57 protein-coding genes (1 of these 57 cut by a window edge) are annotated in these 54861 nt (G+C 66.0%); 31 read left to right on the top strand and 26 right to left on the bottom strand.

Translation table 11 applies throughout. From position 1 onward, the window contains the following. The 4 genes in view from POM99_RS10525 to POM99_RS10510 are tightly spaced (each overlapping or abutting the next) and all read right to left on the bottom strand, a layout consistent with a single transcriptional unit that may run on beyond the window. Positions 1 to 78 carry the 5' portion of a glycerophosphodiester phosphodiesterase family protein gene (locus tag POM99_RS10525; protein ID WP_277277509.1) on the bottom strand. The gene continues 699 nt to the left of window position 1, outside the view, so the window shows 78 of its 777 coding nt (coding positions 1-78); it begins with the start codon at positions 76 to 78; its stop codon lies off the left edge, out of view. After that, positions 50 to 517: a RidA family protein gene (locus tag POM99_RS10520; protein WP_277277507.1), complete on the bottom strand. Its 468-nt coding sequence runs from the start codon at positions 515 to 517 to the stop codon at positions 50 to 52. The genes POM99_RS10525 and POM99_RS10520 overlap by 29 nt, the downstream gene beginning before the upstream one ends. Further along, positions 510 to 1142, bottom strand: coding sequence for an HAD family hydrolase (locus POM99_RS10515; RefSeq protein WP_277277505.1), 633 nt, complete (start codon positions 1140 to 1142; stop codon positions 510 to 512). The genes POM99_RS10520 and POM99_RS10515 overlap by 8 nt, the downstream gene beginning before the upstream one ends. After that, positions 1139 to 1369 (bottom strand): DUF3572 family protein, encoded by a 231-nt coding sequence (locus POM99_RS10510; RefSeq protein ID WP_313792129.1) that lies wholly within the window; start codon positions 1367 to 1369, stop codon positions 1139 to 1141. The genes POM99_RS10515 and POM99_RS10510 overlap by 4 nt, the downstream gene beginning before the upstream one ends. Before the next feature lie 142 nt (positions 1370 to 1511). On the opposite strand from POM99_RS10510, the gene POM99_RS10505 reads away from it, so the two are divergent. Then, the gene (locus tag POM99_RS10505; protein WP_277277503.1) at positions 1512 to 1874 is read left to right on the top strand and encodes a response regulator; all 363 of its coding nucleotides are present in this window, start codon (positions 1512 to 1514) and stop codon (positions 1872 to 1874) included. Here POM99_RS10505 and POM99_RS10500 read toward each other — a convergent pair. After that, a complete protein-coding gene (locus tag POM99_RS10500; protein ID WP_277277501.1) occupies positions 1871 to 2443 on the bottom strand; it encodes a Pycsar system effector family protein in 573 nt (190 codons plus the stop codon). The genes POM99_RS10505 and POM99_RS10500 overlap by 4 nt on opposite strands. Positions 2444 to 2579: 136 nt before the next feature. Between POM99_RS10500 and POM99_RS10495 the strand changes: the two genes are divergently transcribed. The 5 genes from POM99_RS10495 (at position 2580) to POM99_RS10475 (ending at position 7559) form a co-directional block, all read left to right on the top strand. Continuing rightward, complete coding sequence (locus POM99_RS10495) at positions 2580 to 2819, top strand: acyl carrier protein (protein ID WP_277277499.1); 240 nt, start codon at positions 2580 to 2582, stop codon at positions 2817 to 2819. A gap of 38 nt (positions 2820 to 2857) precedes the next feature. Next, entirely contained in the window at positions 2858 to 4057 is a 1200-nt protein-coding gene (gene spt, locus POM99_RS10490; protein ID WP_277277497.1) for a serine palmitoyltransferase, read from the top strand. Further along, positions 4057 to 4824: an SGNH/GDSL hydrolase family protein gene (locus POM99_RS10485; protein WP_277277495.1), complete on the top strand. Its 768-nt coding sequence runs from the start codon at positions 4057 to 4059 to the stop codon at positions 4822 to 4824. The genes spt and POM99_RS10485 overlap by 1 nt, the downstream gene beginning before the upstream one ends. A gap of 62 nt (positions 4825 to 4886) precedes the next feature. Beyond that, on the top strand, positions 4887 to 5867 hold the full coding sequence (locus POM99_RS10480; RefSeq protein ID WP_277277493.1) for a GSU2403 family nucleotidyltransferase fold protein: 981 nt from the start codon (positions 4887 to 4889) through the stop codon (positions 5865 to 5867). Between the two features lie 24 nt (positions 5868 to 5891). Next, positions 5892 to 7559, top strand: coding sequence for a hypothetical protein (locus POM99_RS10475; protein ID WP_277277491.1), 1668 nt, complete (start codon positions 5892 to 5894; stop codon positions 7557 to 7559). A gap of 205 nt (positions 7560 to 7764) precedes the next feature. Here the strand turns inward: POM99_RS10475 and POM99_RS10470 are convergent, their stop codons facing one another. After that, entirely contained in the window at positions 7765 to 8061 is a 297-nt protein-coding gene (locus POM99_RS10470; RefSeq protein ID WP_277277489.1) for an usg protein, read from the bottom strand. Between the two features lie 166 nt (positions 8062 to 8227). Next, a complete protein-coding gene (locus POM99_RS10465; RefSeq protein ID WP_277277487.1) occupies positions 8228 to 8875 on the bottom strand; it encodes a YqaA family protein in 648 nt (215 codons plus the stop codon). 197 nt (positions 8876 to 9072) lie between these two features. Here POM99_RS10465 and POM99_RS10460 point away from each other — a divergent pair, with 197 nt between their 5' ends. The 5 genes from POM99_RS10460 to POM99_RS10440 all read left to right on the top strand — a co-directional run bounded on the left by POM99_RS10460 (position 9073) and on the right by POM99_RS10440 (position 12346). Then, positions 9073 to 9585: a hypothetical protein gene (locus tag POM99_RS10460; RefSeq protein ID WP_277277484.1), complete on the top strand. Its 513-nt coding sequence runs from the start codon at positions 9073 to 9075 to the stop codon at positions 9583 to 9585. Next, the gene (locus POM99_RS10455; RefSeq protein ID WP_438823004.1) at positions 9578 to 10195 is read left to right on the top strand and encodes a terminase large subunit domain-containing protein; all 618 of its coding nucleotides are present in this window, start codon (positions 9578 to 9580) and stop codon (positions 10193 to 10195) included. Before POM99_RS10460 ends, POM99_RS10455 begins: the two co-directional genes overlap by 8 nt. Next, a complete protein-coding gene (locus POM99_RS10450) occupies positions 10098 to 10427 on the top strand; it encodes a DUF2793 domain-containing protein (RefSeq protein WP_438823003.1) in 330 nt (109 codons plus the stop codon). The genes POM99_RS10455 and POM99_RS10450 overlap by 98 nt, the downstream gene beginning before the upstream one ends. Positions 10428 to 10619: 192 nt before the next feature. Further along, the gene (locus tag POM99_RS10445; RefSeq protein ID WP_277277480.1) at positions 10620 to 11717 is read left to right on the top strand and encodes an OmpA family protein; all 1098 of its coding nucleotides are present in this window, start codon (positions 10620 to 10622) and stop codon (positions 11715 to 11717) included. 92 nt (positions 11718 to 11809) lie between these two features. Beyond that, entirely contained in the window at positions 11810 to 12346 is a 537-nt protein-coding gene (locus tag POM99_RS10440; protein ID WP_277277478.1) for a superoxide dismutase family protein, read from the top strand. Here POM99_RS10440 and POM99_RS10435 read toward each other — a convergent pair whose 3' ends face one another. The 7 genes from POM99_RS10435 to POM99_RS10405 form a co-directional block, all read right to left on the bottom strand. Beyond that, positions 12347 to 13900: an MFS transporter gene (locus tag POM99_RS10435; protein ID WP_277277476.1), complete on the bottom strand. Its 1554-nt coding sequence runs from the start codon at positions 13898 to 13900 to the stop codon at positions 12347 to 12349. After that, positions 13872 to 14573, bottom strand: coding sequence for a 7-cyano-7-deazaguanine synthase QueC (gene queC, locus POM99_RS10430; RefSeq protein ID WP_277277567.1), 702 nt, complete (start codon positions 14571 to 14573; stop codon positions 13872 to 13874). The genes POM99_RS10435 and queC overlap by 29 nt, the downstream gene beginning before the upstream one ends. Positions 14574 to 14625: 52 nt before the next feature. Next, entirely contained in the window at positions 14626 to 15036 is a 411-nt protein-coding gene (locus POM99_RS10425; protein ID WP_277277474.1) for a hypothetical protein, read from the bottom strand. 126 nt (positions 15037 to 15162) lie between these two features. Continuing rightward, the gene (gene hslO / locus POM99_RS10420) at positions 15163 to 16071 is read right to left on the bottom strand and encodes an Hsp33 family molecular chaperone HslO (RefSeq protein WP_277277472.1); all 909 of its coding nucleotides are present in this window, start codon (positions 16069 to 16071) and stop codon (positions 15163 to 15165) included. 11 nt (positions 16072 to 16082) lie between these two features. Then, complete coding sequence (argF, locus tag POM99_RS10415; RefSeq protein WP_277277471.1) at positions 16083 to 17027, bottom strand: ornithine carbamoyltransferase; 945 nt, start codon at positions 17025 to 17027, stop codon at positions 16083 to 16085. Beyond that, positions 17024 to 18217: an aspartate aminotransferase family protein gene (locus POM99_RS10410; RefSeq protein ID WP_277277469.1), complete on the bottom strand. Its 1194-nt coding sequence runs from the start codon at positions 18215 to 18217 to the stop codon at positions 17024 to 17026. Before POM99_RS10410 ends, argF begins: the two co-directional genes overlap by 4 nt. A gap of 193 nt (positions 18218 to 18410) precedes the next feature. Further along, entirely contained in the window at positions 18411 to 19226 is an 816-nt protein-coding gene (locus POM99_RS10405; protein ID WP_277277468.1) for a cold-shock protein, read from the bottom strand. 289 nt (positions 19227 to 19515) lie between these two features. Between POM99_RS10405 and POM99_RS10400 the strand changes: the two genes are divergently transcribed. The 4 genes from POM99_RS10400 to POM99_RS10385 are packed head-to-tail and all read left to right on the top strand — an operon-like array spanning position 19516 to position 22178. After that, positions 19516 to 20325, top strand: coding sequence for a TerC family protein (locus tag POM99_RS10400; protein WP_277277466.1), 810 nt, complete (start codon positions 19516 to 19518; stop codon positions 20323 to 20325). 3 nt (positions 20326 to 20328) lie between these two features. Next, complete coding sequence (locus POM99_RS10395) at positions 20329 to 20763, top strand: protein tyrosine phosphatase family protein (RefSeq protein WP_277277464.1); 435 nt, start codon at positions 20329 to 20331, stop codon at positions 20761 to 20763. Between the two features lie 18 nt (positions 20764 to 20781). Further along, positions 20782 to 21252, top strand: a complete 471-nt coding sequence (locus tag POM99_RS10390; protein ID WP_277277462.1) for a hypothetical protein — start codon at positions 20782 to 20784, stop codon at positions 21250 to 21252. Continuing rightward, the gene (locus tag POM99_RS10385; protein WP_277277460.1) at positions 21249 to 22178 is read left to right on the top strand and encodes a sterol desaturase family protein; all 930 of its coding nucleotides are present in this window, start codon (positions 21249 to 21251) and stop codon (positions 22176 to 22178) included. Before POM99_RS10390 ends, POM99_RS10385 begins: the two co-directional genes overlap by 4 nt. A gap of 142 nt (positions 22179 to 22320) precedes the next feature. Here the strand turns inward: POM99_RS10385 and wecC are convergent, their stop codons facing one another. Together wecC and wecB are read right to left on the bottom strand one after the other, a co-directional pair. After that, the gene (gene wecC, locus POM99_RS10380) at positions 22321 to 23637 is read right to left on the bottom strand and encodes a UDP-N-acetyl-D-mannosamine dehydrogenase (RefSeq protein WP_277277458.1); all 1317 of its coding nucleotides are present in this window, start codon (positions 23635 to 23637) and stop codon (positions 22321 to 22323) included. Further along, positions 23627 to 24748, bottom strand: coding sequence for a non-hydrolyzing UDP-N-acetylglucosamine 2-epimerase (wecB, locus tag POM99_RS10375; protein ID WP_277277456.1), 1122 nt, complete (start codon positions 24746 to 24748; stop codon positions 23627 to 23629). Before wecB ends, wecC begins: the two co-directional genes overlap by 11 nt. 374 nt (positions 24749 to 25122) lie before the next feature. Between wecB and POM99_RS10370 the strand changes: the two genes are divergently transcribed. Further along, entirely contained in the window at positions 25123 to 28215 is a 3093-nt protein-coding gene (locus tag POM99_RS10370) for a Calx-beta domain-containing protein (RefSeq protein ID WP_277277454.1), read from the top strand. 30 nt (positions 28216 to 28245) lie between these two features. Here POM99_RS10370 and POM99_RS10365 read toward each other — a convergent pair whose 3' ends face one another. Further along, positions 28246 to 29295: an agmatine deiminase family protein gene (locus POM99_RS10365; RefSeq protein ID WP_277277452.1), complete on the bottom strand. Its 1050-nt coding sequence runs from the start codon at positions 29293 to 29295 to the stop codon at positions 28246 to 28248. 18 nt (positions 29296 to 29313) lie between these two features. Beyond that, a complete protein-coding gene (locus POM99_RS10360) occupies positions 29314 to 30921 on the bottom strand; it encodes a M28 family peptidase (RefSeq protein ID WP_277277450.1) in 1608 nt (535 codons plus the stop codon). 191 nt (positions 30922 to 31112) lie between these two features. Here POM99_RS10360 and POM99_RS10355 point away from each other — a divergent pair, with 191 nt between their 5' ends. The 5 genes from POM99_RS10355 (at position 31113) to POM99_RS10335 (ending at position 37826) form a co-directional block, all read left to right on the top strand. Then, positions 31113 to 33809: a bifunctional [glutamine synthetase] adenylyltransferase/[glutamine synthetase]-adenylyl-L-tyrosine phosphorylase gene (locus tag POM99_RS10355; RefSeq protein WP_277277448.1), complete on the top strand. Its 2697-nt coding sequence runs from the start codon at positions 31113 to 31115 to the stop codon at positions 33807 to 33809. After that, entirely contained in the window at positions 33806 to 34273 is a 468-nt protein-coding gene (locus POM99_RS10350) for a peroxiredoxin (RefSeq protein ID WP_277277446.1), read from the top strand. Before POM99_RS10355 ends, POM99_RS10350 begins: the two co-directional genes overlap by 4 nt. 138 nt (positions 34274 to 34411) lie before the next feature. Further along, positions 34412 to 35200: a ferritin-like domain-containing protein gene (locus tag POM99_RS10345; RefSeq protein WP_277277444.1), complete on the top strand. Its 789-nt coding sequence runs from the start codon at positions 34412 to 34414 to the stop codon at positions 35198 to 35200. Between the two features lie 194 nt (positions 35201 to 35394). Then, a complete protein-coding gene (locus POM99_RS10340) occupies positions 35395 to 36075 on the top strand; it encodes a M23 family metallopeptidase (protein ID WP_277277442.1) in 681 nt (226 codons plus the stop codon). Positions 36076 to 36278: 203 nt separating this feature from the next. Then, positions 36279 to 37826 carry an acyl-CoA synthetase gene (locus tag POM99_RS10335; protein ID WP_277277441.1) on the top strand — a complete coding sequence of 516 codons (1548 nt, stop codon included), beginning with the start codon at positions 36279 to 36281 and terminating at the stop codon, positions 37824 to 37826. Between the two features lie 93 nt (positions 37827 to 37919). Here the strand turns inward: POM99_RS10335 and galU are convergent, their stop codons facing one another. Further along, positions 37920 to 38810, bottom strand: coding sequence for a UTP--glucose-1-phosphate uridylyltransferase GalU (gene galU, locus POM99_RS10330; RefSeq protein ID WP_277277440.1), 891 nt, complete (start codon positions 38808 to 38810; stop codon positions 37920 to 37922). Positions 38811 to 38927: 117 nt separating this feature from the next. Here galU and murA point away from each other — a divergent pair, with 117 nt between their 5' ends. Then, positions 38928 to 40211, top strand: coding sequence for a UDP-N-acetylglucosamine 1-carboxyvinyltransferase (gene murA, locus POM99_RS10325; protein WP_277277438.1), 1284 nt, complete (start codon positions 38928 to 38930; stop codon positions 40209 to 40211). A 9-nt stretch (positions 40212 to 40220) separates the two neighbouring features. Here murA and POM99_RS10320 read toward each other — a convergent pair whose 3' ends face one another. Continuing rightward, a complete protein-coding gene (locus tag POM99_RS10320) occupies positions 40221 to 40529 on the bottom strand; it encodes a DUF1905 domain-containing protein (RefSeq protein ID WP_277277436.1) in 309 nt (102 codons plus the stop codon). Between the two features lie 158 nt (positions 40530 to 40687). Here POM99_RS10320 and chrA point away from each other — a divergent pair, with 158 nt between their 5' ends. Next, positions 40688 to 41986 (top strand): chromate efflux transporter, encoded by a 1299-nt coding sequence (gene chrA, locus POM99_RS10315; RefSeq protein WP_277277565.1) that lies wholly within the window; start codon positions 40688 to 40690, stop codon positions 41984 to 41986. Here the strand turns inward: chrA and POM99_RS10310 are convergent. From POM99_RS10310 to POM99_RS10300, 3 genes are all read right to left on the bottom strand, one after another. Continuing rightward, positions 41975 to 42211 (bottom strand): ribbon-helix-helix domain-containing protein, encoded by a 237-nt coding sequence (locus POM99_RS10310; protein ID WP_277277434.1) that lies wholly within the window; start codon positions 42209 to 42211, stop codon positions 41975 to 41977. The genes chrA and POM99_RS10310 overlap by 12 nt on opposite strands. A 154-nt stretch (positions 42212 to 42365) precedes the next feature. Further along, a complete protein-coding gene (phbB, locus tag POM99_RS10305; protein ID WP_277277432.1) occupies positions 42366 to 43088 on the bottom strand; it encodes an acetoacetyl-CoA reductase in 723 nt (240 codons plus the stop codon). Positions 43089 to 43246: 158 nt separating this feature from the next. Further along, the gene (locus POM99_RS10300; protein WP_277277430.1) at positions 43247 to 44038 is read right to left on the bottom strand and encodes a hypothetical protein; all 792 of its coding nucleotides are present in this window, start codon (positions 44036 to 44038) and stop codon (positions 43247 to 43249) included. A gap of 440 nt (positions 44039 to 44478) precedes the next feature. On the opposite strand from POM99_RS10300, the gene POM99_RS10295 reads away from it, so the two are divergent. The 4 genes from POM99_RS10295 (at position 44479) to holA (ending at position 48995) form a co-directional block, all read left to right on the top strand. After that, positions 44479 to 44877 carry a DUF3576 domain-containing protein gene (locus tag POM99_RS10295; RefSeq protein WP_438823006.1) on the top strand — a complete coding sequence of 133 codons (399 nt, stop codon included), beginning with the start codon at positions 44479 to 44481 and terminating at the stop codon, positions 44875 to 44877. A 66-nt stretch (positions 44878 to 44943) separates the two neighbouring features. Next, positions 44944 to 47466, top strand: coding sequence for a leucine--tRNA ligase (gene leuS / locus POM99_RS10290; protein WP_277277426.1), 2523 nt, complete (start codon positions 44944 to 44946; stop codon positions 47464 to 47466). After that, positions 47456 to 47953 (top strand): LPS assembly lipoprotein LptE, encoded by a 498-nt coding sequence (lptE, locus tag POM99_RS10285; RefSeq protein ID WP_438823002.1) that lies wholly within the window; start codon positions 47456 to 47458, stop codon positions 47951 to 47953. Before leuS ends, lptE begins: the two co-directional genes overlap by 11 nt. Before the next feature lie 13 nt (positions 47954 to 47966). After that, the gene (gene holA / locus POM99_RS10280; RefSeq protein ID WP_277277424.1) at positions 47967 to 48995 is read left to right on the top strand and encodes a DNA polymerase III subunit delta; all 1029 of its coding nucleotides are present in this window, start codon (positions 47967 to 47969) and stop codon (positions 48993 to 48995) included. On the opposite strand, the gene POM99_RS10275 is transcribed toward holA, so the two are convergent. Continuing rightward, complete coding sequence (locus POM99_RS10275; RefSeq protein WP_277277422.1) at positions 48992 to 50230, bottom strand: WcaI family glycosyltransferase; 1239 nt, start codon at positions 50228 to 50230, stop codon at positions 48992 to 48994. The two genes, holA and POM99_RS10275, sit on opposite strands and share 4 nt — an antisense overlap. Positions 50231 to 50234: 4 nt before the next feature. Beyond that, on the bottom strand, positions 50235 to 51194 hold the full coding sequence (fcl, locus tag POM99_RS10270) for a GDP-L-fucose synthase (protein WP_277277420.1): 960 nt from the start codon (positions 51192 to 51194) through the stop codon (positions 50235 to 50237). Between the two features lie 341 nt (positions 51195 to 51535). Between fcl and POM99_RS10265 the strand changes: the two genes are divergently transcribed. The 3 genes from POM99_RS10265 (at position 51536) to POM99_RS10255 (ending at position 54029) form a co-directional block, all read left to right on the top strand. After that, the gene (locus POM99_RS10265) at positions 51536 to 52276 is read left to right on the top strand and encodes a sterol desaturase family protein (protein WP_279644593.1); all 741 of its coding nucleotides are present in this window, start codon (positions 51536 to 51538) and stop codon (positions 52274 to 52276) included. A 37-nt stretch (positions 52277 to 52313) separates the two neighbouring features. Then, positions 52314 to 53465 carry an N-acetyltransferase gene (locus POM99_RS10260; protein ID WP_277277416.1) on the top strand — a complete coding sequence of 384 codons (1152 nt, stop codon included), beginning with the start codon at positions 52314 to 52316 and terminating at the stop codon, positions 53463 to 53465. Positions 53466 to 53573: 108 nt separating this feature from the next. Then, entirely contained in the window at positions 53574 to 54029 is a 456-nt protein-coding gene (locus POM99_RS10255; protein ID WP_277277414.1) for a response regulator, read from the top strand. A gap of 57 nt (positions 54030 to 54086) precedes the next feature. Here the strand turns inward: POM99_RS10255 and POM99_RS10250 are convergent, their stop codons facing one another. Continuing rightward, positions 54087 to 54164, bottom strand: coding sequence for a hypothetical protein (locus POM99_RS10250; RefSeq protein ID WP_277277561.1), 78 nt, complete (start codon positions 54162 to 54164; stop codon positions 54087 to 54089). Here POM99_RS10250 and POM99_RS10245 point away from each other — a divergent pair. Beyond that, a complete protein-coding gene (locus POM99_RS10245; protein WP_277277412.1) occupies positions 54163 to 54798 on the top strand; it encodes a hypothetical protein in 636 nt (211 codons plus the stop codon). The genes POM99_RS10250 and POM99_RS10245 overlap by 2 nt on opposite strands. Positions 54799 to 54861: the final 63 nt, after the last annotated feature.

Below are 54861 nucleotides of genomic sequence, written 5' to 3'. Positions count from 1 at the left end.
TTTCAGCCAGCCGATCCGGCGCCCGTCGGGCGCCGGGGCCAGCCAGCGGTCAAGCAGTGCGAACAGCAAAAACAGCATCGACTTCCACCCCCGCGCCCAGGGGCAGGACCGGCACGCCCACCGCGCTGCGCGCGTGCTTGCCGGCATCGCCAAAGGCGGCGACCATCAGCTCGCTGGCGCCGTTGGCCACCTTGGGCTGATCGGTGAACGTGCCGGTGGAACTGATGAACGCGCCCAGCTTGACCACGCGCTCCACCCGGTCGAGCGAGCCGAGCGCGGCCTTCACCTGCGCCAGCAGCATCAGCCCGCAGGCCTGCGCCGCGGCGGCGCCCTGCTCCACGCTCAGATCCTCGCCCAGCCGGCCGGTCACCAGCTTGCCATCGATGAAGGGCAGCTGGCCGGAAACGTGCAGCAGGCCGTTCGCCTCCACCGTGGGCACATAGGCGGCCACCGGCGCGGCGGGCTGGGGCAGAACGTGGCCCAGCGCTTCCAGCTTTGCCGCGATCGTATCAGTCATCGTTTTCTCCATGCAGTTCGCGCTGGATCCACGGCAGCGCGTTGGTCCAGTCGTCGATCCGGGCATGGGCGTGCCCGGCCTTCAGTGCGCAATCGATATGCGGGGCCAGCATCGGTTCGCCGCACAGGTGCAGGCGCGAAACGTGCGGCACGATCTCCATCACCGATCCGTGGTGCTGCGGCAGGTCGTCGATGAACACCGCCCGGCTCGGCCTGTATTCCTCGATGATCGCCTTCAGCGCCGGCCCCTTGGGCCCGGTGTTGGTGAAAACCCTTGCGTTGATGCCCACGTCCAGCAGCTGTTTCGCCCGCGCCTCGCGCCGATCGTCGTTCAAGTTGGTCAGGATCACCACGTCGGCATCGCGGGCCAGAGTGTTGATCCCCTCCACCGCGCCGGCAATGGGAAACTGCCGGTGCATCTCGCCATCGAAGAACAGGTTCAGCAGCCGCCAGATTTCCCTTGGCTCCACCAGCGATCCGTCGGCCCGGTGGCGCATCGCCTTGGAAAAGTCATTGTCGGTCATCGAAAAATCGATGCCGTGGTATTCGGCCAGCCAGTCCTTGTAGGGCGAAACCATGTGCAGCAGCACTTCGTCGCAATCGCTGATCACCAGCGGCCTGCTCATCGTAGATTCTCCCCGGCGGCCATGATGCGCGCAGGCGCTATGTCGAGCGCCTCGGCCGCGGAAACAAGGTCCGCCTCGTTATTCGCCAGGAAATCGATCACCGCCCCCAGCACGGCGGCGCTGCCCAGCCCTTCGCGCAGGGCATCGGGCGTCAGCCCGGTCAGCGCCAGGAAACGGTCGGCCCGCTGGCTGTCGGCCAGCACCCAGCCGAGCGCCTGCAGGGCGATTGCCGCAGGGTCAGTTTCGGGAACGGGTTCGCGGATGATTGTCAGGACCTTTCGCGCGGCATAGAGGTGGCTTCAAGGCGTTTCAGTCGGCCTCAGGTGCTTCTCAGGTGCCTGTCAGTCGTTTTCAATGTACGGGCGATCAGTGGCAAAAAGAATTCTGGTTGTCGAGGACAACGACCTTAACCGCAAGCTCTTCTGCGACCTGCTCAAGGCCAACGCCTATGAGGTGGAGCCGCTTGCCGACGGGCGCGAAGTGCTTGAACGCGCACGTGATTTTTCGCCTGATCTGGTAATCATGGACATCCAGCTGCCCAATGTTTCGGGGCTTGACCTGATCGAGGCGCTGAAGGCCGACGCCGTGCTTTCCCCCGTCCCCATCCTCGCCGTCACCGCCTATGCCGGAAAGGGTGACGAGGAGCGGATCAGGGACGCGGGGGCGGAAGGATACCTGGCCAAGCCGGTGTCGATCGGGCCGTTCATGCTGGCGGTGAGAAAGTTCGTCTAAACAGTCACATGCTGGCCGATGAAGGTCAGCACCGTGGCAACCAGCCCGACCATGAACACCTTGTAGGCCAGCGCGAGGAAGCGGTACTTCTTCTTCTGCATGACCTGCCCGTTCTGGTAGATATCATGCAGCATGGTGCGGAAGATCGTTTCATCCGCACGCAGGTCCGCCAGCACGGAATCGGTCCATTCATCTTCAGGCATGTTGCTGAAATAGCCGAAGAAAAGCTTGTTGGGCGCGCCGTGTATCTTGTTCGTCTTGGGGTTTGAGACGGAAGGCAGCACGGCAAAGACGGCGCACATGGCAGAGGCGAAGGCGAACAGCGCCAGCACCGCCAGCGGCAGGGGCAGGCTGCCATTCTTGGCCTGGCCCACCGCGATCGTGAAGACGAGGAAGGTGGCGCCCATCAGGATCGACGCCTTGGCATCGGCCATCTGGCTGAGCGTGAGGTTGATCTGCTGCGAGGTGCGCACGAGGTGGATGGCGTGGTTGGAAAAGCCCGAGACCGACAGCGGCGAAGGGGTGGCGGCAGGTGGAGCCGCAGGTGTGCTGGGCAGTTGTTCGGCCATGGTTTTCCCCCGGAATGCGCGTGTTTTGGTATGCACGGGGGATGACACAGGCCACCCATGCTTGACAAGCGGGGCAAGAGGCCGCTTTTCCGCCGCAATCGTCTGGCAGGGCCGCCCTGCAAACAAGGAACACATGATGGATCGCGCCGCCACCGCCGCCAAGATTGCCGAGCTGATCGAACCCTTCAACAAGAAGGGCGTGGCCCTGACCGACGCCAGCACCTTTGCCGGCGATCTGGAGTGGGACAGCCTGACCGTGATGGACTTCGTGGCGGCGATCGAGGACGAGTTCGACATCATCATCAGTATGAACCAGCAGGCCGAGATCGAGACGTACGGCCAGCTGATCGACGCCGTGACCAAGCTGCAGGGTTGAACTGACCCACCGCGCCAAGCAGAGGCCCACACGACACGATGACCGACCTTTTCAGCAAGTTCGACCCGCTGATCCAGCAGCGCGAAACGCTGCTTGCCACCGGGGTGACCGACCCGTTCAACCTGGTGATGGAGCGGGTGATCAGCCCGACGCAGGCGATCTGCAACGGGCGCGAGACGATCCTGCTCGGCACCTACAACTACATGGGCATGACCTTTGACCCCGACGTGATCGCGGCGGGCAAGCAGGCGCTGGACGATTTCGGCAGCGGCACCACGGGCAGCCGCGTGCTGAACGGCACCTATGCCGGGCACCGGCTGTGCGAGGAGGCGCTGAAGGAATTCTATGGCATGGAGCATGCCATGGTGTTTTCCACCGGATACCAGGCGAACCTGGGGATCATCAGCACGATGGCCGGCAAGGGCGATTACATCGTGCTGGACATCGACAGCCACGCCAGCATCTGGGACGGCTGCAAGATGGGCGACGCCGAAGTTGTGCCCTTCAAGCACAACGACATCGAGGCGATGGAAAAGCGCCTGAAGCGCATTCCCGAAGGCGCGGGCAAGCTGGTGGTGCTGGAAGGCGTCTATTCCATGCTGGGCGACATCGCCCCGCTGAAGGACATGATCAAGGTGGCCAAGGACAACGGCGCAATGGTGCTGGTGGACGAGGCGCATTCGATGGGCTTCATCGGCCCCAACGGACGCGGCGTGGCCGAGGAGCAGGGCTGCCTGGACGACGTGGACTTCGTGATCGGCACGTTCTCCAAATCGGTCGGCACGGTGGGCGGCTTCTGCGTGTCCAACCACCCGAAGTTCGAGATCCTGCGCCTGGTGTGCCGCCCATACGTGTTCACCGCCAGCCTGCCGCCGAGCGTGGTCCACACCGCCGCCACCAGCATCCGCAAGCTGATGCACGCCGGCAACAAGCGGGCCCACCTGTGGGAAAACAGCCGCACGCTGCACAAGGGCCTGACGGATCGCGGTTTCCAGCTGGGCACCAAGGAGCCACAGAGCGCGATCATTTCCGTGATCATGCCCGACCTGGAGCGTGGCGCGATGATGTGGGAAGCGCTGCTGCGCGAAGGGCTTTACGTGAACCTGGCGCGCCCGCCGGCAACCCCGGCAGGCATGACGCTGCTGCGCTGTTCGCTGTGCGCCGAACACAGCGCGGAGCAGGTGCAGACCATCATCGGCATGTTCGAACGCGCCGGGAAGGCCGTGGGGATCATCTGATGCGCAAGACTGCGCTGGCGCTGATGGCGCTGGCGGGTGTGGGTGCGGTTACCGAAGCCGCGCAGGCGCAGACGGCTGCGCCGTCGGCCAGCCCTGCCCCGCCCGCGCCCACCGCGATGGTTGCGAACCCCTGTGCGCTGCCGCGCAACCCGGCGAACGACTGGCCCAACCTGTGCAAGTACCAGCAGGCCAACCGCGCGCTGGCGGCCAGGCCGCGCGTGGTGTTCATGGGCGATTCGATCACCGAGTTCTGGATCACCCGCGCGCCCGGGATCTTTGCCCAAGGCGCGGTGGACCGCGGCATTTCCGGCCAGACCACCCCGCAGATGCTGGTGCGCTTCATGCAGGACGTGATCGCGCTGAAGCCGCGCGTGGTGCACATCATGGCCGGGACCAACGACGTGGCGGGCAACACCGGCCCGACCAGCCCGACCGAATATGCCGCCAACATCCGCGCGATGGTGGAACTGGCGCAGGGCAACGGGATCGCCGTGGTGATCGGATCGATCCTGCCAATGCGCGCCTTCCCGTGGAAGCCGGGGATGACGCCGGCGCCGCAGGTGATCGCCCTGAATGCCTGGCTGAAGGATTACGCCCGCAGCCGGGGCACGGTCTATGCCGATTATCACAGCGCGATGGCCGACGCCGACGGCGGGATGAAGCCGGGGCTGGCGGCAGACGGAGTGCATCCCGATGCGGCGGGATATGCGATCATGGAGCCGATCGCGCGGGCCGCCATCGCCGAGGCGGAAGAAGCCCACCGCTAACGGTTTTCCGCCGTTTATCCTGCAAATTTGGAGAAATCCAAAATGCAGGATAAAAGCTGCCCATGCAGGCTGTGCGCCCCTTTTCAGATGAGCAAGCGCGTGCGCTGATCAACCTGCGCGCGCGATACGAAAGCATGATTGAAGCAGAGCGTGCGCTGGCGGCTCTGCCCTATAATCTGGTGCGCAAGACGGTGGGTGGACGCGATTACCTCTATGAGGTGGTGGACCGGCTCAACAACGGGACCAGCCTTGGGCCGATGTCTCCTGAAAACGAGGATCGACTCATCGAGTATCGCGCGACCAAGACAGTGTTGAAGGAACGACGCAACACCGCCCGTGATCTCGTGTCCGAATCCGGCCGGCTCGCGCGGGCGCTTCGGCTACCAATGCTGTCCAGCGCAGCGGGTGAACTGCTGCGCGAGATCGACCGGCGCGGACTGCTCGATGGCACGCTGCTGGTGGTCGGCACCAATTGCATGCCCGCCTATTGTGTCGAAGCGGCAGGGTTCATCGTGGATGCGCCCGACGAGACGGACGATTTCGATCTGGCATGGGTGGCCGAGGCCGAGGCCACGGATGCTTTGCTTTGGGCAGCGTTGAAATCGGCAGACTCCACGTTTGCCGTGAACGCCGAGCGCGAGTTTCAGGCGCGCAATGCCAAGGCCTATGAGGTTGAACTGTTGGTCGCACCTTCCCGCGTCGCGACCATGGCAGGACGCGAACGACCCCGCCCGATCGCGCTGCCCGAACAGGAATGGCTGCTGCCGGGCCGGCGCATCGATCAGATCGTGCCCTGCCGCGATGGCAGCGCCGCAAGGCTGGTGGTGCCCGATCCACGCTGGTTTGCACTCCACAAGCTGTGGCTGGCCGACAAGCCTGAGCGCAATCCGCTGAAGAAGGAAAAGGACCGTCGGCAAGGGCGGGCATTGCTGGCGACGGTGGCGGAAGCCATGCCCCTGCATCCTTTGGACCAGAGCTTTTACGCAGGACTGCCTGATGAACTTAGGCCATACATGGCTGATTGGCAGCAGCGTCACAGTTAGCTCAATAGGACAGGGAGTGGCAGCATGAAGGCGATCGTGTTGGCAGGCATACTGCTCGGCAGCACGGCCGCCATGGCGCAGGACATACCGCCTGAGCAGCACAAGCACCCGATGTCGGAAGCGGCGGCTTCGAACGGAGCGGGCGTGCCGGCGGACATGCATGCGGGGCATTCGCACGATGACGAGGTGCGGCCCAGGGTGCCGACCCTGCTGCCGGGATATGGCAACGGCGGGTTTGCGGTGACGACCGGGTTGCCACAGGCGCAGGCGTTCTTTTCCAACGGGATGGAACTGGGTGCGGCCTTTGCCCACAAGGCGGCGATCGATGCGATGGCCGAAGCCGTGCGGCTGGACCCGAGTTGCGCGATGTGCCTGTGGGGACAAGCGCTGACCAGCGGCCCGACGATCAATTACGGCAAGGGTGCGGCCGACCGCGTGCCGCTGCTGAAGCTGGTGCAGAAGGCGCAGGCGCTGGCGGCGAAGGCCGGGACCGCGAAGGCCGGGACCGCGAAGGCCAGGACCGCGAAGGAGCGTGACCTGATCGGCGCGCTGATGACGCGATATCGGCCCGGCGTGGTGCACCAGCGCGATGTGGACTATGCCGCGGCGATGCGGAAGGTTGCGGCGAGGTATCCGCAGGACAACGAGATCGCCGTGCTGGCGGCGGATGCGCTGATGGTTTCCGCCTTTGACGAAGGGGCCGACGATTTCAACCACAAGCCGATCGAGGAAGCGCAAGGCCTGCTGGAGACGGTGCTGAAGCGCGCGCCCGAGCATACCCCGGCGATCCATTTCTATATCCACGCAACCGAGATCAACCGGCAGCCGGAACTGGCCGAACCCTTTGCCGACAAGCTGGCAGGGCTGGCGCCCCATGCCAGCCACCTGGTCCACATGCCTTCGCACACATATTACTGGGTGGGGCGGTATCAGGATGCGGCGGACACCAATTGGCGCGCGGTGCAGATCGGCATGGCCAATGCGAAGCGGCTGGGCCTGCCCGAGCCCAAGGGCGTGTGGGACCTGCCCTATCATTCGCACAACGTGATCTATGGCCTTGGCGGGGCGCTGATGGCCGGGGATGCGCGGACCGCGCTGAACCTGGCGCGACCGCTGGTGGCGCATTCGACCGAGCGGGAGAACGCCGAGCCGTTTTCACAACTGTTGGCGGCATCGGGATACTTCGCGCTGGCGCGGTTTGACGATCCGGCCGCGGTGCTGGCCCTGCCCGAGCCGAAGCTGCCATACCTGCAGGCGGCGCGGCATTATGCGCGGGGCGAGGCGCTGCTGTGGCTGGGCGACATGGCCGGGGTGAAGGCGGAGATGGCGGCCATCCCCGAGAAGGTGGCGAGCGGCACCATCGACCGCGACCACAAGGGGCCCGAGGCGATGCTGGGCATCCTGCGCGCGGTGCTGGAGGGCAAGATGGCGATGCGCGAGAAGCGCTATGCCGATGCGGCCAAGGCATTCCGCAGGGGAGCGGAGATCGAGGAGACGCCCGAGTTCATGGAGTTTTCCGACCCGCCGGCGTTCTGGTATCCGGTGCGGCGCGATCTGGCGGCGGCGCTGCTGGCGCAGGGCGATGCGGCGGGCGCGCGGGCCCAGGCGGAGCAATCGCTGCGGCTGCGCATGCGCGATCCGGTGGCCGAGGATGTGCTGCGCGGCGCGGAAGCCGTGCTGGCGCGGCGATAGAGTCTGTTTCAGTTGTTCGGCACCGGCCCACTCCCCCGCCCCCATGTCCAACTGGGCCACCCACAGCGTACAATTCCGTTGGGTGGACGGGCGGGGGAGTGGGCCGGTGCCGCTTTACACGTGAGTGGGGCGCGGGCGACGCCGGCGCGTCTCGACTTCGCTCGACGCGAACGGAGATTGGGCGCGTTGACCGGGTCTGGGCAGATCAGTTGATGGTGATGATGCCGTCCACCGCGCGCCATTCCTGCGGGCCGATCAGATGCTTGTGCGCCACCTGGATGGAATGGAGCGTGGCCTGGATTTCCCTTCGCCAGTGATCGAGGAAGCGTTCCAGCCGGGGGAAGCGCGGGGCGAGATCATGCTGCTGGAACATGAACATCTGCAGCAGGCTGGGATGATCCGGCATGTAATAGTGGATCTGGATGGTGGTGAGGCCGTAGCCTTCCAGTTGCCGGGCGAAATCGGGATCGTGAGACCGATCGAAACCACCGCGTGTGCCCATTCGCGTCCCTCCTTTCGGACAAGAAGGGGCCTGGCCGGGGCTGCGGTCAGGCCCGTGGAAGCCTGAAAGATACCGCAAAGAGAATTACACAAAGCTGCGCAGCGTCAAGTATCGCTGCGTAGCTTTGTTGCGGGTGCGCGCAGGGCGGCACCGGCCTCGACGAAATTCAGGCGCTGGGCGCGTTGATGCTGGCCATCGTGGCGTTGTCGCAGGTGTGCGAGCTGGACGAGGCGCCATCGAGCAGGCCGACGAGCAGCACGCCGCCGATCACGAAGACGATGAAGCCGAGCGTGACCCAGGCCAGGTACTTGTCGATGAAGGCCTTGATCGGCGCGCCATAGATGCGGAACAGCACGCCCACGACCATGAAGCTCATCGCGCGGGAGACGAAGCTGCCGAGCAGGAAGGTCGCCATGGGCATCGAAATGAAGCCGGCGGTGATCGTCAGCAGCTTGAACGGGATGGGCGTGGCGCCCTTGGCCACGAAGATCCAGAAGCCCTTTTCGCGCAGGAAGCAGGCCGCCTTCGGGAAGCTTTCGGTCAGGTGCAGGGCAGAGAGCAGCTGCGCGCCGATGGCGTCGTAGAGGAAGTGGCCGATGGCATAGCCGAGCAGGCCGCCGACGACCGAGCCGAGCGTGGCGACGAGGGCGAAGCGCACCGCCTTTTTCGGTTCGGCCAGGCACATCAGGCCGAGCAGCGGGTGCGGCGGGATCGGGAAGAAGCTGGCTTCGACGAAGGCGAAGAGCGCGAGCCACCATTCCGCATAAGGGTGCGAGGACTTGGCCATCGTCCATTCGTAAAGCCGGCGGAGCATGGAGGTGGTCGATTCCCGGGATCTTGAGCGCTGGGCGCTGACTAGACCACAGGTGGCAGGAAAGCCAGCGGGTGCAGCAATTAACCCATTTGGCACATTATCCTTGACATACGAACCACTTTTGAGTACAAAACAGGAACAAGACGGGAAGCGAATCGCCCAGACGGTTCCCGCCCCACTCATGCGAAGGATGGTTCATGGCCGGAGCCGAACAGCCATCGCCGTGCGCAGGCGCGGCGGCGGAGACTGCTGCCGAAATCGACCGCGAGGACAAGCTGACCAAGCATTGGCGGCCGGCGTTCCTGATCGAGCTGGCCGCGACATCGAACGTGACCGCCGCAGCGCTGGCGGCAGGGGTGACGCCCAGCCGCATCTACAAGCTGCGCGCCACCGACCCCGCCTTTGCCCGGCAATGGCGCGAGGCGCTGCTGGAAGGATACGAGCACCTGGAAATGGAGCTGCTGCACCGCCTGCGCTTTGGCGATCCGAAGGAGGCCGAGCGCAAGTTCGACAACGCCACCGCGCTGCGCCTGCTGGGCCAGCACCGGGAGACGGTGGCCCGCGAACGCGCCGTGCGCGACCAGGAGGATGTGACCGCGATCCGCAAGTCGATCGAGGCGCGGCTGCTGAAGCTGCGCGAACAGGCGATCGCCCAGCGTGCCGCCGAGGCCGAAGGCGCAGCCGATGCAGGGGGTGTGCGGGGTGAATGAGCTGCTTGGCTGGCTGCACCAGGCGCGGGTGAAGCACCTGCGGCTGGCGGCGCGGGGCCTGCCCGAGGCCGAAGCGCGCGAGTGGAAGTGGCACTGGCCGCTGCACGCGCGGCAATCGCAGCTGCCGCCGCCGGGCGACTGGCGCGTGTGGCTGGTGATGGCGGGGCGCGGGTTCGGCAAGACGCGGACCGGCGCGGAATGGATCAACAGCCTGGCCGAAGCCGATCCCGAAGCGCGGATCGCGCTGGTGGCGGCGAACCTGAACGAGGCGCGCAGCGTGATGGTGGAAGGCGAAAGCGGGATCATGGCCTGCGTGCGGCCCGACCGTCGGCCGGACTTCGAGCCGTCGCTGCGGCGGCTGACCTGGCCCAACGGGGCGCAGGCCTGGCTCTATTCCGCAGCCGAGCCGGAATCGTTGCGCGGGCCACAGCACAGCCATGCTCGCAGCGCAGGCCCAGAAGGAGACCACTGTCAACGAAAGCCTTCTGGCGGCGGACGTCCTTCTGCAGCCCGTGGTGGAAGGCATCGCGGCCAATCCGCCTGCAACGCCCCTGCCTGGCCAGTGCTGGATCGTAGGAAGTGCGGGCACCGGAGCTTTTGCCGGACATGACAGCCAGATCGCTGCCTGGAGCGATGGCGGATGGCGTTTCTTTGCGCCAATGCCGGGTGCGCGCGTTCACGACCAGGGCCTTGGGGCAGAGCGGTTCTATCTGGGAACGTGGCAAAAATCCGTTGCGCCCGCAGCACCGCTTGGAGGCACCGTTGTTGACACTCAGGCACGCTCGTCAATCGCAGCCATAATCCAGCTGCTGACCGCTTCGGGCATTTTTTCCGTCACCTGACGGGAACCGCACCGTGCGATGGGCATTTGGGGGAGCACATGAGGGTAGTTTCCGCTGGACAATGTTGCCAATCACACACCAAACAGTTGTTTTTGGGCAACAGTCCGCGTGCGTGCCCGCTTGCATGAATACAACAGAACCGGTAGACAACGGCCACGACGTGGCATGATTTCGCTAAAAGGGGAAACGATAATGCGGAAACTGGTCATCGGCCTTGCACTGGCTACTACAGCCATTGCAACGCCTGCATTCGCGAAGAATGATTCCTGGTATGTCGAAGCAGACGGCGGCGTGATGCTGCTGGAGAACTCTGACGTCGTTGCTGGTGGTGTCAATGGCGGCACTGGCACGCTTGACACCAAGACTGGCTATGACTTTGGTGGTATCGTCGGTTACGACTTCGGCGGCTTCCGTCTGGAAACCGAAGTTTCGTATCGCCGTGCCGCAGCGAAGTCGCTGGTGTTCAACGGCAACGATGCGCCGCTCCGGGGTGGACGCGCCCATGCGCTCAGCTACATGGTCAACGGCCTGCTGGACTTCGGTCCCGATGATGGCATCCAGGGCTTCGTCGGTGGCGGTGTTGGCGTTGCCAACGTGAAGTATGCGGTGAGCACCGTTGGCGTTGGCGGCGTGAACGATTCCGACACCAACTTCGCCTGGCAGGTCCTTGCCGGTGTTCGCGCGCCGATCACCAGCCACTGGGATGCAGGCCTGAAGTACCGCTTCTTCAATGCCGATCACGTTGACCTGACCGGCAATGGCGCGCTGTCGGGCGCCCCGATCAGCACTCGTTTCCGTTCGCACTCGCTGATGGGTACTCTGGCGTACAACTTTGGTGGCGCCGAGCCGATGCCGGAGCCGGCTCCCCCGCCGCCCCCGCCGCCCCCGCCGCCCCCGCCGCCCCCGCCGCCTCCGCCGCCCCCGCCGCCGGCTCCGGTGTGCAACAAGGGTCCGTACATCGTGTTCTTCGACTGGGATAAGTCGGACATCACGCCGGAAGCTTCGACGATCCTCGACAACGCGATCACCGCGTACGGCAACTGCGCCAGCGTTCCGATCATGCTGGCCGGCTACACCGACCGTTCGGGCACGCCGAAGTACAACATTGGCCTGTCGCAGCGTCGTAACGCTTCGGTCACGTCGTACCTGACCTCGCACGGTGTTCCCGCCGGCGCGATCACCAGCCAGGCCTTCGGCGAAACCAACCCGCGCGTTCCGACCGCGGACGGCGTTCGCGAACTGCAGAACCGTCGTGTGGAAATCACCTACGGTCCGGGTTCGGGCATGTAATTCGAGGCCTTATGGCCACGAACGAGAAGGGGCCGGAGAAATCCGGCCCCTTTTTCGTTAATGGCCGTATCGTCAATCAGGAGAATGTAACGATGAGCCGCACCTTCCACATCGCAACCCTGCTGGCCGCAGCCTTGGGAACAGGGGCCTGCGCAACCACGTCCGCTGCGCCTGGCCTGACGACACTGGCCCACGCCGACATTGTCGGCACAGACGGCAGACCTGCCGGCCGCGCCACCTTGTCAGAATCCCAAGGCGCGGTATCGCTGACCGTTTCGGCACAAGGGCTGGCCTCCGGGCCACATGGCATCCACCTCCACGCCGTTGGCAAATGCGAGGGGCCTGCCTTCACCACCGCTGCTGGCCATCTCAACCCCGCCATGCACCAGCACGGTTCGATGAATCCCGCAGGGCCTCACCTTGGAGACCTGCCGAATATCGTGGTCCAGGCTGACGGGACGGGAACGGCCACCCTCACCATCCCCGGCGACTGGAACGGCCTTGCCTCCGCAATCTTCGATGCGGACGGCACCGCGCTTGTCATCCACGCCGCCGCAGACGACTACAAAACTGATCCGTCCGGCAACAGCGGCGCCCGGATCGCCTGTGGCGTGTTCACGCGGGGCTGATCACCGCTCCTTGCGAACCAGATCCCGCCACGCGATGCCCAGAAAGAGCACCGCGGGCGGGAGCGCCAGCAGGATCAGCGCCAGCCCGGTTCGCAGGCTTTCAAACTCGCGCGAAAGCCTGCCGGCGGCATAAGGCCCCAGCGCCAGCCCGATCATCGTCGCTCCCAAAAAGAACGCGGCCGTGGCCGTTCCCCGCACGCGCGCGGGCACGATGTTGACGATCGTGCCGGATGCGCTGCCCAGAGCCATGCTCATGACGAACCACATCGGAAAGACCGTCCAGTAAAGCACGGTTACCGAATGCGTTACCAGCAGCAGGCCATAGGGCGCGAGCGAGGCTATCAGCGCGCCGATCACCACCAGAACGCGGCGCGAATGGCGTCCGTCTGCGGCCACCCGATCCCCGATCGCTCCGCCCGCTATCACGCCGAGCGCACCCCCTGCCGCCGCCGAACCACCGACGACCAATGCAACCGTGCGCGCCGGTGCGCCGAAGCTTTCGATCGCGTACAGCGGCCCGAATGCAGAGCTGGCATAGGTCACCGCGCACATCAGGCCATAGCCGACGTTGATCCCCACCACCGCCGGCGCGGCCCAGATGGCGTCGAACGCTTCACGGTCATCATGGCGCAGCGATATGGCCCATGAGGCCACGGCATAGACGCCCACACCCAGCGCGGCCCACTGCGCCGGATCGCCAAGGGCAATGGTCAGCCCGATTGCCGCACCAGCCGTGCTGAACGCGATCAGCGCATTGACCCCACCGGCCGCCGGCCCCCGGCGCAGTGCGACAAAGAGGGTGAAGGGTGGAACAATCGCCCCAAGATCGCGGACGAAGCCCCGCCATACCTCACGGCCCGGGTCGACCGCCGCCGGCTCCGCCAGGCCTTCGAACCGTCCACGCAAGGGTTCGCGCAAGCTCCTGACCCACAGCGCCAGGAGCACGCCGGGGATGCCCACGGCAAGGAAGGCCGCCTGCCATCCGGCCAGGCCCAGCGGTGCCATGCCCACGGCAAAGGCGCTGTTCCACCACATCGCGATCGACGTACCGATGAACAGCGAAACCCCGCCGCCCAGATAGATGCCCGAGGAGAAGATCGCCACGGCCGTGGCCCGGCGCCGGGGCGGGAAGTAATCCGCCAGCAGTGAATAAGCGCAGGGTCCGGCCGTAGCTTCGCCCACGCCGACCCCCACACGCGCCGCACCAAGCTGCCAGAAATTGCCCGCCAGCCCGGAAAGCGCCGTCATGCCTGACCATACCGCCAGCCCCAGCGAGAGCAGCCCGGTCCGCGACCAGCGGTCGGCGAGCTTGCCCAGCGGAATGCCGAACAGCGCATAGAAAACGCCGAACGCGGTGCCATAGAGAAAGCCGAAATCCGCGTCCGAAATGCCGAGGTCGCGCTTGATGTCGACCGCCAGGATCGTCAGCAGTTGCCGATCGATGAAGTTGAGCATGTAGACGAGCACCAACACTGCCAGGGCATACCAGGCATAGCCGTCGGCCTTCGCAGTCTCGCCCGCGCGGTCAGGTTCCCCCGCCGTAGCTTGTACCATCCTCAATCCCCGCTTCCTCGAATCCCGCGCGCCGCAGGCGGCAGCTGTCGCATTCACCACAGGCGCGACCATCGGGCAGCGGGTCGTAGCATGACCAGCTTTCCTTCGTGTCGAGCCCGAGGCGAACCGCCTCGCGCGCGATTTCGGATTTTTTCAGGTGCTGCAGCGGGGCGTGAACCGTCACGGTGCCGCCTTCGCTGCCAAGCTTCGTGGCAATCCGCGCCAGGTCCTGGAAACCGGCGACGAATTCAGGCCGGCAATCGGGATAGCCGGAGTAATCGAGCGCGTTCACGCCGATGAACAGATCCTTCGATCCCGCCGCCTCTGCCCACGCAAGCGCCAGCGACAGGAACACGAGGTTGCGCGCAGGCACATAAGTGACCGGAATATCGTCCCCAACCCCATCCTTGGGCACATCGATCGCATCGGTCAGCGCCGATCCGCCGAACTGGCGCAGGTCCATCGGCAGGATCACGTGGCGTTCGACACCGAGCCGATCGGCAATCCGACGCGCCGAATCCAGCTCGATCCGATGCCGCTGGTTGTAATCGATGGTCAGCGCCAGCACACGGAAACCCTGTTCCTGCGCCAAGGCGGCGCAGACCATCGAATCCAGCCCGCCCGACAGCAGCACAACCGCCAAGGGGCCTGCGCCCGCGCCCACATCGTCCATCATGCCATTGGGCTAGCCGTCCAGTGCGGCGGTGGCAATCCCGCCGATCCGCTCAGCGCGGGCAATTGCCCATGCGGCGGGCTTCGGCCGTGAACTCAAACGGAAGCCCGCTTGCGATGCCTTGCGTTTCCAACTGCACCAACCGCGGATTTTCAAAGCGGATGCGGGTTCGCCCATTGCCGTTGCCCGGGCAGGAATAGGCGATGGTCACTGCACCAGGCGTATCTTCTGCCACCACGCTGCGGCAGGTTTCGTTCTGGTGGCGGATCTGGACAAGCCTGCGACCGCTGTCGATGCACAGCCGGATACGCTCGCCGCTGCCGTCGCGATCGCGCACTTCCCAGTCACCGGGTTCAAGGCGGTCCAGCATTGCGGCGGTAACGCGTTGGGCGCCAGCATTGGCGGCCACGCAACCCAGCGTCAGCGCAAGGGTGATCGCACCAGTCCGCAGAATTGTCCGCAATCGCCGGTCCACCGCCACCATCCGTCATCCCGTCCCCGCGCATTCCGCCGGGCCGCTCCATCATACAGCAAGCCGCCGGCTGCGCCAGACTGTTCTTTTTGGGGGACGAACCGAAGTGAAACGTGTTCAATCAAGATCGATGATGAAATCACGCGAACAGAACGCGCAGTCCACCACGATAAGACCTTGTTCGTTCTTCATTTCCTTGCGGTCGTCGGGCGAGAACCGGCCGATCAGTTCGCGATAGTGCTCCACCGTGCAGCGGCAGCCGCGTTCCAGCTCGTGCCCTTGCTGCACGCGCACTTCGCGCTCTTCGTGGAACAGCCGCCAGACGATGCTTTCCAGCGACAGCGTCGAATCGGTGAGTTCGTCCGCCCGCACCGCGCCGCCCATGATCGCCATGTGCTCCCAGTGCGGATGGTCCAGCTGCGCATGCAGCCGCTCGCGCCCTTCTTCGCCTTCGGGCAGGTGCTGGATCAGCAGGCCACCCGCCACATTGCCTTCGGCCGTGCTCTTCACCCCCACGCGGATCAGCGTCGGCACCTGTTCGGATTGCCAGAAATAGCTTTCGCAGGCCTGCGCCAGGGTTTCCCCTTCCAGCGGAACCACGCCCTGGTAGCGCTGCCCCGTGGTGGCAAGGTCAAAGGTGATGGCAAGGTATCCATCGCCGAACAGCGCATGCAGCGTGGGTGCCGGGCCCAGTTCATCCAGCCGGGCCTTGTCATAGCGGACATAGCCGCGCACTTCACCGCCGCGATAATCAACCACCAGCAGGTCGATCACCCCGTCCTGCGTCTGCGCCTGCATGGTCAGCTGGCCGCTCTCGTCCTTCAGCAGCGAACCCAGCAGCGCCGCCAGCACCAGCGCCTCGGCCAGCAGGTTGCGCACCGGCGCGGGATAGGCGTGGGCGGAGAGAACCTGGTCCAGCACCGGCCCCAACCGCACCACGCGTCCACGCGCATCCTTGTCGGGCACGGTAAACAACAGCGTCCGGTCAAATCCGGTCTCGCCGTCGGCTCGCACTTCGGCAGTCATCGTGTCAGTCCTCAGATCTGGCCGAACGCCCAGCGCAGCACCGCCTTCTGGGCGTGGATGCGGTTCTCCGCCTCGTCCCATACCACGGAACGGGGGCCGTCGATCACCGCGTCGGTCACTTCCTCACCGCGATGCGCGGGCAGGCAATGCAGGAACAGCGCGTCGGGCTTGGCCTTGGCCATCAGCGCCTCGTTCACCTGATACGGCTCCATCGCCTTCAGCTTGGCCTCGGCATGGGCCTGCCCCATCGAGATCCAGGTGTCGGTCACGACCACATCCGCACCCGCAACCGCACTGGCGGCATCGCGATGCAGGCTGATCCCCGCCCCCGCCGCCTCTGCGCAAGAGATGAAGCCCTGGTCGCATTCATACCCTTCGGGCACGCCGATGCGCACGTTGAACTTCATCAGGCCCGCCGCCTCGACGATCGAGTTGAGCACGTTGTTGCCATCGCCCAGCCACGCCACTTCCAGCCCTGGCAGGGCCTTGCCATGCTCCAGCACGGTCTGCAGGTCCGCCATGATCTGGCAGGGGTGTGAAAGGTCGGTGAGCCCGTTGATCACCGGAACGGTGGCGTAATGCGCCAGTTCCTCCACCTTCGCATGGTCGTCGGTGCGCAGCATGATCGCATCGGCCATGCGGCTCAGCACGCGGGCGGTATCGGCAATCGTCTCGCCCCGGCCCAGCTGCGTGGTGCCGGCATCCAGGATCACTGCGCTGCCGCCCAGCTGGCGCATGGCGATGTCGAACGACACGCGGGTGCGGGTGGAGTTCTTTTCGAACACCATGGCCAGCACGTGGCCGCCCAGCGGCGCATCCGCGTCCGGCAGGCCCTTGGGCAGCCCCTCGCGCGCGGCCTTGCGGTCCATCGCATCGGCCAGCATCGCGGCCACGGCATCGCCGCCGGCGTCCGACAGGTTCAGGAAATGCCTGCCCGAGAAACTTGCTTTACTCATGTCGCGGGCGCCTCGGGGTTATAGCTTTCCGACGCGGCCGAAAGCTTTTCCATGAACTCGTCGATCTCGGCATCGCCGATCACCAGCGGCGGCAGCACGCGGAACGTCATGTCCCCCGCCGCCACAGCCAGCAGCTGGTGGTTGTCGCGCATGTGCGCCACAAAGCCGCGCGGCTCCACCTTCATCTTCACGCCCAGCATCAGCCCGCGCCCGCGCACCAGCTCGAACAGATCCGGATAATTGCCGATGAACTGTTCCAGCCGCCCGCGCAGCCGCTCCCCGGTTGCCTTCACGGTGCCGAGGAATTCCTCGTTGGCCACCACGTCCAGCACCGCTTCGCCCGCCGCCATGGCCAGCGGATTGCCGCCATAGGTGCTGCCGTGCGTGCCGATCACCATGCCGCGCGCCGCCTTTTCGGTGGCAAGGCAGGCGCCCATGGGGAAGCCGCCGCCAATGCCCTTGGCCGTCGCCATGATGTCGGGCTCCACGCCATACTGTTCATAGGCATAAAGCGTGCCTGTGCGGGCCACGCCGCACTGCACCTCGTCGAAGATCAGCATCAGGTCATGCTCGTCGCACAGCGCGCGCAGGCCCTTCAGGAATTCGTCGGACGCATCGCGGATGCCACCCTCGCCCTGGATCGGCTCTACCAGGAAGCCGGCGGTGTTCGGCCCGATCGCCGCCTTCGCGCCTTCCAGGTCGTCGAAGTCGACATACTTGAACCCCTGCAGCAGAGGCAGGAAGCCCTTGTGCATCTTTTCCTGATTCGATGCGCTGATCGTCGCCATCGTGCGGCCGTGGAACGCGTTCTTGAACGTGATCAGTTCATACTTTTCGTCGTTGCCCGCATGCTGGTGATAGGCGCGCGCGGTCTTGATCGCGCACTCCACGGCTTCGGCCCCGCTGTTGGTGAAGAACACCGTGTCGGCAAAGGTCAGGTCCACCAGTCGCTGCGCCAGGTGCTCGCCCTGCGGGCTGCCATAGAGGTTCGACACGTGCATCAGCGTGGCGGCCTGCTTCTGGATCGCACCGATCAGGTGCTCGTTCGAATGGCCCAGCAGGTTCACCGCGATGCCGCTGGCGAAATCGAGATAGCGCGTGCCGTCCTCGCTGATCAGGTGGCAATGCTCGCCTCGCACCGGACGCACGCCGCACCGGGGGTACACGGGCATCAACGGGGTGATCGACATGGGGCTCTCCTGTTCAAGTCAACGAATGTTCCGGATGGCGCAGCAGACTGGCGTTGTCCGGATGGAAAAAGGGGAATCGCGAAACGACAAATGGCGGCCCCGCAAGTCCGTTTGAAGGACCCTGGGACCGCCATCTGTGCGCGTATGTCTTTGCAGGCTGCCGGTCAGTCTACCGGAAGCGATGCAATCGGGATCAACCCTGGATCGGCACGAGGTTGACCGCCGAGTGCTTGCCTCGTCGATCGACTTCGAGGTCGAATTCCAGCTTGTCGCCTTCGTTCAGCTCGCGCAGGCCGCTGCGTTCCACGGCGCTGATGTGCACGAATGCGTCGGGCTGGCCGTCATCGCGGGTGATGAAGCCGAAGCCCTTCATCGCGTTGAAGAACTTGACTGTGCCGGTCGCCTTCTCGCCGGTCAGCGAACGCTGCGGCGCGGCTGGCTTGGCCGCCACGGGGATCACGTCGCCCACAACCTGCAGGTCCGCTGCGGAAATCTTGCCGCCACGGTCCACCAGGTTGAATTCGAGCTGCTGGCCCTCGGCCAGGCCTTCAAGGCCGGCACGTTCCACGGCGCTGATGTGGACGAACACGTCCTCACCACCGTCTTCGCGCTGGATGAAGCCGAAGCCCTTCTGGCCGTTGAAGAACTTGACGACACCCTTGCCGGTGCCGACGACCTGGGCAGGCATGCCGCCGCCGCGCGGGCCGCCGAAGCCGCCACCGCCGCCGCTGCGATCGCCGCCGCCGAAGCCGCCGCGACCACCGCCGCCACCGCCAAAGCCGCCGCGGTCACCACCGCCGCCGCCACCGAAGCCGCCGCGGTCGCCGCCGCCGAAGCCACCACGACCACCGCCGCCGTAACCGCCGCCGCCGCCACCGAAGCCGCCGCGGTCGTAACCGCCGCCGCCGAAGCCGCCACCGCCGCCACCGCTATAGGGATCGAAGCCTTCTTCGCCGAAACCGTCGCGCTTGTCGCGTCCGCGACCCCGCCGCCCTCTGTCAAAACCCATAAAAACCAACAAACCTTCGTTCCGCCCCTGCTTTCCCGGGCGCCGCAGGCCGGAAGCGGGAGCCGGCGGCACGACAAGGGAATCCGAGCCGGACGAACCCGGCGCCTCTCCATTGCGGGCGCGACTATATCAACAAAATCACGCTGCGCTAACGGATTCCGCGATTTTGCGCCGATTAGCCGGAAATACGGTGTTGACCGTGGCCTATTGGCAGCATTTTGCATGCCCGCATCCGTTTGCCTGCCGTTCCGGATTGCCCCGTGGCCCCGCTTTGGGCAGAACAGCGCCCATGGATATCATCGCACTGCTTTCCGATCCCTCCGCATGGGCGGCGTTCCTCACGCTGGTTGTGCTCGAAATCGTGCTGGGGATCGACAACCTCGTCTTCATCGCCATCCTTTCCAACAAGTTGCCGCCGGAACAGCAGGCGAAAGCGCGCCGCATCGGCCTTGCCCTGGCGCTCATCCTGCGCCTGGGCCTGCTCACGCTGATCGGCTGGATCGTCACGCTGCAGGCGCCGCTGATCGACCTTGGCATAGCGGGCAAACCCGGCCCGCACGGCGAACCCACGTTCGAAACCGCGCTTTCCGGTCGAGACCTCATCCTGATCGCCGGCGGCCTGTTCCTGCTGTGGAAGGCCACGAAGGAGATCCACCACAACATCGATCCCGAACCCAGCGGCACCCTGCTGGATCACAAGGGGGAGCCTTCCGCCGGGCAAGTCGCGGTCGCCAACTTCGGCAGCACCATTGCCCAGATCATCGCGCTCGATCTCGTCTTCTCGATCGATTCGATTCTCACCGCCGTGGGCATGACCGACGAGATCCCGATCATGATCGCCGCCGTCGTCACCACCGTCTCGCTGATGATGGTCGCGGCCGATCCGCTGGCGAAGTTCATCGAGAAGAACCCCGGCCTCGTCATGCTCGCGCTGGCCTTCCTGGTGATGATCGGCCTCGTCCTGCTGGCAGACGGCTTCGGCGTGCACATTCCCAAGGGCTACATCTATGCCGCCATGGGCTTCTCCGTGGCGGTCGAACTGCTCAACATCATCGGCAAAGCCCGGCGTGAAGCCCGCCGCGCCGCCAGCAAGGAATAACCCATGTTCCGCCAGATCGACGCCAAGACCTACGCCAGCCCGCAGATCACCCTGGCCGACGTGGCCGAGGCCAGGGCCCTCGGCGTGGGGCTGATCATCAACAACCGGCCGGAAGGCGAATCGGAAGACCAGACCCCGGGCGCGGAGATCGAGGCCGCCGCGCGCGAGGCCGGGATCGCCTATGTCGCCATTCCCGTCAGCCACGCCGGCTTCTCGATGCCCCAGCTCGACGCCATGGCGCAGGCGCTTGAACAGGCGGGTGACGCTCCCGTGCTCGCCTATTGCCGCTCGGGCACCCGCTCCACCCTGCTGTGGGCGCTCACCATGGCGCGCACCGGCATGCACCCGGCAGAGATCGCCGAAAAGGCCGCCGGCGCCGGCTATGACATTGCGCCCATCCGCGCGCAGGTAGACATGCTGGCCGCGCAGGCCCGCTGACCGGAACGGGAGGGGGGCATGCAGGTGGAAACGGTGAAGGCGGCGATTGCCGCCGCGCTGGCGCATCCCGGTGCGCCGCTGATGGCGCAGGCGCTGCTCTCGCTCTTCGCCATCGTCGCGCTCACCGCCATGGCGCGCGGCCTTGCTCTGGGGCAGGATGTGCGCCTGGAAAGCGAGGACGAGGTGCGCCTTCTGGCCGAAGATGCGATCTGCGGCTTCCGCGCCAGCGCCATCGGCTTGGACCGCGCCCGCATCGGCGCGCTCGCCCGCAACGATCAGGGCCGCATCCTGCTGATCCGCCGCCACGGCGCCCGCTTCGCCGCACGGGAACTGACCACGCACGAAGGCATCCGGCTGGATCGCCAGTTCATCACCCTGTCCACGCCAGACCGGCACTTCGGCACGATCACGCTCGATCTCGGCCCGCAGGCGCAGCACTGGGCCGCCAGCCTGCGCGATCTCGGGCACCATGGCAGAGGCAGGGCATGAAGCCGCAGCTCCCCGCCTCCGGGCTTCAGCCGTTCGACATCGTCGTCTGGGCCATCCCCTTCTTCATCATCGCCATCGTGCTGGAAATGCTCTGGGCCGCGCGCCACAGGCCCGATGCCTATGAACCGGCGGACACCTGGACCAGCCTCGCCCTCGGCGTTGGCAGCACGGTGATCGGCGGCGTCTTTGCCACCACGATCTATGCCGCCGCCACCTGGGCCTATGCCCACCGCGTGTTCACCGTGCCTGTCGCGTGGCCCATCGGCATCGCGTCATGGATCGGCTGCTTCCTGCTTGATGACCTGAACTATTACTGGTTCCACCGCAGCGCCCACCGCGTCCGCTGGTTCTGGGCGGCCCATGTGAACCACCATTCCAGCCAGCACTACAACCTGTCGACCGCCCTGCGTCAGCCGTGGACAACGCTTCCCGCGCTCTCCTTCGCGTTCCGCATCTGGCCCGCCTTCATCGGCTTTCCCCCGGCGATGCTGGTCACCGTGGGCGGCATCAACCTGGTCTACCAGTTCTGGATCCATACCGAAGCGGTGCGCCGCCTGCCGCGCTGGCTTGAAGCGGTGCTCAACACCCCCTCGCACCACCGCGTCCACCACGCGGTGAACCCCCGCTATCTCGATCGCAACTATGCCGGCGTGCTGATCGTGTGGGACCGCCTGTTCGGCACTTTCGCCCCCGAACTGGACGAAGACCCGCCCCGCTACGGCATCATCCGCCAGCTCGGCACATTCGGCCTGCTGCACAGCGCGTTCCACGAATGGAAAGCCCTGCTCAAGGACCTCGCCAAGGCCCCCTTCCGCCACAAGCTCAGCTACCTCCTGCGCCCGCCCGGCTGGAGCCATGATGGGAGCCGGGATAGCTCCGACGCGATCAGGGAGCGGTGGCGACAGCAATTGGACACCGAAGCCTGACCGGGCTCCCCCTCCTCTTCAGGGGAGGGGGTCGGGGGGTGGGGGCTCTCCGGCTACGCGCAGCCTCTGCGGTTGCCTTGGCCAGATGCAGAAACGGCGGGCACCCGGCCCGCCGCTTCATATCCCAGGCGACGATGATCGCTCACCCCACCATGCGCAGTCCCGCGCCCGGCACGCCCAGTTCGGGCTGGTCCGGCCAGATGCCGCGCGTGTCATAGACCATCTTGCCCGCGCGTTCGGCCAGCGGCACCACGCGGAACACGTCGTGGTCCACCAGCACCAGCAGCATGTCGCAGGTTTCCAGCGCGGTATCCAGGTCGATCAGGCGCGCGCCCGTGTCGGTGAATTCGATCGGCAGCGTCGCGGCATAGGGCTCCACGATGGACACCCGATCGCCAAACTTGCGGGCGATGCGCGCCGCCACGAAGCGGGCCGGGCTTTCGCGGAAATCGTCGATGTTGGCCTTGAACGCCAGGCCCAGGCACGCCACCCGCGCCTTGGGGTTCACCGCCACCAGGTTTTCGATCTGCGTGGTCGCGCGCTCGATCACGTGGTGCATCTTCTGGTCGTTCACGTTGCGGGCGGTGCGGATCAGCGGGGTGTCATCGGGCGCGCTCGCCACGATGAACCACGGGTCCACGGCAATGCAGTGCCCGCCCACGCCGGGGCCGGGCTGCAGGATGTTCACGCGCGGATGGCGGTTGGCCAGCCGGATCACCTCCCACACGTTCAACCCCATGCGGTCGGCCACGATCGAAAGCTCGTTGGCAAAGGCGATGTTCACGTCGCGGTATGCGTTTTCCACCAGCTTGGTCATTTCCGCGCTGCGGGCATCGGTGGTCACGCAGGTGCCGCGCACGAAGCGCTTGTAGAACGACAGCGCCTTGCGCGCGCAGCGCGGGGTGATCCCGCCGATCGAACGATCGTTGTTGGCCAGCTCTTCCAGGATGCGCCCCGGCAGCACGCGTTCGGGGCAGTATGCAATGGAAACGTCGGGCGTCTCGCGCGTCTTGCCCGGAAATTTCAGGTCCGGCCGCAGCCCGGCCATCAGGTCGCGCATCTGCTCGGTGGTGCCCACCGGGCTGGTCGATTCCAGGATCACCGTGTCCCCGGCCTTCAGCACGCCGGCCACTTCGCTGGCGGCCGCCAGGACATACGAGATGTCGGGCGTGTGGTGCCCGTCCTTTTCGAACGGCGTCGGCACCGCGATCACGAACACGTCGGCCGGTTCGATCTGGGTGGAGGCACGCAGCAGCCCGCGCTGCACCACGCCGTGGACAAGGCCGTCCAGGTCCACTTCCTCGATATGTATCTCGCCGCGGTTGATCGTGTCGACCACATGCTGCGAAACGTCCAGCCCCAGCACCGGGCAGCCCGCACGGGCGATGATCGCCGCCGTCGGCAGCCCGATATAACCCAGCCCGACGACACAGACCTGCGGCTTGGAATCACCCTGCATTACGAAGAAGCTCCACGATGCGCCGCGCCGCCTGCCCGTCCCCGAATGGGTTGTGGGCGCGCGCCATGGCCGAATAGGCCGCCTTATCGTCCAGCAGGGTGAAGATTTCGGTAACGATGCGTGCGCGATCGGTGCCCACCAGCCGCGCCGTTCCGGCCTCCACGCCTTCGGGCCGCTCGGTCGTCTCGCGCATCACCAGCACCGGCTTGCCCAGCGCGGGCGCCTCTTCCTGCACGCCGCCGCTGTCGGTCAGCATGATCTCGCTGATCGAAAGCAGCCGGGCGAAATGCGGATAGTCCAGCGGCTCGATCATCGCCACGTTGTCCAGCCCCGCCAGTTCCGCCTCCATCACCCGCCGCACGTTGGGATTGGGATGGACCGGAAAGATCAGCGCCACATCGGGCCGCGCGGCAATGTCGCGGATCGCGCCGGCAATCGCCTCAAGCCCGCCGCCAAAGTTCTCGCGCCGGTGGCTGGTCACGCCCACTATGCGCCGTCCGGCAAACCGCGCTTCCAGATCGGCCAGCCCGCCCGCCAGCGCCGGCTCCGCCTCGATCCGCGCTGAAACCCACTGCAGCGCGTCGATCACCGTGTTGCCCGTCACATGGATCGCGCCTGCATCCACGTTCTCCGCCTTCAACGCGGCGGCGCTGGTTTCGGTGGGGGCAAAGTGCAGCGCGGCGATGGTGCCGATGATCTTGCGGTTCACCTCCTCGGGCCAGGGGTGATAGATGTTGTGGCTGCGCAGGCCCGCTTCCACGTGCGCCACCGGCACCTTGCGGTAATAGGCGGCCAGCGCCCCCGCCATGGCCGTGGCGGTATCGCCCTGCACCACCACCCAGTCGGGCTTTTCGGCGTCCATCACCTTGCCCAGTTCGGTCAGCAGCGCGGCGGTCAGGCCGTCCAGCGTCTGGTCCGGCTTCATCAGGTCCAGATCATGATCGGGCGCGATTCCGGCGATCTCCAGCACCTGGTCCAGCATCCCGCGATGCTGCGCCGAAACGCAGGTCACCACCCGGAACGCCCCATCCGCCTTCAGCGCATGGACCACCGGAAACATCTTGATCGCCTCGGGCCGCGTGCCGAACACGACGAGTATGGTCTTGGTCATGCCCCACCCCCTACCCAAAGAGGGTTAAGGGGCCATAACCACGAGGGGAAGAAGGTGGGTTGAATTTCGCCCCTTGGACCAAGGCACTGAAACGACGCTCGAGCTATAGCCAAGCCTGCCACAAAATAACCATTTCGGTAAAATCGGAAGACCGCCCCTCGTCCATTCAGTTCTCGGATTCCTGCGGTAACCCGCTCCCAAATCAATCCCCAGAAACGGGAATATCCTAGATCGTAAAAAATAAAATCTACATTACATGAACTTACGTTCATTCGGATATCTTGACCCACCCTGCAACCTAAAAAATGGTTTATAACCAACAATGCTGATGACAGTGTTTACCATGTTACGATTCGTAACAAGAGGGATCAGTCATGGCGTCGAATATCTCCATCAGCGATGTTATTGTCGATGAACTCGCTGGTTTTGCGGCGTTTGTGATAAGGCTCGACGTCGCATCTACCCAGACCGTCAGCGTCAACTACGCCACCGCCAATGGCACCGCCAGCGGCGGCGGAACATCGGGATATGATTACATCGCCACCAGCGGCACCATTCAGTTCGCACCGGGTGAGCTGACCAAGACCGTGCAGGTCCAGATCAACGACGATTCCTATTGGGAAGAACCCTTTCACCAGTTCACCATGAACCTGTCGGGAGCGGTCAATGCCACCATCTATGATGGTGTCGCCACCGGCACGATCTACGACAACGATGCCCCGGTCGGTACGCCCAACGCCAAGGTCAGCGACATCGTGGTGGATGAAACCACCGGCACCGCCACCTTCGTGATCACGCTCGATCGCCCCAGCGATTCCACCGTCTCCATCGATTTCGCCACGCAGGATGGGTCGGCCAAGGCCGGCAGCGACTATGTCGCCCAGTCCGGCACCCTCAGTTTCGCCGCGGGCGAAGCAGTCAAGACCGTCTCCGTCGCCCTCACCAACGATACCGTTGCCGAAGGCGACGAGACCTTCGGCCTCGCCTTGTCCGGCTTCGTCAACGCTGCAACCCTTACCCCGCGCGCCACCGCCACCATCGCCGCCAACGACGCCACCGCCGTCACCAGCCCGCAGATCTCCATCGCCGATGTCATCGTCGACGAAGCCAGCGGCTATGCCAACTTCGTCGTCCGCCTCAGCGCCCCCGGCACCCAGACCGTCAGCGTCAACTATGCCACCGCCAATGGCACCGCCAGCGGCGGTGGATCATCCGGATATGATTACATCGCCACCAGCGGCGTCCTCAAGTTCGCGCCCGGGCAAACGGTGCAGGTAATCCAGGTGCCTATCAACGATGATGACAGCACCCGGGGCACGATCGATTTCAAGCTCAACCTGTCAGGCGCGGTCAACGCCACGATTGCCGACAGCCAGGCCATCGGCACGATCTTTGACGACGAGGGCCCGCTGATCACCAGCAACGAAGGCAAGGGCTTCGCCACCGCAACCGTGGCCGAGAACAGCACCGCCGTCACCGCCGTCACCGCCACCAATCCCGCTGGTGGCGCGCTCGCCTACTCCATCGTCGGCGGCGACGATCTCGGCCTGTTCAATATCGACGTCGCCACGGGTGTACTCTCGTTCAAGGCCGCGCCCGATTTCGAGGCGCCCGGCGATGTCGGCTCCAACAACGTCTACAACCTTACCGTGCGGGTCAGCGACGGCACGCTCGGTTCGTACCAGCTGCTTGCCGTTTCCATCACGAATGTGAACGAGGCGCCGCGCTTCACCACCGGCGCCTCGCTCTCCGCGCCCGAAAACGGCACCGCCATCGCCACCATCGCCGCCACGGACCCCGATGCCGGCGCGAAACTGACCTATTCCATCACCGGCGGCGCGGACGCGGCGCTCTTGCAGATCAACGCCAATACCGGCGCTCTGTCATTCAAGGCTGCGCCCAATTTCGAAGCGCCGGGTGATGCCGGGGCAAACCGGGTCTACGACGTCACCATAAAGGTCAGCGACGGCGCGCTCACCGCCAGCAAGGCTTTTGCGATCACGCTTACCAACGTCAACGAAGCACCCACGATCACCAGCAATGGCGGCGGCGTAAACGCGGCGGTCTCCATCGCGGAAAACAGCCGCGCGGTGACCACCGTCACCGCCACCGATCCCGATGCCGGCGCAACCCGCACCTTCTCGATTACCGGCGGAGCCGATGCCGCGCTGTTCCAGATCGACAGCGCCACGGGCGCGCTCTCGTTCAAGGCCGCGCCCAACTTCGAGGCGCGCGGCGATGCCGGCGCAAACAACGTCTATGACGTGATCGTCCAGGTCAGCGACGGCGTGCTCACCGACAGTCAGGCGATTGCTGTCACCGTAACCAACGCCAACGATGCACCGCGCATCACCAGCAATGGCGGCGGCGTCACGGCGGCGGTTGCCGTGGCGGAAAGCGGCTCGGCGGTGACCAAGGTCGTCGCGGTGGACGACGATGCCGGCGCAACCGTGACCTACAGCATCACCGGTGGGGCCGATGCCGCGCTGTTCAGGATATCGTCCACGGGCGCGCTGGCGTTCATTTCCCGGCCCAACTTCGAACGGCCGCTCGATGCCGGTGGCAACAACATCTACGATGTGGTGGTCACCGCCAGCGATGGCGTTCTTACCGATAGCCAGGCCCTCGCCGTCACGGTGACCAACGTCAACGAAGCACCAGTGATCCGCAGCAACGGTGCGGGCGCCAATGCCTCGATCGCCCTCGCCGAAAACACGCTGGCGGTTACCCGCGTGATCGGTCGGGATCCCGACGCTGGCGCGACGCTGACCTACTCGATCGTGGGCGGGGCCGATGCCGCTGCTTTCTCGATCAACGCCACGCGCGGCACGCTCTCCCTACTGAAGGCCGCGAACTTCGAAGCGCCAGCCGATGTCGGCAATGACAACACCTATGACGTGATCGTGCAGGTCAGCGATGGCACCCTCGTCGATCAGCAGACGCTGCACATCACCGTGCAGGACGTGCTCAACGAAGTGATCACCGGCACCCGCCAGGCGGATACGCTTTCGGGCGCGGGTGGGGACGATACGATCTTCGGTCTCGCCGGTGGAGACATCCTCAACGGCAGCACCGGCGACGATATCCTGTACGGCGGCACCGGACGGGATTCACTTACCGGAGGTCTGGGCGCCGACACCTTCGTATTCGACTCCGTGCTCAACGCTACCAGCAACCGCGACACCATCGTCGATTTCGTCGCCTCGGAAGGGGACACGATCCAGCTGTCACGCTCGATCTTCCAGGCCTTCACGGCAAATGGCGCCTTGTCCGCCAGCCAGTTCGTTGCCGGGGCGGGGATCACCGAAGGCAACGATGCCAACGACATCATCATCTACAACACCACCTCCGGCGTCCTGTCCTACGATGCCGACGGCGTTGGCGGCAACGCGGCGGTCGCCTTCGCCCTGCTCGGAACGGGCGCCCATCCGGCGCTGACGGCGGCGGACTTCCTGATCGTAGCCTGACGCCTGAAGCGGCCTGACCGATGCGTAGGGTCAGGCCGCCGGCATCTGCTGGCTGGAGCAGTGGAAGCCGCCACCGCCCATCAGCACCGCATCGGCCATCAGCCCCACCGTCGCGCGGCCGGGGAACAGCTCGGCGATCGCGGCCACGCCGTCATCGTCGTGCACGGTGCCGAACACCGGCACGATCACCATGTGCGTGGTGATCACGAAGTTCATGTAGCTGGCGGGCTGAACCATGCCGCCCATCTCCACCAGGCCCGGCGAAGGCACTTCCACCACTTCCACGCCGAAGTCGCGCGCCCTTGCGGCGGCATCGGCATAGATCGCGGCGTTGGGGTCGTTGGGGCCGGTGGCGCGCGGCACGGCCAGGCGGTTGGAGCCGACGAAGCGGGCGAGGTTGTCCACGTGGCCGTCGGTATGGTCGTTGATCAGGCCATCGCCCAGCCACAGCACGCGGTCGAAGCCGAGGTCCCGGTGAAGCCGGTTTTCGAGGCTGGCTCTGTCGCGCTTGAAGGGGGTTCTGTCGGCCTCAACCCCCTTTAAGTCGTTTTCAACCCCGTCTCTGTCGTTCTCAATGTACCGGTTTTCGTTGAGCAGGCATTGCTCCGTGGTGGCGACAAGGCCGGTGCCGTCGCTGTCCAGCGCGCCGCCTTCCAGCACCCAGTCGCAACGGTCGGCGGGCAGGCCGGCGCTGGCGGCAAGGTCCGCGCCGATCTCTTTATCCCCTTCCATCAGATACTTGCCGCCCCAGCCGTTGAACTGGAACAGCCGCGCCCGCTGCCCCTGCGGCCCATTGACCACCAGCGGCCCGGTATCGCGCACCCACACGTCGCCATAGGTCCGCCGCTCCAGCGTGACGGCGGCGGAAGTGACTGATCTTGCACGCATTTCATTGGCTGCATCGCGCACGATCAGGCGCACCTGCTGCCCGGAATCGGCCACCGCGCTGGCAAAGGCGCCGATCTGCGCCTGCGCCGCGTCGATCACGCCGGACCACTCCTCCGCCAGATGGGGAAAGCCGATCCACAGCCAGTCCTGCGGATGCCATTCAGGCGGCATCCGCATCACGCCTTCGGTCATAGTATCCTTCCGAATCCGTTACTTGCCTTCCGCAAGGCTCTTGTCACGCACCGCGCGGAACTCGTCCCCGGCGTGCCAGTTCGGCCAGGCCGATCCGTCCGCCAGGTTGCGCCCCAGCCGGTAATACAGTTCCACTTCCTGCGCGATACCCGACATGTCCCAGCTGTCGGAATATTCGTCGCTCGGCTGGTGGTAACGGTTCCTGGTATAGTCCTCGGAAGCAGCCTCACCGGCCGCTTTTCCGCCATTTATCAGGTCGGTACCGCGGCCCACGGCAAACATCGGCACGCCCCGCTTGGCCATGCTGAAATGGTCGGAGCGATAGTAGTGCCCCCGCTCGGGATGGTCCTCCGGCGTCTCCACCAGGTTCATGTCCTTTTCCACCCCGCGCAGGATCGCGGTGAGGTCCGACTTGTCGCCCCCCGTCACCGCCAAATCGCGCGAAGGGCCGGTGGGATAGAGCGCATCCATGTTCACCCCGCCGACCGTCTTCGCCAGCGGATAGACCGGGTGCTGGGCGTACCATTCGGAGCCGAGCAGGCCCGATTCCTCGAGCGTCACCGCCAGGAACACCTGGCTGCGCGCGGCGGGCCCGGCGCGGCGGTTCATGGCGGCGAGTTCGGCCAGCGCGGCGATGCCGGTGGCGTTGTCCACCGCGCCGTTGCAGATGCCGTCACCCTTCGCATCCGGGGTGCAGTGGCCAAGATGGTCCCAGTGCCCGCTGTAGAGCACCACCTCATCGGGCCGCCTGGTGCCCTTCTGGATGCCGATCACGTTGTGCGACAACGATTTCTCGAACTCGTTGTCGAAGGAGACATTGGCCTTCACGCCCAGCGGCACGGCCTTGAAGCCCTTTTGCCCCGCAGCGGCGACCATCGCGGCGAAATCCTTGCCCGCCGCCTTGAAGATCGCTTCCGCCATGCCCTTCTGCATCCAGCCGTTGGCCTCGGTCTGGTCCATGCCATCGTTCGCGCTCTGCACGAAGTTCTGCCGCTGCAGCCAGTTGGACTGTAGCACGTTCCAGCCATAGGCGGCAGGGAAGGTATCGTGGACGATCAGCGCGCCCTTGGCCCCCTGCCGCGCGGCTTCCTCGTACTTGTAGGGCCAGCGGCCATACCACGTCATCCGGCGGCCGCGGAACGGGCCGTCCTCGCCCTCCATCATGTAGTCCGGATCGTTGACGAGGATGACCGCGATCTTCCCCTTCATGTTGATCCCGGCATAATCGTTCCAGCCGAGTTCGGGGGCGTTGATGCCATATCCGACGAAGACCAGCTCGCTGTCCTTGATCTCGGTATGCGGCACCACGCGGTAGCTTTCGATCACGAAATCGTTGCCGCCGGTGAACGACAGCGGCTGCGCCCCGCCGGTGACGGTCAGCGGCGTGGGATTCCTGGCGGTGATCGCCACCATCGGCACATCCTGCAGCCAGCTGCCGTTGTTGCCCGGCTGCAGGCCCGCCGCCTTGAAGCGCTTCACGATCTCGTCGAGCGTCTTCTGTTCGGCCGGGGTGCTGGGGCCGCGCCCTTCGAATGCATCGGAGGCCAGAGTCTTGATGGTGTCGCGCATCGCCTGCTGGTCAACCGCCGGCACCTTTGGCGCGGCGGCGAGCGCCGAACCCGCCATGGCAAGGGCGGCAAGGGAGCAGGAAATGGCGCGCAAGGCCTTGCGATGCATCAGGAAAAACTCTCCGGGAAGACGATAGAGATGATTGCGAATGTAACTGGCAGAGCCGCATCGGGCGCGCAAGCGGAGTCATCCCGCCTTGATGCGCGGCTGGCGAAAGGGCATCGGCAGGAGATGGACAGGGAACGAGCATGACCGACTGGACCGGCGCGCTGCACCGCGCACGCAACCACGCCCCGTTCCTGATGCGCGCGCTGGACCGCCTGCCCGATCTGGAAGCGCTGCTGCGCGAAGGGCGCATCGACGATGCGCTGAACGCGGCGGCCCGCGCCGGGCAGGGTGAGGACGACATCGGCGTGGCGCTGCGGCGCGAACGGCTGGCGCTGTCCACCGCCATCGCGATCGGCGACCTGGCCGGGGCGCTTTCGCTGGGCGAAGTGGTTGGCGCCTTGTCCGCGTTCGCCGACCGCGCACTGGACGGCGCGATCACCGCCGGCATCCGCCGCCGCGTGCCAGACGCAGAGCCAAAGGGCTTTTCCGCCATCGCGCTGGGCAAGCATGGCGCGTGCGAGCTGAACTATTCGTCCGACATCGACCCCATCCTGCTTTACGATCCCGAGACCCTGCCCCGGCGCGACCGCGACGAGCCGGGCGAGGCGGCGCAGCGGGTGGCGCGTGCGGTGGTGGAGCTGCTTTCCACCGTGAATGGCGAGGGATACGTGTTCCGCGTGGACCTGCGGCTGCGCCCGGCATCGGAAGTCAGCCCGCTGGCGATCCCGTTCGAAGGGGCGATCACCCATTACGAATCAAGCGCGCTGGCGTGGGAGCGTGCCGCATTCATCCGCGCGCGCGCCGCATCGGGCGACATGGCGGCGGGGCAGGCGTTCCTCGACACGATCCGCCCCTTCGTTTGGCGGCGCAGCCTGGATTTTGGCGCGATTGCCGAGATCGGGCGGCTGACCACGCGCATCCGCGATCACTATGCCGGCGGGCAGGCGGTGGGCCCCGGTTATGACCTGAAGCGCGGGCGCGGCGGCATTCGCGAGGTGGAGTTCTTTGCCCAGACGCACCAGCTGATCCACGGTGGCCGCAACCCGGCGCTGCGCCTGCGCGGCACCCGCGCATCGCTGGACGCGCTGGCCGAGGCGGGAATCATCGAAGGCGAGGATGCCCGCGTACTGGGCGACAGCTATGACCGGTTGCGCACGCTGGAGCACCGGCTGCAGATGGTGGCCGACCAGCAGACCCATTCGCTGCCCACCGACCGCGACGCGCTGGACAACGTGGCGCGGCTGGACGGCCAGCGCGATGGCGCGGTGCTGGTGGCGGAACTGGCGGCGATTTCCGATGCGGTGGGCAGCCGCTTTGACAGGCTGATCGCCACATATGCCTCCACGGGGACAGTGCCGGTGGAAGTGACGCCGCTGGCGCTGGAACTGCAGGACATGGGCTTTGCCGATGCCGAGGCACTGGCCGAGCGGGTGGAAGGCTGGGAAAACGGCCAGTATCGCGCATTGCGCAGTGCCGAAGCGCGCGCCGCGTTCGCTTCGCTGCGCGGGCGGTTGCTGCGCGCGCTGGCCGAAGGGCCCGATCCGGACCGGGCGCTGCTGCGCTGGGAAGCGCTGCTGGCCGGGCTGCCATCGGCGATCAACGTGTTCCGCCTGCTGGAGGCGCGGCCCGGCCTGCTGGCGGTGGTGATGCGCGTGCTGGCCCATGCCCCGGTGCTGGCAGACGAGCTGGCGCGGCGGGCCGACCTGCTCGACACGCTGATCGACCGCAGCGCGTTTGACCTGCCGGGCAGCGTGGAGGAGATCGCCAGGGCGCTGGCTGCGTGCGAGGACGACGACGATTACCAGCGCGTGCTGGACAGCGTGCGGCGCAAGGTGGGCGAGCTGCGCTTTGCGCTGGGCGTGCAGCTGGTGGAAGGGCAGCACGATCCGCTGGCCATCGCCGCCGCGCTATCCCGCGTGGCCGAGGCGGCGATCGTGGTGCTGGGCGAGGCGGCAGTGGCCGAGTTCGTGCGCCTGCATGGCGAGGTGCCGGACAGCCGGCTGGCGATCCTGGGGCTGGGGCGGCTGGGCGGTGCATCGCTGACCCATGCGTCCGACCTCGACCTGGTGTTCCTGTTCAGCGGGGACCACATGCGCGAATCCGATGGCGGGCGGCCGCTGGGCGGCACGCTCTATTACAACCGGCTGGCGCAGCGGGTGATCGCGGCGCTGTCTGTCCCCACGGCGGCGGGCGCGCTGTATGAAGTGGACACGCGGCTGCGACCTTCGGGCGCGCAGGGGCCGATCGCGGTGAGCCTGGACAGCTTCGCCCGATACCAGCGCGAGGAAGCATGGACCTGGGAACACATGGCGCTGTGCCGTGCCCGCCCGCTGTTTGGCAGCGAGGAGGACCGCGCGGCGCTTTCCGCCATCATCGACAGCATGCTGCACGCCCCGCGTGACAGGGACAAGCTGCGCACCGATGTGCTGGACATGCGGGCCGAGATGGCCCGGCACAAGCCGCCCAAGGGACCGCTGGACGTGAAGCTGGCGCGCGGCGGACTGGTGGATCTGGAATTCATCGTCCACTTCCTGCAGCTGCGCGATGGCGTGGCGCTGACCCCGGTGCTGGGCGATGCGGTTTCCGCGCTGGCCGAGGCGGGACTGCTGCCCCCCGGTGCGCGTGCGGCGCATGACCTGCTGGCGCGGCTGCTGGTGGTGGTGCGGCTGGTTGCCCCGGACGGCACCTTCCCGCCCCCGGCCAGCCGTGGCATCGTGGCGCAGGCCTGCGGACTTGCAGACTGGGACGGACTGCTGCAGGCGATTGCCGAGGCGCGCCGGACCATTGCCGGGGCATGGGCCATGACATTCAACCAGACACTGGAGATCGACGCATGACCGCAACAGTGGGGCAGGCCCTTCCCGATATCGCATTGACCACGCCGGAAGGCGGCAGCGTGCGGCCATCGGACTTTGCCGGGCGCAAGCTGGTGCTGTTCTTCTATCCCAAGGACGATACGCCGGGCTGCACCACCGAGAACCTGGATTTCACGCGGCTGGCGGGCGAGTTCGAGGCGGCAGGCACGGCGCTGCTGGGTGTGAGCAAGGACCCGCCGGCCAAGCATGCCAAGTTCATCGCCAAGCATGGCCTCACCGCGCCGCTGGCCACCGACGCCGAGGAAGGCGGCCTTTCGGATGCGCTGGGCATCTGGACCGAAAAGCAGAACTATGGCCGCACCTATATGGGCATGGTGCGCACCACGCTGCTGATCGGCCCTGACGGAAAGATCGCGCGGGTGTGGGACAAGGTGAAGGTGAAGGGCCACGCGGAAGAAGTGCTGGCGGCCGCACAGGCGCTCTGACCTTTCGAGCCGGAACTATTGTTTCGGATGGATCGGCACCGGCCCACTCCCCCGCCCGGCCACCCAACGGAATTTTACGCTATGGGTGGCCGGGCGGGGGAGTGGGCCGGTGCCGAACAGAATGTAAGGCACTGATTCATGCAGACTGTTGCAGGCGCGATCCGGGCGGCGATGATGACCGCCGACCCGACCGCCAAGGCCATGGCGACGCGCGCCGTTGCGCGGGAGTGGCAGGCGGGCGCGCTCGCCTTCGCCTTTGACGTGGCCATGCCCGATGTGCCCGCGCGCCCGGCCGAACCCCGGCTGCTGCCGCCCAACGCCATGCCCAAGCGCGGGCGCGGCGGATCGGAACGTGGGCGGATCGCCCTGCTGCACGCGCTGGCGCATATCGAGTTCGTGGCAATTGACCTGGCGCTGGATGCGGCGGGGCGATTTGGCGCCGAAATGGGGCCGGAATTCGTTTCCGACTGGCTTTCGGTGGCCAAGGACGAGGCGATGCATTTCGCCCTGCTGGCGCGGCGATTGAAGACGCTCGGCAGCCATTACGGCGCGATGCCGGCGCACGACGGGCTGTGGGACGCGGCGTGCGAGACGGCGCACGACGTGGCGGCGCGACTCGCGGTGGTGCCGATGGTGCTGGAAGCGCGCGGACTGGACGTGACCCCGGTGACGATCGAGCGCTTCGAAACGGCCGGAGACAGCCGCTCCGCACGCATCCTGCAACGAATCCTTGACGACGAAATCCGGCATGTGCGCTTCGGCACAACGCATTTTTCAAGGGTGTGCGAAAGCCGCGGGGAATCACCCCCCGCCTTGTGGAAAACCTTGGTCCACAGGCACTTTCGCGGCGCCGTTAAGCCGCCGTTCAACGACTCGGCGCGTCGATCAGCCGGTTTGTCGTGCGAATTCATGGCAGGGGTTGCGTGATCGCGACGCCTGCCGTTACCCATCCAACCACGAGATCGGCGGGGGGTTCCGACCAGTCTTGTAATAATTCCGCGGACGGCCGCAGGTTCCTGTGGTTGCCCGGCAAGCGGGATGTGCTCTGGGGGTTCCAGGCACGCGGCGAAGATGGGCAACCCATCGGACCGCGATGCAAAGATAAGGTTGTTCGGGTCGTAATGTCGCACTTCAAGACCATCCGGAATGCTTTCTCCGCTCTCGCCGGGATCGCCTGTTTCATCGCCGCTCCCGCCATGGCCAACAGCGCCGCTTCGGCCGATATCGCCGCTCCGCTCCGCGCCGCCGAGGCTGCGAAGAACGGCACCGCCGCCGATGCAGGCGACAGCGAATTCCGCCAGCTCTTCGCCAACTGGCAGGCGCTCGACACCGGCGCCGCCCCGCAGAAGATCCGCGCCGGCTCGGTCTCCATCCCCACCCTGATGCCGATCGTCAGCGAACCCGCCATGAGCAGCGCCTTCGGCATGCGCGTCCACCCCGTTCTCGGTGGCCTGCGCGCACACAAGGGCATCGACATGCCCGCCCCCACCGGTACGCCGATCCGCGCCGCCGCCGATGGCAAGGTGGGCAAGGCCGACTGGTTTGGCGGTTATGGCCTCTACGTTCAGCTGGAGCACGGCGCCGGCCTCGAAACCCGCTATGGCCACATGTCGCGCATCGCGGTTGCCGAAGGGCAGACCGTGCACAAGGGCGACGTGATCGGTTATGTCGGCTCCACCGGCCGTTCCACCGGCGCGCACCTGCACTATGAAGTGCGCGTTGCCGGCGAAGCGGTGAACCCGGTTCCCTACATGCAGGCAGGCGCCGCTGCAGCACCGACCCAGCTCGCCAGCGCCAACTGAGATCCATTGACCGCAGGATACGGCGCAAAAGCCGTCCCGGTCCCACCATCGCATCTTGGAGAGGATGCGGAAAGAGGCGGCGGAAACGCCGCCTTTTTCTTATGCCGCGCTGATTATGTGCGAATTCGGCTTGCATCGTTTAAGCGGTCGATTAAAACCTCCGGCAGGCGGTGCGAAGCCGCAGCCTGAGAGGATTGCAATCGATGACCGCACATGTGCATCACCCCAGTCACCACGCGCGCACGATGCCCGATCGACCTGCCGTGATCATGGGTGGCTCTGGCCAAATTGTGACCTATGGCGAGCTCGACGCGGCCAGCAACCGCTTCGCGCAGTTGCTGCGCGCGCAAGGGCTGGGCGTGGGTGATACCGTGGCGCTGTGCTTTGACAACGATCCCGCGCTGTTCGGCCTTGCCTGGGGCGCGCAGCGGGCGGGCCTGGTCTATGTGGTGATTTCGTGCCGGCTGGCCCCGCCCGAGGTCGCCTATATCGTTGAGGACAGCGGCGCGAAGCTGCTGGTCAGCACCCAGGCGCTGTCAGGCATCATGGACGAGGTGGCGCAGCTGGTCCCCGGCGTGGCGCAGTTGCGGCTGGGCGGCGCGGATGCGCAAGACCTTGCCGCCGCGCTTTCCGCCATGCCGGCCGAGCCGGTGGACGACGAGCGGGCCGGGTGCGACATGCTCTATTCCTCTGGCACCACGGGCAAGCCCAAGGGCGTGCGCGTGCCCCTGCCCGAAGAGCCGGCCATCGGCGCGAGCAACGCGCTGCTCCAGATTGCGATGGGTGCGTTCGGGATGACCGGGAATTCGGTCTACCTGTCTCCGGCCCCGCTTTATCACGCCGCGCCGCTGCGCTGGTCCATGACGGTGCAGCGCATGGGCGGCACTGTGGTGGTGATGGAGAAGTTCGATCCCGAAAAGGCGCTGGCCCTGATCGAGCGCTATCGGGTGACCGACAGCCAGTGGGTGCCCACGCACTTCGTGCGGATGCTGAAGCTGCCCGATGAGGTGCGCACGCGGTATGACCTGTCATCGCTGAAAAGCGCGATCCACGCCGCCGCGCCGTGCCCGGTGCCGGTGAAGCACGCGATGATCGATTGGTGGGGACCGATCGTGCGCGAATACTATGCCGGGACCGAAGGCAACGGCTTCACATTCATTTCGGCGCAGGAATGGCTGCAGCGCCCCGGCTCGGTCGGCCGCGCGCTGCTCGGCACGATCCGCATCTGCGACGAGAACGACGAGGAAGTGCCGCGCGGGACCGAGGGGCACGTATTCTTCGAGGGCGGCAGTCCGTTTTCCTATCACAACGATCCGGCCAAGACGGCAGACGCCACCAACAAGCATGGCTGGACCAGCTTGGGCGACATCGGCTGGGAGGATGACGACGGCTATCTCTACCTGACCGACCGCAAGAGCTTCATGATCATATCCGGCGGGGTGAACATCTACCCGCAGGAGATCGAGAACCTGCTGGTCACCCATCCGAAAGTGGCGGACGTTGCCGTGATCGGCGCGCCGGACCCGGACATGGGCGAAAAGGTGGTGGCGGTGGTGCAGCCTGCGGACATGGGCGAGGCTGGGCCGGAGCTGGCGACGGAGCTGGCGGAATGGCTGGGCCCACGCCTGTCCCGCGTGAAGATGCCACGGCAGATCGACTTCCGCGCCGAGTTGCCGCGGGAGCCGACCGGCAAGCTGTTCAAGCGCCTGCTGCGCGAGGAATATCGCGAGGCTGCCAAAACAGCCGCCTGACGGGCGCTGCTGGCCGGCTTTGTGCTGGACTGAAGCCTGTAGGAATGTTTCCCCGGGGAAACATTCCTACATTCTTATTTATCAAGAGCTTGCTCAGGATTTTGCGAGCAGCTTTTCCATGATGGCGCGCACTTCCGTCGCCATGTCGGGCCGCTCAAGCGCCAGCGCCAGCGTGGCCTCGACAAAGCCGGTCTTGCTGCCGCAGTCGAAGCGGCGGCCGGCAAAGGTGACCGCGTGGAACGGCTGTTGCCCGATCATCCGCGCCATTGCGTCAGTCAGCTGGATTTCTCCGCCGGCGCCCTTCCCCTGGTTTTCCAGGGTGCGCATCACTTCAGGCTGCAGGATATAGCGGCCCGAGATGATCAGGTTCGATGGCGCATCCTCGCGCTTCGGCTTTTCGACAAGGCCGGTCACTTCGGTGAGCGTATCAGACACCTTCGCGCCCGGCGCGATCACGCCATAGCTGGACACTTCCTCTTCCGGCACTTCCAGCACCGAGATCAGGTTGCCGCCCACTTCGTTGTAGGCATCGACCATCTGCTTCATGCAGCCGGGGCTGCCGACCATCATCTCGTCAGGCAGGAAAATGGCGAAGGGTTCATCCCCCACCACGGCACGGGCGCACCACACCGCATGGCCCAGGCCCATCGGCACCTGCTGGCGCACGGTGACAAGGTTGCCCGGCTGGATGCGGGTGGGATCGAGCACCGACAGGTCCTTGCCCCGGCCACCCATGGTCGCTTCGAGTTCAAAAGCGGTATCGAAATGCTCGACGATCGCGGTCTTGCCGCGGCCGGTCACGAAGATCAGCTGTTCAATGCCCGCCTCGCGCGCCTCATCCACCGCGTACTGGATCAGCGGGCGGTCGATGACGGGGAGCATTTCCTTCGGTATCGCCTTTGTGGCGGGGAGGAAGCGGGTGCCAAGGCCAGCGACGGGGAACACGGCCTTGCGGATCGGTTTGCGTGGTGATGCTGTGGTCATGCCTAGGTATTACCCCGTGAAATGTTGCAGTGCAGTTATGCAGCGCACAATACGCTTCGCAAGCCCACTTTTTCCTGATCCCCTTGAACACCCCCGCAAACCGGTTAAACCGCCGCGATGGACAAGATCATCATTCGCGGCGGCAAGCGCCTTTCCGGCACCATTCCTGTTTCGGGCGCGAAAAACGCCGCACTGACCCTGCTGCCCTGCGCGCTGCTGACCGACGAGCCGGTGACGCTGCGCAACCTGCCGCGTCTGGCCGATATCGACGGGTTCCAGCACCTGATGAACCAGTTCGGCGTTTCCACCTCAATCGCCGGGGCGAGGCCCGAGGATTTCGGCCGGGTGATGACGCTGCAGGCGACACGGCTGACCAGCACCGTCGCCCCTTATGACCTGGTGCGCAAGATGCGTGCATCAATCCTGGTGCTGGGCCCGATGCTGGCGCGTGCGGGCGAGGCAACGGTTTCGCTGCCCGGCGGCTGCGCGATCGGCAACCGCCCGATCGACCTGCACCTGAAAGCGCTGGAAGCGTTCGGCGCGCAGATCGAACTGGCGGCAGGCTATGTCCGCGCGCGCGCGCCCGATGGCGGCCTGCCGGGCGGGCGCTATTCCTTTCCGGTGGTGTCCGTGGGTGCAACCGAGAACGCGCTGATGGCGGCAGTTCTGGCCAAGGGCAAATCGACCCTGCACAACGCGGCGCGCGAACCGGAGATCGTGGACCTTTGCAACCTGCTGGTGGCGATGGGCGCGCAGATCGAAGGGATCGGCACTTCGGACCTGACCATCCACGGCGTGGACCGCCTGCACGGCGCGACCTACATGGTGATGCCCGACCGCATCGAGGCGGGCTCCTATGCCTGCGCCGCGGCGATCACCGGGGGCGAGGTGACGCTGGCGGGCGCGAAGATCGAGGACATGGAAGCCACGGTGCAGGCGCTGCGCGATGCCGGCGTTACCGTGGAGCCGGTGAAGAACGGCCTGCGCGTGGCGGCAGACGGCCCGCTGCGCCCGGTGACGCTGTCCACCGCGCCCTATCCTGGCTTTGCCACCGACATGCAGGCGCAGCTGATGGCGATGCTGTGCCTGGCCAAGGGATCGTCGGTGCTGACCGAGACGATCTTCGAGAACCGCTATATGCACGTGCCGGAGCTGAACCGCATGGGCGCGCGGATCGAGACCAAGGGCCGCACCGCCGTGGTCCACGGGGTGGACCGCCTGACCGGCGCCGAAGTGATGGCGACCGACCTGCGCGCATCGATGAGCCTGGTGATCGCCGGCCTTGCCGCCGAGGGCGAGACGCAGGTGCACCGCCTCTATCACCTAGACCGCGGGTACGAGCGTCTGGAGGAAAAGCTGGCGCTGGTGGGCGCCGAGATCGAGCGCGTTGGCGGGGATTGATCGGCCGGTTCAGCGTACGACCAGCAAGACGGCGACCGACGATCCGGGGGCGATGGATTCGCTGCGCTGCACGGCAACCTTCACCGGCAGCAGATAGCCGCCGTTGCGCGGAAACAGCGACGTGGTGAAGCGGGTGCGGCCGATCTGTGCCTCCACCGGAACCACGCCCCAGCCATAGCTGGCGCTGCGCGCGGCGTGGGCGATTTCACCGACATGTTCTTCCGGAACCGGGGCGAAAACAAAAGGCGCGGGACCGCGCCATTCGATCAGCGTGGCGTAAAAGGCCACCTGGGCCAGTGCCGCATCATCGTGCTCCATGCCATTTCCCCGCCAGTGAACCGGACCGGTTGAGTCGCGCCGAATTGCACGATAGGAGACCGCATCCGGGGCAGAAGCAACCTCCCGGTCAGGCCGCAGCGGCCCAAGCGTTGCGTTTCTGGAACCGGCCATTGGCCGGGGGAGCGCGCGTGGACAGGATGGACGAACGGGCGGCTGCGCCCACTTTCGGCGAATTCATCAAGGCTTTCGGCCGCATCGGCTGCCTCTCGTTCGGCGGGCCGGCGGGGCAGATTGCGCTGATGCAGCATGAGATCGTGGACCGGCGCGGCTGGGTGGAACAGGGTGCCTTCCTGCGCGCGCTGAACCTGTGCCATCTGCTGCCGGGGCCAGAGGCGCAGCAGCTGGCCACGTGGATCGGCTGGCGACTGTTCGGCGTGCGCGGCGGACTGGCGGCGGGGCTGCTGTTCGTGATTCCCGGTGCGCTGGTGATGCTGGGCCTTTCATTGCTCTATGCGATGGCAGCCGGGCTCGGCTGGTTCGCCGCGCTGTTCCTGGGGATAAAGGCGGCGGTGCTGGCGGTGGTGGCACAGGCTTTGATGCGCGTGGCCAAGCGGGCGCTGGGCACGCGGTTCAAGTGGGTGCTGGCGGCGCTGGCCGCCATCCCGCTGACAGTGCTGCATGCGCCGTTCCCGCTGGTGATCCTTGGCGCGGGCGTGATTGGTGCGGTGGTTTCACGCACCAGACCGGAATGGCTGGGGGCGCACCATGCGCCGACTGCCGCGGCCGACCGGGCGCCGACGCATCGGCTGGTGCTGCAGACGCTGGGCACGGTGGCCGCATGGGGCGCAATCTGGGCGCTGCCGCTGGTGGCGGTGTTTGCGCTGCTGGGGCCGCACCACGTGCTGTGGCAGGTGGGGCTGTTCTTTTCACGACTGGCGGTGGTGACGTTTGGCGGGGCCTATGCCGTGCTGGCCTATATGGCGCAGCAGGCGGTGAGTGGATACGGCTGGCTGATGCCGGGCGAGATGGCGGACGGGCTGGGCTTGGCCGAAACGACGCCGGGGCCGCTGATCATGGTCACGCAGTTCGTGGGCTTTCTGGCGGCTTGGCGGCATCCGGGGGAGCTTTCGCCCTTGGTGGCCGGGCTGCTGGGCGCGGGGCTGACCACGTGGGTCACTTTTGCGCCCTGCTTCCTGTGGATCTTTGCCTGCGCGCCGTGGATGGAGCGGCTGGAACACGCCGAGCGGCTGCAGGGCGCGCTAGCGGCGATTACGGCGGCGGTGGTGGGCGTGATCGCCAACCTTGCGTTGTGGTTTGCGCTGCACGTGCTGTTCCGCACGGTCACGCCAGGCGGTCTGCCGGTGCTGGCCAGCCTGGACTGGCGGGCGGCATTGATCGCGGCGGGGGCGGCGGCGATGCTGTTCGGCCTGAAGCGCGGGATCATGGAAACGCTCGCCGCGTGCGCGCTGGGGGGGCTGGCGCTGTCAGCCTTCTAGGGCGCGGGCCGCAAGCCACAGGCGAATCGCACCGGCCAGGCCGGGCGGCGTTTCGGCGCGGATGCGCTCGGCATCGATGCGGGCGACGAGGGCGTTCACCGGCACGCCCTCTGCCTCGGCCACGCGGCGCAGCCAGTCCCAGAACAGCGGCTCCAGGCTGATCGAGGTCTTGTGCCCGGCGATCTCTACCGAGCGCTTGACGGGAGGGTGGTAGGGAGCGGGCATCTGCCGAGCGTAGTGCGGGTGGCGGCTGCGGCAAAGCCTGAACCGGCACGCCAGAAGGGGGCGGCAGACTTCAAGGTCCGCCCCCCGGCCGGCCGAGCCTGGTAGCGCGCGGAAAGCGCACCGGCGGATAGCCCAAGCTATCCGCCACGGCCCGTCAGTACATATGCTGGCCGCCGTTGATGCTCATGGTCGAGCCGGTGACGAACGCGCCTTCGTCAGAGGTGAGGAAGGACACGCCGCGGGCGATTTCGCTGGCCTGGCCAAGGCGGCCGACCGGGATCTTGGCAACGATCTTTTCAAGGACCGGCGCGGGCACGGCCGCGACCATGTCGGTATCGATGTAGCCCGGGGCGATGGCGTTGACAGTGACGCCGTACTTCGCGCCTTCCTGCGCCAGCGCCTTGGTGAACCCGTGAATGCCCGACTTGGCCGCGGCATAGTTCACCTGGCCGTACTGGCCCGCCTGGCCATTGATCGAACCGATGTTGACGATGCGGCCCCAACCACGATCGCGCATGCCGGGGAACGTGGCCTTGGCCATGTTGAAGCACCCGCCGAGGTTGATGCGCATCACCTCGTTCCAGTCGTCGAAGCTCATCTTGTGCAGAACGCCATCGCGGGTGATGCCAGCGTTGTTGACGACGATGTCGATCGGGCCGACCTCAGCCTCGATCTGCGCGCAGGCGGCCAGGGTGGCTTCGTGATCGCCCACATCGAAGCGATAGGCCTTGATCCCCGTCCGTTCGGTAAAGGCACGGGCCTTTTCATCATTACCGGCATAGTTGGCGACGACCGTTCTACCCTGCGCCTGCAGCGCCAGGGAAATCGCTTCGCCGATACCCCGGGTCCCACCGGTTACGACTGCAACACGCGTCATGCATTACCCTCCATCGAGTTCCCTCTCGCGGGTAGGCTAGGAGCATGACGGCTATGCGACAAGCGCTTCACTGACCAAGGTCGATGAATACGTCCGCATGGTGAGACAGAATTAGGTCAAAGATGGAGAGACTGCCACCGTTCGCGGCCGCCGCAGCGTCAGAAACGGAACTGCGTTCCGATATAGACGGCCTGGCTGTCCTGCTTGCCATCGGTGAGCGGACGCAGACGGTCACGTTCGGGCGAATAGCGCACGCCGGCCGTGACGTTGAGGTTGCGCGTCAGGCGGTAGCTGCCGCCGAGATCGAGCTGGTAATCGCCCTGCCCTTCGAGCGTGCGCGGGGCACGGCCGGCGCGATCCCTGTCATCGAATACGACGCGGGGAGAAAGACGCCCGGGCGAAGCCTGCGCACCCGAAGTGGCAAGGCTGTAGCTGCGCAGCTCAGGCGTTTCGAGCCGCTGTTCACGCGGCAAGGCGCCCGTGCTGGCAAAGCTTTGATACCCGCGGGCAAGGCCGAGGTTGTAGACCATCGGCGCGATGCGCACCGGCGCAGCGCCCGGAGCGGCAGCCGTAGCCGGCATCGCAAAGGCATTGCGCGCACCGACAACGCGGATGCCCATCTCACCATCCACGCGGACGGCAACCGTCACCGCGCGCCCGGGACGATTGTCCGAACCTGCAGGGGTGAAGCGGAACATCTTGCCATGCCCCAGAACGGGCACGCCGAGCTGGGTAGCCAGACGGGGATCGACCGAAGCCGGCGTGAACGAACCGATGCCACCGCGTGCGGCAAGGCTGACGGGCTCCGAGTCGAACTTGCCGGTAACGGCGCCGCTGACCGTGGGCGCCACGAACAGGGCCACCGCCGCGAAGGCCCCGGCGAGCAGGGGCACGCGCGCAAAGCGGCTGAAGCTGCCGCCTTTCCGCCTGTTTGCCCGAAGCCCGCTCATTGTCTGTCCAATCTTCCCCAAACCGTTGCAGTGAATAAGCGCCAAACACGCGATTCCCGCAACCGCCTTTTTCATCAGGTACACATACGACCGACGGGCCGGAATTTCCAGACGTGGCAATCCCTTCCGACAGTTCGCGCGAACCTGTTGCCTCACAGTCACAGCCCTGACGCCCATTCAGCCATGGTTCACGGCCCGGCCTGTCACAAAGGCCGCACCCCGATGCGCCGGCCATGCGGCGTCAATGCGCTTGCCGCGCGGCGCGCCTGAGTGATAGAGGCTCAGGAAAGACGCGCGACACAGCGTGGAACAACAAGTGGCGCGCCCCGGTTCCCGGCCGGTGCCAGCCGGAAGATCGCAAGGACAGTATTGCAGTGACGACAAGCGCCCAAGCCCGCCGGACCCGTGGTTTCTTCGTCCGCGGCATCGCCATCGGCGCCATCGCGCTTGCCCTTGCATCATGCGGTGGAAACAAGGCGCGGCCGCGCGCGGACCTTGCCGCCAGCAAGGTGACAACGATCGGCGTCAACGCCTATCTGTGGCGCGCAAGCCTTGAAACACTCTCGTTCATGCCGCTGGTGCAGACCGATTCGAACGGTGGCGTGATCGTGACCGACTGGTACGCCAACCCGAAGAACCCCGGCGAGCGGGTGAAGGTGACCGTTTCCATCCTGGACCAGGACCTGCGCGCCGACGCGCTGCGCGTGGCGGCCAGCCGCCAGGTTTCGCAGGGCGGCGGCTGGGTGGACGCCCCGGTGCAGGCCGCCACGGTGCAGAAGCTGGAAGACATCATCCTGACCAAGGCGCGCGACCTGCGCCGCCGCACCATTACGGGCTGATTTCAACCTCGCGCATTGTTGGGCGCATCCTTGCGCACAGGCGCGCCGCTCCGTAATGGGGCGCGCATGACCGCAGAGCGCTTTGATCCATCCGTTTCCGACACCCGCTGGCAGCAGGTGTGGGACGAGAACCAGTCCTTCCGCGCCGACGATGCGTCGGGCAAGCCGCGGAGCTATGTGCTGGAGATGTTCCCCTATCCTTCGGGGCGCATCCACATCGGCCACGTGCGCAACTATACGATGGGCGACGTGCTGGCGCGCTACAAGCGGATGCGCGGGTTCGAAGTGCTGCATCCGATGGGCTGGGACGCCTTTGGCATGCCGGCGGAAAACGCCGCGATGGAAAAGGGCGTGCACCCCGGCGGCTGGACCCGCGACAACATCGCCAACATGAAGGCGCAGCTGAAGCGGCTGGGCTTCGCGCTCGACTGGAGCCGCGAGATCGCCACGTGCGAGCCCGATTACTATGGCCAGGAGCAGTCGCTGTTCCTCGACCTTTATGCCGCGGGCCTGGTCTATCGCAAGGAAAGCACGGTCAACTGGGATCCGGTGGACCATACCGTGCTGGCCAACGAGCAGGTGATCGACGGGCGCGGCTGGCGTTCGGGCGCGCTGGTGGAAAAGCGCAAGCTGAACCAGTGGTTCCTGAAGATCACCGACTTTGCGGACGAGCTGCTGGAAGGCCTGTCCACGCTGGACAAGTGGCCGGAAAAGGTCCGCACGATGCAGGAGAACTGGATCGGCAAGAGCCAGGGCCTGCAGTTCGGCTTCACGCTTTCAACGGGCGAGACGCTGGACGTCTACACCACCCGGCCGGACACGATCTTTGGCGCGAGCTTCGTTGCCGTGGCGGCGGATCACCCGGTGGCGCTGGGCGTGGCGGCCACATCGCAGGCGGCGCAGGATTTCATCGCGCTGTGCAAGAAAGGCGGCACCACGGCGGCAGAGCTGGAAACCGCCGAGAAGCTCGGCTTCGATACCGGCATCACAGCCAAACACCCGTTCACGGGAGCAGACCTGCCGGTCTACATCGCCAACTTCGTGCTGATGGACTATGGCACCGGCGCGATCATGGCGGTGCCGGGGCATGACCAGCGCGACTTCGACTTCGCCACCAAGTATGGCCTGCCGATCCTGCGCGTGGTGGCGGCAAATGCTGCGGACGCGGACAAGCCCTTTGCCGGGGAGGCCGAGGCGGGCGACGGGTTGCTGGTGAACAGCGACTTCCTGAACGGCATGGCGGTGGCCGACGCCAAGGCGGCGGTGATCGCGCGTGCCGAGGGCGAGAGCTGGGGCCAGGGCAAGACAGTGTGGCGCCTGCGCGACTGGGGCGTTTCCCGCCAGCGATACTGGGGCACACCGATCCCGTTCATCCACTGCGAGGTGTGCGGCGTGGTGCCCGTGCCCAAGAAGCAGCTGCCGGTGACCCTGCCCGAGGACGTGACCTTTGATGTGCCGGGCAACCCGCTGGACCGCCACCCCACGTGGAAGCACGTGGACTGCCCGCAATGCGGCCATGCCGCGCGGCGCGAGACCGATACGCTCGACACCTTCGTCGATTCGTCATGGTATTTCCTGCGCTTTGCCAGCCAGCCGGCGGACCGCCCGTTCGATCCCGAAGAGATCAAGCGCTGGCTGCCGGTGGAACAGTACATCGGCGGGATCGAGCACGCGATCCTGCACCTGCTCTATGCCCGGTTCTGGACCCGCGCCCTTGCCCGCATCGGCAAGGTGGAAGTGACCGAACCGTTCGCCAGCCTGTTCACGCAGGGCATGGTGACGCACGAGACCTATGAGCGCAGGAACCCCGAGAACGGCCAGCCGATCTTCTTCAGCCCCGGCGAAGTGGACCGCAGTGGCGAAGGGGCGACACTGAAGACCGATGGCGCGCCGGTGGAAATCGGCCGCGTGATCAAGATGTCCAAGTCCAAGAAGAACGTGGTGGACCCGGACGAGATCGTCGCCCGCTATGGCGCGGATGCGATCCGCTGGTTCATGCTGTCTGACAGCCCGCCCGAGCGCGACCTGCCGTGGTCGGAGGCGGGAATCGAGGGCTGCTGGCGCTTTGTGCAGCGGCTGTGGCGCCTGTTTGCGCAATATGACGCTGATGCGCAGAGCGAAGACAAGGCGCTGGACCGCAAGGTGCACCAGACCGTGCACGCCATCGCTTCCGACATCGAATCGCTGGGCTTCAACAAGGCGGTGGCTCGGATTTACGAACTGACCGGCGCAGTGGAGAAGGCCGCGCCTTCGGCCAGCCGCAGCGAGGCGATCCACAAGCTGCTGCTGCTCGTCGCGCCGATGATGCCGCACCTGGCCGAAGAGGCGCACGCCACGATCGGCACGGGCCTGGTCGCCGACGCCGCCTGGCCCGAAGTGGACGCCGCGCTGCTGGTGGATGACGAGGTGACCGTAGCGGTGCAGGTGAAGGGCAAGCTGCGCGATACGCTGACCGTGGCCAAGGGCACGGCGCGCGAAGAGTTGGAACGGCTTGCCCTCGCATCCGACAAGGTGCAGCGTGCGCTGGACGGGGCGGAGGTGAAGAAGGTGATCGTGGTGCCTGACCGCTTGGTGAATCTTGTCGCGTAAGGCGGCCCTTGCCCTGGTGGCCCCGCTGGCGCTGCTGGCCGGATGCGGGCTGCAGCCGATGTATGCCGGTGGCGGCAGCGGCGAAGTGGCGCGTTCGGTGGCGGCGGTCCAGGTTTCCGCGATCGAGGGCAAGGCCGGCTGGCTGGTGCGCAATTCGCTGACCGACCGGCTGGGCGCGGGGATGAAGCAGGACCCGCGCTATCGCCTGGACGTGCGGCTGGATGAAAAGCTGCAGGGCCTGGGCCTGCTGAGCGACGACGCCATTTCGCGCGAGCGGCGGACGCTGCGCGCGCGTTACCAGCTGGTGGACCTGCGGAGCGGCACGATCATGCTCGACGCGACGGCAAGCGCCGACGCGGGCATCGACGTGGTTTCGAGCGAATATGCGGTGATCGCGGCCGAGCAGACCGCGCTGGAAAACCTTTCGCACGAAATCGCCGACCAGATCGTCACGCGCGTCGCCACGCGGCTGCGCCAGTCGCGCTGAGGTTGCGGGTCGCGTGAAGGCCACGCAGAAGACGTTCAAGGGCACCATCGCCACCGCGGTGCGGCAGGCGCGGGTGTTCTATTTCTGCGGGCCGGACGAAGCGGGCGCTGCCGACGCGGCGGCGCTGGCGGCATCGCACTTTCCCGAGGGCGAGAAGGTCGAACTGTCCGGCGCGGACCTGCGCCGCGATCCGGTGCGGCTGGCCGACGAGGCGCGCTCGGTCTCGCTGTTCGGCGACAAGCGCGTGATCCACGTGCGCACCGCGGGCGATGAGGCGTTCGAGGCGGTGGAGACGCTGCTGGCGAGCCCGGTGGACGGCTGGCCGGTGCTGATCGTGGCGACATCCGCCACCGACAAATCGCGCATCGCCAAGCTGCTGGAGAACCGGCCGGACGCGCTGGTCACCATGTTCCACCCGCCGGATGTGCGATCGGTGACCGGCGCGGTGCGGGAGATGGGCGATGCCGCCGGCGTGCGCATCACCGGCGAACTAGCCGAGCGCATCGCCAAGGCCACGGCGCTGGATACCCGCATGGCCCGCAGCGAGGTGGAGAAGCTTGCCCTCTATCTCGACGCCAGCCCGCAGGCCCCGCGCAGCGCCGATGCCGCCGCGCTGGATGCGGTGGGCGCGGTGAGCGAGGACGACAGCTTTTCCCCGCTGGTGAACGCCGTGCTGAATGGCGAGACTGCGCGGCTGCCCGGAGAACTGGCCCGGATGCGCGAGCTGGAAATGAACCCGGTGGGCCTGCTGCTCGCTTTCGAGCGGCGGGCGGCGCAGCTGGCGCAGCTGGCCGGGCGGATGGGTCCGCGTGGCGATGTGAACGCCTTCATGGAGGGCGAGATGCAGGCCCGCCGCGTGTTCTTCCGTGACAAGCCGGACCTTACGCAGCAGCTGCGGCGCTGGCGCGGCAAGCGGCTGGAACGGCTGGTGGATCGACTGTTCGAACTGCACCGCACGCTGCTGGGCGACAACCGCAATGGTGAGCTGATGCTGGCGCAAGGCCTGGCGGAGATCGCCCGGGCGGCTGCGGCGGCGCGCTAACCCTTTCGGGGTGCGTTGACCAGCGAGACCAGCGCATCTTCGAAGCGATCGAGGATGGCGGTGCGGCTCCAGCGCTCCTGTGCACGGGCAAGCGCGGCCTGCCCCAGTTCCGTGCGGCGCGGTGCATCGTCAAGCAGCGCGGCGATCGCGCCGGCAAAAGCGGCCGCATCGCCGGGCCTGGTCAGCACGCCACAGCCATCGACTTCGTCATGGAGGCCCGTGCCTTGCGCCGCGGTAGCGACGACCGGACGGCCGGACTGCAGCATGTTGGTGAGCTTGGACGGCAGCACGAGGTCTGCCGCGCCCGGAATCTGCGGCAGCAGGTGAACCGAGGCGAGCGAGAGCAGGTCACCCATGCGTTCGGCCGGCTGCAGATCGTGCAGCTGCACGTTCTTCAGGTCTGCCGAGAGCGCGGCGAGGCGGGCGCGGTTGGGCCCTTCCCCGCAGATGACGAACACGAGGTCTTCGCGATCCTTGAGGATGCGGGCGGCCTCGATCACGATCTCGATGCCCTGCTTGTTGGCGATGTTGCCCGAATAGAGCGCGACCTTGCGATCGCCGATGCCCCATTCGGCGCGATAGGCGCCGCCATCCTGCGCCGCCGAGCCGAAGAAGGCGGCGTTGCTCCAGTTGCGCAGCTGGTAGATGCGGCTTTCGGGCACGCCCTTTTCCAGCAGCTTTGCACACATCTGCGGGCTGATGGTCGAAACCATGTCGGCCATGCCGAGGATGCGGTTCTCGATGCTGCGGGCCGTGCCGGCCACACCGCCGCTTTCCTTGACGAGACCCGTGGCAAAGGCGGCCTCGACCTCGAAATCCTGCACATGCACCCACAGCGGTGCGCCCGCCTTGCGCGCTGCGCGGGCGGCCACCGGCACCGACAGCAGTGACGGCGCGATGGTGAACACTACGTCCGCCCCCCCGGCTGCCGCGAGCGGCATGGCCGCGCCGTTGGCCGATGCCGCGAAGCTGAGATGGTGGGCGATGCGCTTTGCCCCGGTGGGGTTCTGCGGGATATATTGCGGCACACGCGTGATGGTCACGCCATTCTCGCGCGAAATGGTGCGCCCCTTGGGCTGCCCGTCATAGGGGCGCCATTGCGGATAGTAGGGCTTGCCCGCAACCACGGTGACGGTGTGCCCGCGTGCGGCCATGTCTTCGGCGAGACCGGTGGTGTAGGGGCCGATGCCGACCGGTTCGGGCGCGTAGTTCAGGCCGAGGATCAGGATTTTCATCGGATCAGACCGTGCCTTCCTTGACATGCCCGGCCAGGAATTCGGCATAGGCGTGGGCGATGCCTTCGCGCAGCTCGATCCGCGGCTTCCAGCCCATCGCGGCGATCTTGTCCCCGCTCATCAGCTTGCGCGGGGTGCCGTCGGGCTTGGTCGCGTCCTTGGTGATCGTGCCGGTGAAGCCCACGATCTCGCAGACCAGTTCGGCCAGTTCGCCAATGGGAATATCGGTGCCCGAGCCGAGGTTCACATGCTCGAAGCCAGAATATTTCTGCAGCAGGAAGACGCAGCCATCGGCAAGATCATCCACGTGCAGGAATTCGCGGCGCGGGGTGCCCGTGCCCCAGATCTCGATGCTGGGCGCGCCGGCTTCCTTCGCCTCGTGCGCCTTGCGGATCAGTGCAGGCATCACGTGGCTGCCCAGCGGATCGAAATTGTCCCCCGGACCATAGAGGTTGGTGGGCATGGCCGAGATGAAATCGTCACCGTGCTGGCGGCGATAGGCCTGGCACAGCTTGATTCCGGCGATCTTGGCGATCGCGTACCACTCGTTGGTCGGCTCAAGCGGACCGGTGAGCAGCGCGTCCTCGGTGATCGGCTGGGGCGCGAACTTGGGATAGATGCACGAGGAGCCGAGGAACAGCAGCTTCGCCACCTGCTGCGCATGCGCGGCCTCGATGACGTTCGCCTCGATCATCAGGTTGTCGTAAAGGAAATCGGCCGGGTAGGTGTCGTTGGCGAGGATGCCGCCGACCTTGGCCGCCGCCAGCACCACCACATCGGGGCGATGCGCGGCGAACCATGCGCGCACCGAGGCCTGGTCACGCAGGTCCATCTCGGCGCGCGATGCAGTCAGCACCTCGCAGCCTTCGCCCGCCAGTCGCCGGACCACGGCAGAGCCGACCATCCCGCGGTGGCCGGCCACGAACACGCGCCTGCCAGAAAGATCGAAGATGGGCGCTGTCATGCCGGCTCCAGAATTGCTGCGATTGCGAAAGGAATAGCCGCACCAGGGGGCACTAGGCAATTCCTCTTATATGCCTGTCCTGTCCCGCATGCGGATTCCCGAAAAGGTCATGCCCGGTTCACCCTATCGCTGCTAGGGCCGTTGACCTTGCGCAAGGCGGCGGGTTCAGACCGGATTAGGGCTGTCTGCCGCATTGCCGCCGCAAAGTTGCGCTTAAGGCGCGCAAAGCGCGGTGCTAAAAGCATTGACGCCATTGAACGAGGACCTGTCCCGTGTCGCACGATACCGCCGCCGACCAATCGAAGCTGCCGTTCTGGAAGCGCACCCATTACCTTGACCGGATGACGCTCAAGGAACTGACGGTCGCCTATTTCCAGCACTATACGATCGTTGCCTACCTGGCGATCGCTGCGGCGAGCGTGGTGGTCTACGTGCTGAACCCGGCCGCACCCTTGCGCACACTGGGCGCGATTGCCGCTGCCGTGGCGGTCTATCCGCTGGTGTGGCACCTGCTGCACCAGTACGTGCTGCATGGCCAGTGGATGTACAAGTGGAAGCTGCTGTCTCCCACGTGGAAGCGCATTCACTATGACCACCACCAGGATCCCAACAATCTGAACGTGCTGTTCGGCGCGCTGCACACCACGGTGCCCACCATCGCGGTGGCGACGATTCCCGTGGGCTGGCTGATCGGCGGTGCAGGCGGCGCGGCCATTGCCTTTGCCACCGGCATCCTGACCACCTGCTATTACGAATTCATGCACTGCATCCAGCACCTGGCGTTCAAGCCGAAGTGGAAGTGGGTGCAGTTCATGAAGCAGCGCCACAACGAGCATCACTACTTCGACGAAGACGGCAACTACGGCATCACCAACTATCTGTGGGATCGCCTGCTGGGCACGTATTACGAGAAGAAGGACCGCCCCCAGCGTTCGGCCACGGTGTTCAACCTTGGGTATACCGAGGAAGTGGCGGTGACTTATCCGTGGGTAAAGGAGCTTTCCGGCGGCATCGCATCTGGCCATCCGCGACGCCGCGTGCTGGGCAAGGAAGCGAACGAGAACGACAGCAAGGCGGCCTGAGGCGGGAATCGCCACGCCACCGGGGGGAATTGAAGCGATGAACGATGTTACCGTCACCCCTGTGGCGACCAAGGCCGAGCGCAAGGAATTCGTCGATCTCGCCTATCGCATGAATGCGGGCGATCCCAGCTGGGTGCCGCCACTGCGCATGGAGGCGATGGAGCTGGTAACGCCGGGCAAGAACCCGTTTTTCGAGCATGCCGACGTCCAGCTGTTCCTGGCGCGGCGCGCAGGCAAGACCGTGGGCCGTATCTCGGCACATATTGATCACCTTGCCGTGGCGATGGACCCGGAACAGGGCATGGGCCCCGGCACCGGCAACTGGGGCCTGCTGGAGGCCGAGGACGAAGCCGTGGCACAGGCACTGATCGGCCGCGCCGAGGACTGGCTGCGCAAGAAGGGCATGACCCGCGTGCTGGCGCCGATCTCGATGTCGATCTGGGAAGAGCCGGGGCAGCTGACCAAGGGCTTTGACCATCCGCCTACCGTGATGATGGGGCACCAGCCCGAACGCTACAACACCTATATCAAGGCGCTGGGCTATCAGCCCGCCAAGACCCTGCTGACCTATGAGCTGGACATCACGAAGGACTTCCCCCCGCTGATCCAGCGTATCATCCAATCGGGCGAGAAGAACGCCAAGATCCGCATCCGCAACGTGGACAGGAGCAGGTTCGACGAGGAAGCTGCGCTGATCCTCGACATCCTGAACGATGCCTGGTCCGATAACTGGGGCTTCGTTCCCTTTACCGACACCGAGATCAAGTACGCCGGCAAGAAGTTCAAGCCGATCGTGCGCGAGGACCTGATCATGGTGGCGGAATACGAAGGCGAACCGGTGGCCTTCATGATGACGCTGCCGGACCTGAACGAGGCGTTGAAGCCGATGGGCGGAAAGCTGTTTCCGTTCAACTGGGCCAAGCTGCTGCTGTGGCTGCGCAATCCGCGCGTACGCACCATGCGCGTGCCGCTGATGGGCGTGCGCAAGAAGCTGCAGGCGTCGCGCCTTGCCAGCCAGCTGGCCTTCATGATGATCGAATACATCCGCCGCAACTCGATCAGCCGCTATGGCGCAACGCGGGGCGAGATCGGCTGGATCCTTGAGGACAACCAGGGGATGGTCGCCATTGCCGACGCGATCGACAGCCGCGTGAACAAGGAATACGAAATCTACGCCAAGGCGCTGTAGGCGGGGCCCCGGCGGCGGGAACCCGGTTTGCGGCGTGGGCGTTCAGCCATGGGTTGCGCAGTCGGGACGCCCCCAATGCTTGAAGGCGGGATGCGCATGGCCGCAAGGGTGGGTATCAAAAGCAAGGCCGGATCAACGGGCGGGAGATCGACCGGCTTCGGATCGTTGGGCCGCGCCCTGATCGTCGAGGACGATGCCATCATCGCGCTCGACATGGCGGATGCGTTGACCGATGGCGGGGCCGAAAAGGTTGTGATCTGCCCGTCCATCTCGGCCGCGCTGGCCGAGCTGGAGCGGTTCAAGCCCGAAGTGCTGGTGCTGGACGTGCGGCTGGCCGACCGCGACGATGGCTGGACGCTGGCGGAGCTGGTGACGCAACTGAACCCGGTGCCGCCGCTGATCGTGTTTTCCACCGGCCTGCCCGAGAGCATTCCTGCGCAGGCGGCGGCGCTGGGCCACATCCTGGCCAAGCCGTTTCATCCCGAAGAACTGGTCAGGCTGGTGCGGCTGCACCGGCAGAAACCGGGCCTGATCGCCCGCCTGCGCGGCGCGCTTTCGTTGTAGATCCAGAAAAGGCGGCCCGTTGCCGGAGCCGCCCCTTCACTGGAACTCAAATGCCTGTCAGGCCGTGCGCGCCTTTGCACCTTGGCGACGACGCGCCACGAGACCGGCCGCAGCGGCGCCGAACAGCAGCAGCATGGAAGGCTCCGGCACTTCCGTACCGCTCGAGGTGCTGGTGGTCGTGCTCGTGGAACCGTTCGAGGACGAGCTGGTCGACGAGGACGTGCTCGAGCTGGTGGACGAGGACGTCGAGGACGAGGTGGACGACGACGTCGAGGAGCTGGTGCTCGACGAGGTGCTGGACGATGTGGAGACGTTGCCCGAGCTGGTCGAGGTGGAGCTGCTCGTGCTCACGTTGCCCGATGAAGTCGACACGTTGCCCGACGAGGTCGACGAGCTGGTGCTGACGTTGCCTGAGGACGTGCTGACGTTGCCTGAAGAGGTGCTGACGCTGCCTGAGGACGTGCTGACATTGCCCGAACTGGACGAGATGTTGCCCGACGACGTCGACGTTGAGGTGGAGCCGCCCGAGGTCGAAGTGGACCCGCCCGAGGTGGAGGTCGAACCACCGGAGGTCGACGTCGATCCGCCGGAGGTGGAGCTGGAGCCGGTGCTGGTGGACGAAACGACCACGCTGCCGCCGCCGCTGCTGCCGCCGAAGAAACCACCGAAGAAGCCGCCGCCAAAGCCGCCGATCGGGCCACCGCCGATCACCACCGGCACCGCGCCGCCGCCACCGCTGACCGGCTGGGGCGGCAGGGGCGCCATGTAGGGCACCGGCATCATCGCCATCTGCTGCGGCGCTTCGCAGGTCCGCGTCACCGTGGTCTTCACG

The organism is Novosphingobium cyanobacteriorum (assembly GCF_029436685.1).
Lineage (GTDB): Bacteria > Pseudomonadota > Alphaproteobacteria > Sphingomonadales > Sphingomonadaceae > Novosphingobium > Novosphingobium cyanobacteriorum.
The sequence above is the reverse complement of the archived record's forward strand: the minus strand, read 5'-3'. Positions and strand labels throughout refer to the sequence as shown.

What these genes read in the sequence shown, in the direction of transcription:
- POM99_RS10445 (WP_277277480.1), top strand. Translation starts at nt 10,620, where the DNA reads ATGCGGAAACTGGTCATCGGCCTTGCACTGGCTACTACAGCCATTGCA.
- galU (WP_277277440.1), bottom strand. Translation starts at nt 38,810, where the DNA reads ATGACCACAGCATCACCACGCAAACCGATCCGCAAGGCCGTGTTCCCC.
- POM99_RS10275 (WP_277277422.1), bottom strand. Translation starts at nt 50,230, where the DNA reads ATGAAAATCCTGATCCTCGGCCTGAACTACGCGCCCGAACCGGTCGGC.
- POM99_RS10395 (WP_277277464.1), top strand. Translation starts at nt 20,329, where the DNA reads ATGTTCCGCCAGATCGACGCCAAGACCTACGCCAGCCCGCAGATCACC.
- POM99_RS10480 (WP_277277493.1), top strand. Translation starts at nt 4,887, where the DNA reads ATGCAGGCTGTGCGCCCCTTTTCAGATGAGCAAGCGCGTGCGCTGATC.
- POM99_RS10440 (WP_277277478.1), top strand. Translation starts at nt 11,810, where the DNA reads ATGAGCCGCACCTTCCACATCGCAACCCTGCTGGCCGCAGCCTTGGGA.
- POM99_RS10350 (WP_277277446.1), top strand. Translation starts at nt 33,806, where the DNA reads ATGACCGCAACAGTGGGGCAGGCCCTTCCCGATATCGCATTGACCACG.
- wecC (WP_277277458.1), bottom strand. Translation starts at nt 23,637, where the DNA reads ATGCAGGGTGATTCCAAGCCGCAGGTCTGTGTCGTCGGGCTGGGTTAT.
- POM99_RS10310 (WP_277277434.1), bottom strand. Translation starts at nt 42,211, where the DNA reads ATGCCCGCTCCCTACCACCCTCCCGTCAAGCGCTCGGTAGAGATCGCC.
- POM99_RS10335 (WP_277277441.1), top strand. Translation starts at nt 36,279, where the DNA reads ATGACCGCACATGTGCATCACCCCAGTCACCACGCGCGCACGATGCCC.
- POM99_RS10355 (WP_277277448.1), top strand. Translation starts at nt 31,113, where the DNA reads ATGACCGACTGGACCGGCGCGCTGCACCGCGCACGCAACCACGCCCCG.
- POM99_RS10300 (WP_277277430.1), bottom strand. Translation starts at nt 44,038, where the DNA reads ATGAGCGGGCTTCGGGCAAACAGGCGGAAAGGCGGCAGCTTCAGCCGC.
- POM99_RS10465 (WP_277277487.1), bottom strand. Translation starts at nt 8,875, where the DNA reads ATGCTCCGCCGGCTTTACGAATGGACGATGGCCAAGTCCTCGCACCCT.
- argF (WP_277277471.1), bottom strand. Translation starts at nt 17,027, where the DNA reads ATGAGTAAAGCAAGTTTCTCGGGCAGGCATTTCCTGAACCTGTCGGAC.
- POM99_RS10410 (WP_277277469.1), bottom strand. Translation starts at nt 18,217, where the DNA reads ATGTCGATCACCCCGTTGATGCCCGTGTACCCCCGGTGCGGCGTGCGT.
- queC (WP_277277567.1), bottom strand. Translation starts at nt 14,573, where the DNA reads ATGGACGATGTGGGCGCGGGCGCAGGCCCCTTGGCGGTTGTGCTGCTG.
- POM99_RS10385 (WP_277277460.1), top strand. Translation starts at nt 21,249, where the DNA reads ATGAAGCCGCAGCTCCCCGCCTCCGGGCTTCAGCCGTTCGACATCGTC.
- spt (WP_277277497.1), top strand. Translation starts at nt 2,858, where the DNA reads ATGACCGACCTTTTCAGCAAGTTCGACCCGCTGATCCAGCAGCGCGAA.
- fcl (WP_277277420.1), bottom strand. Translation starts at nt 51,194, where the DNA reads ATGACAGCGCCCATCTTCGATCTTTCTGGCAGGCGCGTGTTCGTGGCC.
- hslO (WP_277277472.1), bottom strand. Translation starts at nt 16,071, where the DNA reads ATGACTGCCGAAGTGCGAGCCGACGGCGAGACCGGATTTGACCGGACG.
- POM99_RS10475 (WP_277277491.1), top strand. Translation starts at nt 5,892, where the DNA reads ATGAAGGCGATCGTGTTGGCAGGCATACTGCTCGGCAGCACGGCCGCC.
- POM99_RS10320 (WP_277277436.1), bottom strand. Translation starts at nt 40,529, where the DNA reads ATGGAGCACGATGATGCGGCACTGGCCCAGGTGGCCTTTTACGCCACG.
- POM99_RS10405 (WP_277277468.1), bottom strand. Translation starts at nt 19,226, where the DNA reads ATGGGTTTTGACAGAGGGCGGCGGGGTCGCGGACGCGACAAGCGCGAC.
- chrA (WP_277277565.1), top strand. Translation starts at nt 40,688, where the DNA reads ATGGACGAACGGGCGGCTGCGCCCACTTTCGGCGAATTCATCAAGGCT.
- POM99_RS10365 (WP_277277452.1), bottom strand. Translation starts at nt 29,295, where the DNA reads ATGACCGAAGGCGTGATGCGGATGCCGCCTGAATGGCATCCGCAGGAC.
- POM99_RS10245 (WP_277277412.1), top strand. Translation starts at nt 54,163, where the DNA reads ATGGAAGGCTCCGGCACTTCCGTACCGCTCGAGGTGCTGGTGGTCGTG.
- wecB (WP_277277456.1), bottom strand. Translation starts at nt 24,748, where the DNA reads ATGACCAAGACCATACTCGTCGTGTTCGGCACGCGGCCCGAGGCGATC.
- POM99_RS10265 (WP_279644593.1), top strand. Translation starts at nt 51,536, where the DNA reads ATGACGCTCAAGGAACTGACGGTCGCCTATTTCCAGCACTATACGATC.
- POM99_RS10340 (WP_277277442.1), top strand. Translation starts at nt 35,395, where the DNA reads ATGTCGCACTTCAAGACCATCCGGAATGCTTTCTCCGCTCTCGCCGGG.
- POM99_RS10250 (WP_277277561.1), bottom strand. Translation starts at nt 54,164, where the DNA reads ATGCTGCTGCTGTTCGGCGCCGCTGCGGCCGGTCTCGTGGCGCGTCGT.
- POM99_RS10495 (WP_277277499.1), top strand. Translation starts at nt 2,580, where the DNA reads ATGGATCGCGCCGCCACCGCCGCCAAGATTGCCGAGCTGATCGAACCC.
- POM99_RS10470 (WP_277277489.1), bottom strand. Translation starts at nt 8,061, where the DNA reads ATGGGCACACGCGGTGGTTTCGATCGGTCTCACGATCCCGATTTCGCC.
- phbB (WP_277277432.1), bottom strand. Translation starts at nt 43,088, where the DNA reads ATGACGCGTGTTGCAGTCGTAACCGGTGGGACCCGGGGTATCGGCGAA.
- POM99_RS10485 (WP_277277495.1), top strand. Translation starts at nt 4,057, where the DNA reads ATGCGCAAGACTGCGCTGGCGCTGATGGCGCTGGCGGGTGTGGGTGCG.
- murA (WP_277277438.1), top strand. Translation starts at nt 38,928, where the DNA reads ATGGACAAGATCATCATTCGCGGCGGCAAGCGCCTTTCCGGCACCATT.
- leuS (WP_277277426.1), top strand. Translation starts at nt 44,944, where the DNA reads ATGACCGCAGAGCGCTTTGATCCATCCGTTTCCGACACCCGCTGGCAG.
- POM99_RS10260 (WP_277277416.1), top strand. Translation starts at nt 52,314, where the DNA reads ATGAACGATGTTACCGTCACCCCTGTGGCGACCAAGGCCGAGCGCAAG.
- POM99_RS10435 (WP_277277476.1), bottom strand. Translation starts at nt 13,900, where the DNA reads ATGGTACAAGCTACGGCGGGGGAACCTGACCGCGCGGGCGAGACTGCG.
- POM99_RS10460 (WP_277277484.1), top strand. Translation starts at nt 9,073, where the DNA reads ATGGCCGGAGCCGAACAGCCATCGCCGTGCGCAGGCGCGGCGGCGGAG.
- POM99_RS10370 (WP_277277454.1), top strand. Translation starts at nt 25,123, where the DNA reads ATGGCGTCGAATATCTCCATCAGCGATGTTATTGTCGATGAACTCGCT.
- POM99_RS10500 (WP_277277501.1), bottom strand. Translation starts at nt 2,443, where the DNA reads ATGGCCGAACAACTGCCCAGCACACCTGCGGCTCCACCTGCCGCCACC.
- POM99_RS10345 (WP_277277444.1), top strand. Translation starts at nt 34,412, where the DNA reads ATGCAGACTGTTGCAGGCGCGATCCGGGCGGCGATGATGACCGCCGAC.
- POM99_RS10360 (WP_277277450.1), bottom strand. Translation starts at nt 30,921, where the DNA reads ATGGCGGGTTCGGCGCTCGCCGCCGCGCCAAAGGTGCCGGCGGTTGAC.
- POM99_RS10520 (WP_277277507.1), bottom strand. Translation starts at nt 517, where the DNA reads ATGACTGATACGATCGCGGCAAAGCTGGAAGCGCTGGGCCACGTTCTG.
- POM99_RS10515 (WP_277277505.1), bottom strand. Translation starts at nt 1,142, where the DNA reads ATGAGCAGGCCGCTGGTGATCAGCGATTGCGACGAAGTGCTGCTGCAC.
- POM99_RS10400 (WP_277277466.1), top strand. Translation starts at nt 19,516, where the DNA reads ATGGATATCATCGCACTGCTTTCCGATCCCTCCGCATGGGCGGCGTTC.
- POM99_RS10390 (WP_277277462.1), top strand. Translation starts at nt 20,782, where the DNA reads ATGCAGGTGGAAACGGTGAAGGCGGCGATTGCCGCCGCGCTGGCGCAT.